The organism is Stenotrophomonas sp. 57 (genome assembly GCF_030291075.1).
Classification (GTDB): Bacteria; Pseudomonadota; Gammaproteobacteria; order Xanthomonadales; family Xanthomonadaceae; genus Stenotrophomonas.
The window spans coordinates 1282342-1340012 of record NZ_CP127407.1 but is presented as its reverse complement, the minus strand read 5'-3'; the positions used below and the strand labels follow the sequence as shown (position 1 = coordinate 1340012).

50 protein-coding genes and 1 pseudogene (1 of these 51 running past the window's edge) are annotated in these 57671 nt (G+C 59.5%); 26 read left to right on the top strand and 25 right to left on the bottom strand.

Annotation, left to right across the window (positions count from 1 at the left end):
* Positions 1–1931: the 5' portion of a methyl-accepting chemotaxis protein gene (locus tag QP512_RS06145; RefSeq protein ID WP_345783107.1), read on the bottom strand. The gene continues 292 nt to the left of window position 1, outside the view; the window shows 1931 of its 2223 coding nt (coding positions 1–1931); the start codon lies at positions 1929–1931; its stop codon lies off the left edge, out of view.
* A 182-nt stretch (positions 1932–2113) separates the two neighbouring features.
* Between QP512_RS06145 and QP512_RS06140 the strand changes: the two genes are divergently transcribed.
* From QP512_RS06140 to QP512_RS06125, 4 genes are all read left to right on the top strand, one after another.
* Positions 2114–2506 carry a barstar family protein gene (locus QP512_RS06140; RefSeq protein WP_286071354.1) on the top strand — a complete coding sequence of 131 codons (393 nt, stop codon included), beginning with the start codon at positions 2114–2116 and terminating at the stop codon, positions 2504–2506.
* A gap of 430 nt (positions 2507–2936) precedes the next feature.
* On the top strand, positions 2937–3236 hold the full coding sequence (locus QP512_RS06135) for a hypothetical protein (protein ID WP_080112495.1): 300 nt from the start codon (positions 2937–2939) through the stop codon (positions 3234–3236).
* 207 nt (positions 3237–3443) lie between these two features.
* A complete protein-coding gene (locus QP512_RS06130) occupies positions 3444–4067 on the top strand; it encodes a hypothetical protein (RefSeq protein ID WP_019659212.1) in 624 nt (207 codons plus the stop codon).
* On the top strand, positions 4067–5182 hold the full coding sequence (locus QP512_RS06125; RefSeq protein WP_286071353.1) for a hypothetical protein: 1116 nt from the start codon (positions 4067–4069) through the stop codon (positions 5180–5182). Before QP512_RS06130 ends, QP512_RS06125 begins: the two co-directional genes overlap by 1 nt.
* On the opposite strand, the pseudogene QP512_RS06120 reads toward QP512_RS06125, so the two are convergent.
* Positions 5166–5589, bottom strand: a pseudogene (locus QP512_RS06120) (transposase); the annotation flags it as partial. The gene QP512_RS06125 and the pseudogene QP512_RS06120 overlap by 17 nt on opposite strands.
* A gap of 250 nt (positions 5590–5839) precedes the next feature.
* Here QP512_RS06120 and QP512_RS06115 point away from each other — a divergent pair.
* The 3 genes from QP512_RS06115 to QP512_RS06105 all read left to right on the top strand — a co-directional run bounded on the left by QP512_RS06115 (position 5840) and on the right by QP512_RS06105 (position 9182).
* On the top strand, positions 5840–6637 hold the full coding sequence (locus QP512_RS06115; protein ID WP_286071352.1) for a hypothetical protein: 798 nt from the start codon (positions 5840–5842) through the stop codon (positions 6635–6637).
* Positions 6638–7290: 653 nt separating this feature from the next.
* On the top strand, positions 7291–7851 hold the full coding sequence (locus tag QP512_RS06110; RefSeq protein ID WP_286071351.1) for a DUF6036 family nucleotidyltransferase: 561 nt from the start codon (positions 7291–7293) through the stop codon (positions 7849–7851).
* Positions 7852–8858: 1007 nt separating this feature from the next.
* Entirely contained in the window at positions 8859–9182 is a 324-nt protein-coding gene (locus QP512_RS06105) for a hypothetical protein (protein ID WP_286071350.1), read from the top strand.
* Between the two features lie 41 nt (positions 9183–9223).
* Here the strand turns inward: QP512_RS06105 and mobQ are convergent, their stop codons facing one another.
* On the bottom strand, positions 9224–10747 hold the full coding sequence (gene mobQ, locus QP512_RS06100; RefSeq protein WP_088610901.1) for a MobQ family relaxase: 1524 nt from the start codon (positions 10745–10747) through the stop codon (positions 9224–9226).
* Positions 10748–11006: 259 nt separating this feature from the next.
* Here mobQ and QP512_RS06095 point away from each other — a divergent pair, with 259 nt between their 5' ends.
* Positions 11007–11273: a hypothetical protein gene (locus QP512_RS06095; protein ID WP_286071349.1), complete on the top strand. Its 267-nt coding sequence runs from the start codon at positions 11007–11009 to the stop codon at positions 11271–11273.
* A gap of 291 nt (positions 11274–11564) precedes the next feature.
* Here the strand turns inward: QP512_RS06095 and QP512_RS06090 are convergent, their stop codons facing one another.
* Entirely contained in the window at positions 11565–12896 is a 1332-nt protein-coding gene (locus QP512_RS06090; RefSeq protein WP_100434289.1) for a hypothetical protein, read from the bottom strand.
* A gap of 940 nt (positions 12897–13836) precedes the next feature.
* Between QP512_RS06090 and QP512_RS06085 the strand changes: the two genes are divergently transcribed.
* Complete coding sequence (locus tag QP512_RS06085; RefSeq protein ID WP_286071348.1) at positions 13837–15234, top strand: site-specific integrase; 1398 nt, start codon at positions 13837–13839, stop codon at positions 15232–15234.
* 1010 nt (positions 15235–16244) lie between these two features.
* On the opposite strand, the gene QP512_RS06080 is transcribed toward QP512_RS06085, so the two are convergent.
* The gene (locus QP512_RS06080) at positions 16245–16721 is read right to left on the bottom strand and encodes a hypothetical protein (protein WP_286071347.1); all 477 of its coding nucleotides are present in this window, start codon (positions 16719–16721) and stop codon (positions 16245–16247) included.
* A gap of 327 nt (positions 16722–17048) precedes the next feature.
* Between QP512_RS06080 and QP512_RS06075 the strand changes: the two genes are divergently transcribed.
* The 4 genes from QP512_RS06075 to QP512_RS06060 all read left to right on the top strand — a co-directional run bounded on the left by QP512_RS06075 (position 17049) and on the right by QP512_RS06060 (position 21362).
* Complete coding sequence (locus tag QP512_RS06075) at positions 17049–17720, top strand: hypothetical protein (protein WP_286071346.1); 672 nt, start codon at positions 17049–17051, stop codon at positions 17718–17720.
* A gap of 187 nt (positions 17721–17907) precedes the next feature.
* A complete protein-coding gene (locus QP512_RS06070; protein WP_080393013.1) occupies positions 17908–18276 on the top strand; it encodes an H-NS histone family protein in 369 nt (122 codons plus the stop codon).
* A 1739-nt stretch (positions 18277–20015) separates the two neighbouring features.
* On the top strand, positions 20016–20420 hold the full coding sequence (locus QP512_RS06065) for a hypothetical protein (RefSeq protein ID WP_286071345.1): 405 nt from the start codon (positions 20016–20018) through the stop codon (positions 20418–20420).
* Between the two features lie 57 nt (positions 20421–20477).
* Positions 20478–21362, top strand: coding sequence for a hypothetical protein (locus tag QP512_RS06060; RefSeq protein WP_286071344.1), 885 nt, complete (start codon positions 20478–20480; stop codon positions 21360–21362).
* A 213-nt stretch (positions 21363–21575) separates the two neighbouring features.
* On the opposite strand, the gene QP512_RS06055 is transcribed toward QP512_RS06060, so the two are convergent.
* The 3 genes from QP512_RS06055 to QP512_RS06045 all read right to left on the bottom strand — a co-directional run bounded on the left by QP512_RS06055 (position 21576) and on the right by QP512_RS06045 (position 23820).
* Positions 21576–22604 (bottom strand): hypothetical protein, encoded by a 1029-nt coding sequence (locus QP512_RS06055; RefSeq protein WP_286071343.1) that lies wholly within the window; start codon positions 22602–22604, stop codon positions 21576–21578.
* A gap of 383 nt (positions 22605–22987) precedes the next feature.
* Positions 22988–23254, bottom strand: a complete 267-nt coding sequence (locus QP512_RS06050) for a hypothetical protein (RefSeq protein ID WP_286071342.1) — start codon at positions 23252–23254, stop codon at positions 22988–22990.
* Positions 23239–23820, bottom strand: coding sequence for a TlpA disulfide reductase family protein (locus QP512_RS06045; protein WP_286071341.1), 582 nt, complete (start codon positions 23818–23820; stop codon positions 23239–23241). Before QP512_RS06045 ends, QP512_RS06050 begins: the two co-directional genes overlap by 16 nt.
* A gap of 221 nt (positions 23821–24041) precedes the next feature.
* Here QP512_RS06045 and QP512_RS06040 point away from each other — a divergent pair, with 221 nt between their 5' ends.
* Positions 24042–25388, top strand: coding sequence for a hypothetical protein (locus tag QP512_RS06040; protein WP_286071340.1), 1347 nt, complete (start codon positions 24042–24044; stop codon positions 25386–25388).
* 42 nt (positions 25389–25430) lie between these two features.
* On the opposite strand, the gene QP512_RS06035 is transcribed toward QP512_RS06040, so the two are convergent.
* The 6 genes from QP512_RS06035 to QP512_RS06010 all read right to left on the bottom strand — a co-directional run bounded on the left by QP512_RS06035 (position 25431) and on the right by QP512_RS06010 (position 31159).
* Positions 25431–26219, bottom strand: coding sequence for a hypothetical protein (locus tag QP512_RS06035; RefSeq protein WP_286071339.1), 789 nt, complete (start codon positions 26217–26219; stop codon positions 25431–25433).
* Positions 26220–26226: 7 nt separating this feature from the next.
* Positions 26227–27303, bottom strand: coding sequence for an MBL fold metallo-hydrolase (locus tag QP512_RS06030; RefSeq protein WP_286071338.1), 1077 nt, complete (start codon positions 27301–27303; stop codon positions 26227–26229).
* A 273-nt stretch (positions 27304–27576) separates the two neighbouring features.
* Positions 27577–27828, bottom strand: a complete 252-nt coding sequence (locus QP512_RS06025) for a hypothetical protein (RefSeq protein WP_286071337.1) — start codon at positions 27826–27828, stop codon at positions 27577–27579.
* Between the two features lie 483 nt (positions 27829–28311).
* Positions 28312–28623, bottom strand: a complete 312-nt coding sequence (locus QP512_RS06020; protein ID WP_286071336.1) for a DUF3892 domain-containing protein — start codon at positions 28621–28623, stop codon at positions 28312–28314.
* A gap of 617 nt (positions 28624–29240) precedes the next feature.
* Positions 29241–30431 carry an ATP-binding protein gene (locus tag QP512_RS06015; RefSeq protein WP_286071335.1) on the bottom strand — a complete coding sequence of 397 codons (1191 nt, stop codon included), beginning with the start codon at positions 30429–30431 and terminating at the stop codon, positions 29241–29243.
* Positions 30428–31159: a response regulator transcription factor gene (locus QP512_RS06010; RefSeq protein ID WP_286071997.1), complete on the bottom strand. Its 732-nt coding sequence runs from the start codon at positions 31157–31159 to the stop codon at positions 30428–30430. Before QP512_RS06010 ends, QP512_RS06015 begins: the two co-directional genes overlap by 4 nt.
* Before the next feature lie 317 nt (positions 31160–31476).
* Here QP512_RS06010 and QP512_RS06005 point away from each other — a divergent pair, with 317 nt between their 5' ends.
* From QP512_RS06005 to QP512_RS05985, 5 genes are all read left to right on the top strand, one after another.
* Positions 31477–32880: an efflux transporter outer membrane subunit gene (locus QP512_RS06005; RefSeq protein WP_286071334.1), complete on the top strand. Its 1404-nt coding sequence runs from the start codon at positions 31477–31479 to the stop codon at positions 32878–32880.
* A 10-nt stretch (positions 32881–32890) separates the two neighbouring features.
* Complete coding sequence (locus QP512_RS06000) at positions 32891–33682, top strand: MipA/OmpV family protein (protein WP_286071333.1); 792 nt, start codon at positions 32891–32893, stop codon at positions 33680–33682.
* A 119-nt stretch (positions 33683–33801) separates the two neighbouring features.
* Positions 33802–34797, top strand: a complete 996-nt coding sequence (locus tag QP512_RS05995; protein WP_286071332.1) for an efflux RND transporter periplasmic adaptor subunit — start codon at positions 33802–33804, stop codon at positions 34795–34797.
* Entirely contained in the window at positions 34794–37856 is a 3063-nt protein-coding gene (locus QP512_RS05990; RefSeq protein ID WP_286071331.1) for an efflux RND transporter permease subunit, read from the top strand. Before QP512_RS05995 ends, QP512_RS05990 begins: the two co-directional genes overlap by 4 nt.
* The gene (locus tag QP512_RS05985; RefSeq protein WP_286071330.1) at positions 37856–39772 is read left to right on the top strand and encodes an alpha/beta fold hydrolase; all 1917 of its coding nucleotides are present in this window, start codon (positions 37856–37858) and stop codon (positions 39770–39772) included. The genes QP512_RS05990 and QP512_RS05985 overlap by 1 nt, the downstream gene beginning before the upstream one ends.
* 397 nt (positions 39773–40169) lie before the next feature.
* Here the strand turns inward: QP512_RS05985 and QP512_RS05980 are convergent, their stop codons facing one another.
* From QP512_RS05980 to QP512_RS05960, 5 genes are all read right to left on the bottom strand, one after another.
* The gene (locus QP512_RS05980; RefSeq protein WP_286071329.1) at positions 40170–40865 is read right to left on the bottom strand and encodes a DUF4145 domain-containing protein; all 696 of its coding nucleotides are present in this window, start codon (positions 40863–40865) and stop codon (positions 40170–40172) included.
* 35 nt (positions 40866–40900) lie between these two features.
* On the bottom strand, positions 40901–41755 hold the full coding sequence (locus QP512_RS05975) for a hypothetical protein (protein WP_286071328.1): 855 nt from the start codon (positions 41753–41755) through the stop codon (positions 40901–40903).
* 791 nt (positions 41756–42546) lie between these two features.
* Positions 42547–43311, bottom strand: a complete 765-nt coding sequence (locus QP512_RS05970) for a GntR family transcriptional regulator (protein WP_286071327.1) — start codon at positions 43309–43311, stop codon at positions 42547–42549.
* A gap of 61 nt (positions 43312–43372) precedes the next feature.
* On the bottom strand, positions 43373–44899 hold the full coding sequence (locus tag QP512_RS05965; RefSeq protein ID WP_286071326.1) for an EAL domain-containing protein: 1527 nt from the start codon (positions 44897–44899) through the stop codon (positions 43373–43375).
* 119 nt (positions 44900–45018) lie between these two features.
* A complete protein-coding gene (locus tag QP512_RS05960) occupies positions 45019–47148 on the bottom strand; it encodes a methyl-accepting chemotaxis protein (protein ID WP_286071325.1) in 2130 nt (709 codons plus the stop codon).
* Between the two features lie 579 nt (positions 47149–47727).
* On the opposite strand from QP512_RS05960, the gene QP512_RS05955 reads away from it, so the two are divergent.
* From QP512_RS05955 to QP512_RS05945, 3 genes are read left to right on the top strand one after another with little or no spacing between them, the layout of a single operon-like run.
* The gene (locus tag QP512_RS05955; protein ID WP_286071324.1) at positions 47728–48096 is read left to right on the top strand and encodes a hypothetical protein; all 369 of its coding nucleotides are present in this window, start codon (positions 47728–47730) and stop codon (positions 48094–48096) included.
* Positions 48093–49082 carry a caspase family protein gene (locus tag QP512_RS05950; protein ID WP_286071323.1) on the top strand — a complete coding sequence of 330 codons (990 nt, stop codon included), beginning with the start codon at positions 48093–48095 and terminating at the stop codon, positions 49080–49082. Before QP512_RS05955 ends, QP512_RS05950 begins: the two co-directional genes overlap by 4 nt.
* A complete protein-coding gene (locus QP512_RS05945; RefSeq protein WP_286071322.1) occupies positions 49079–49366 on the top strand; it encodes a hypothetical protein in 288 nt (95 codons plus the stop codon). The genes QP512_RS05950 and QP512_RS05945 overlap by 4 nt, the downstream gene beginning before the upstream one ends.
* A 97-nt stretch (positions 49367–49463) precedes the next feature.
* On the opposite strand, the gene QP512_RS05940 is transcribed toward QP512_RS05945, so the two are convergent.
* Together QP512_RS05940 and QP512_RS05935 are read right to left on the bottom strand one after the other, a co-directional pair.
* Entirely contained in the window at positions 49464–49733 is a 270-nt protein-coding gene (locus QP512_RS05940) for a hypothetical protein (protein ID WP_286071321.1), read from the bottom strand.
* 62 nt (positions 49734–49795) lie between these two features.
* Positions 49796–50707, bottom strand: a complete 912-nt coding sequence (locus QP512_RS05935; protein WP_286071320.1) for a type II CAAX endopeptidase family protein — start codon at positions 50705–50707, stop codon at positions 49796–49798.
* Between the two features lie 351 nt (positions 50708–51058).
* On the opposite strand from QP512_RS05935, the gene QP512_RS05930 reads away from it, so the two are divergent.
* Both QP512_RS05930 and QP512_RS05925 read left to right on the top strand, forming a co-directional pair.
* Positions 51059–52429, top strand: a complete 1371-nt coding sequence (locus tag QP512_RS05930; RefSeq protein WP_286071319.1) for an alpha/beta fold hydrolase — start codon at positions 51059–51061, stop codon at positions 52427–52429.
* Positions 52430–52693: 264 nt separating this feature from the next.
* A complete protein-coding gene (locus tag QP512_RS05925; protein WP_286071318.1) occupies positions 52694–52975 on the top strand; it encodes a hypothetical protein in 282 nt (93 codons plus the stop codon).
* Positions 52976–53286: 311 nt separating this feature from the next.
* Here the strand turns inward: QP512_RS05925 and QP512_RS05920 are convergent, their stop codons facing one another.
* Positions 53287–54213 carry a type II toxin-antitoxin system PemK/MazF family toxin gene (locus QP512_RS05920; protein WP_286071317.1) on the bottom strand — a complete coding sequence of 309 codons (927 nt, stop codon included), beginning with the start codon at positions 54211–54213 and terminating at the stop codon, positions 53287–53289.
* Positions 54214–55227: 1014 nt separating this feature from the next.
* Between QP512_RS05920 and QP512_RS05915 the strand changes: the two genes are divergently transcribed.
* The gene (locus QP512_RS05915) at positions 55228–55446 is read left to right on the top strand and encodes a hypothetical protein (RefSeq protein ID WP_286071316.1); all 219 of its coding nucleotides are present in this window, start codon (positions 55228–55230) and stop codon (positions 55444–55446) included.
* 125 nt (positions 55447–55571) lie between these two features.
* Entirely contained in the window at positions 55572–55715 is a 144-nt protein-coding gene (locus tag QP512_RS05910) for a hypothetical protein (RefSeq protein ID WP_286071315.1), read from the top strand.
* An 84-nt stretch (positions 55716–55799) separates the two neighbouring features.
* Here the strand turns inward: QP512_RS05910 and QP512_RS05905 are convergent, their stop codons facing one another.
* The 3 genes from QP512_RS05905 to QP512_RS05895 are packed head-to-tail and all read right to left on the bottom strand — an operon-like array spanning position 55800 to position 57562.
* Complete coding sequence (locus tag QP512_RS05905; protein WP_286071314.1) at positions 55800–56294, bottom strand: ABC transporter permease; 495 nt, start codon at positions 56292–56294, stop codon at positions 55800–55802.
* 45 nt (positions 56295–56339) lie between these two features.
* Complete coding sequence (locus tag QP512_RS05900) at positions 56340–56702, bottom strand: hypothetical protein (protein WP_286071313.1); 363 nt, start codon at positions 56700–56702, stop codon at positions 56340–56342.
* Positions 56699–57562 (bottom strand): hypothetical protein, encoded by an 864-nt coding sequence (locus tag QP512_RS05895; protein WP_286071312.1) that lies wholly within the window; start codon positions 57560–57562, stop codon positions 56699–56701. The genes QP512_RS05900 and QP512_RS05895 overlap by 4 nt, the downstream gene beginning before the upstream one ends.
* Positions 57563–57671: the final 109 nt, after the last annotated feature.

The window sequence follows — 57671 nt, the reverse complement described above, 5'->3', positions numbered from 1 at the left end:
GAACTCTGTTCCTGCGAGGCTGCGGAGATGTCGGCCATGATGTCGGTCACGCGCTGCACCGAGGCGACGATCTCGCCCATGGTCGTGCCTGCCTGGCGGACCAGCGCCGAGCCATCGGCCACCTTGCCGACCGAATCCTCGATCAGGCCCTTGATCTCCTTGGCCGCGCCTGCCGAACGCTGCGCCAGCGTGCGCACTTCGCTGGCCACCACCGCAAAGCCCCTGCCCTGCTCGCCGGCACGCGCGGCTTCCACTGCGGCATTCAACGCCAGGATGTTGGTCTGGAAGGCGATACCGTCGATGACCGAGATGATCTCGGCAATCTTCCTCGACGACGCTTCGATCGCCGACATGGTGATCACCACCTGCCCGACCACCTCACCGCCCTGCGATGCAACGCCATGCGCGCCGATGGCGAGCTGGTTGGCCTGCCGGGCGTGCTCCGCGTTCTGCTTCACCGTGGACGTCAGCTCCTCCATCGATGCGGCCGTTTCTTCAAGGTTGGCCGCCTGCTGCTCGGTGCGCCGCGACAGATCAGTGTTGCCCGACGCGATCTCGCCTGCCGCCAGAGTGATGCTGGAGGCACTGGCCTGGATACGACCCACGATCTGCTTGAGTTGATCGACCGTGGCGTTGCAGTCATCGCGCATGCGGGCGAAGACCCCGTGGAAGTCACCCTGCATGCGTACGGTCAGGTCACCGCGCGAGATCGCCTGCAACAGGGTCGATACCTGTACCAGATTCTCGTCGGTGGTCTGCATCAACCGGTTGAGCCCGGCCACCATGTCGCGGAAATCGTAGGCGAAGCGATCTTCGTCACCGCGCAGGCTGAAGTCCCCTGCGGCGGCCGCGGTCGCCAGCCGGCGGATCTCGCTGTTGATCGCCGCCAGGCTGGCCTTGGTCTCGTCCATCGCCTGGGTGATCGCCGCCTTCTCACCCGGCAGCCGGTCCATGTCCACCGACAGGTCGCCGCGCGCATAGTGCTTCATCACCTCGATCAGGCGATTCTGCACCTGCACATGCGAGCCAACCAGCGCATTGGTGTCATGCACCATGCGGCCGTAGTCCCCCGGGAAGGCGCTCTCGTCCATGCGGTAGCTGAGGCTGCCGGCATCGTGCTGGCGGGCCAGTTCGCCCTGTGCCGCCATCACCGACTGCAACTGTGCCTGCATGCGCTGCATCGATCGGAGCAACTGGGTGACCTCATCGTTGCCCGACGCGTCGATGCTGCTGTCCAGGCGCCCACCGGCAATACCATCGGCCAGCTTCACCGCCCCTGCCAGCGGACGAGTCAGGCTGCGGGTGATCGCCCATGCCGCCAGCGAGCCGAGCAGAAGACTCATCACACCGAACACGATCGACAACGTGCCGGTCCACGATTCGGTCGAGCGGTATTCCTCGCGGCTGCGCGCTGTCAGTGCCTCCTGATGCCGCAGCAGGGTCGAGATTGCCTCGTTCCAGGCCGTCGCCAGACCATGTTCGGCCAGCAGTTCCTTGGCCGCGCCGTCGAAATCGCCGGCCTTCATGCGCTCATGCAGGTGCTCGGTGGAAGCGTCGGTGGCTTTGCGCGCCGCCTCGATCTTCGCCACCAGGGTATCGCCGGTGGCATCACGTGGAATCTTGATGTACTTGGCCCAGATACGATCGTAGGTCTGGGACAGCTCCTGCGCCTTCTGATAATCCTTGTCGAAATCCTCGCCGCGCTTGATCACCATCAGCCGGCGATGCATCAGCACCGCGTTGTTGGTATCCACCATGTCGTTCAACAGCCGCATCTTCACCATGTTGACGTCCACCACTTTCTCGAACTGGGCGGACTTCAGGTGGTTTCCATACAGCACGAGGCCAACGATGGCCACGATGAACAGCAGCAGCAGACCGAACCCGGCACCCAGCCGGGATCCCACTCGGAGGTTGCGTAAGGCGAGCATCTCAATTCCCTTGATCGTGGCCGTACGATCGGTGGCGGCTCGACCGGGAGAATCTTTAAGAGCTTTTCCGCATATACCTTCGTGAATATCTTCAACTGTGCGGGAAAGCGTGAAAAATACCCCTCAACCCGAATTCATGTTCAATATTATTATCTTTCACTCCGCACGCCAGGAATTCTTTCATGCCCCTTACCCTGCAGATTGAAGGCGGCGCGATCCAGGACATCGACAGCCTCTATGCCGAACTCAACCGCGTGTTCATGGCCGGCGAGGACTGGCAGCTCGGGCCGAGCCTGGATGCCCTGGACGATCTGTTGCATGGCGGTTATGGCGCGTTGGCTGGCCACGATCAGGCCACCCTCGTCTGGCGCGACATCGCAAACAGCCGCGCGGCCTTGGGCGTGGATGCCACCCGCCGCTGGCTGCAGGCAAAACTCGACGGGCCGGGTCACTTCAATGCGCAGGCCATCAGCCACCAGCTGGAGGCCCTGCAACGGGGCGATGGCCAGACCTACTTCGAGATCGTCATGGAGATATTCGCCAGCCATCGGCAGATCACGCTCATCCCGGCCTGATTGCGTGCCCCGCACGTACCTGGCTCATCATCGGCAGCGGCGTCCCCCAGCCCCAGCAGTTACCATGGACGGCCCTGTACCTGCTCCGCCGTCGCCGCCTTCCGGCGCGACCGGATGCCCTGATCCACGAGTCCCATGTCCAAAGACAAGTCCGCCGAACACACCCCGCTGATGAAGCAGAACGGGCGCAGCGAGATGTTATGGGAAAATCCCTTTGTGCAGCAACGGAATCGAATGTTGTTGAGTTGCAGGAAGGGCTGTCGCAACAATTCCGCAACAGGTAGATGAATCCACGCCAGGCTCCCTCTCCACTGGTGGCGTGGACGGCTTGCCGTCCAGGACAACACCATCAGACGCATCCCCTTGATTGCCGCTGCAGGCGGCCTCAAGTCCCCCCTGATCCAAACCGGATCTTTAGGAGCTCGATGCTATGCCTGCAATCAAGCGTTCCGAACTTCGTTATGAATACAGCTGGAGAGTCTCTGAGGGCGACAATCCTAAGCTGATAGCGGACGACGCCCATCACCTCAGCCGCAATGAGGGCTATGAGATGCTGCTCTATCTCAACAGCCTGACCGGCAAAGATGGCGTCGACCTCCCTGTCAAGACCCGTCTCATTGTTGAGTGGATGCTGAAAGAGCACTTCAAGTCCACTGCACCCGGACGCCAAACCGTTACGACATGGGTGGTGGACAACTGGAATCGGTTGTCGCCGCATTACCCTGGATGAGGCGATCCCAGGCGGGGAGCTTCGCCCTCCGCCTACTACTGCAGAGGAAAGCGGCTAAGGTGCAGTGGCAGCTGGAAGGAAGTGACCTCCGCTCATTCGCAGGTCACGCCCTCACCCCTCTTATCGGCCTCAATTAAAACGCACCCAGTCGCGCCTTTTGCGACGATTTCCCGATATCGTGCGCATATGGAACACAGGGGACTCAAAATGGATCACGAGTATGTGGTGCTTGGCGGTGTCAATCGGGCGCAGATCGGAAAATATCTCGCCAGGACCGCGTCAGTGGTTTCAGGGATCTTGGTCTGGGCGCTCCTCGAAGCCGTAGACCTCGCAAAGGGGCTTGGGCTTGGCGCAAACCTGCCGCCCGTTATCCTCTCTCTAGCTGGTGCGGGCACGGTTTATACCGTTCTATACCTGATCTTCCGCCGCTGGATGTGGCGTGTGCCGCTCGTCGCAGGGTGGCTGAAGGTTGCGGATCTCTCGGGAACTTGGATCTGTGAGGGCCATCCATTTCCACGTCCTGACTCACTGGCCGTTGATTGGCAGGGAACCATGACGATCACCCAAGATTGGGACAAGGTGCGCATCCACCTCGACGCTGGGTTGTCCAAGTCCAACAGCGACGTTGCCGGACTCGTTTCCGACCCCATCGAAGGATTTGTTCTGCTTTACAGCTATCGCAACGACCCCAAGCCCGGCCGAACAGAGCTCAATGCGCATCGGGGGTTTGCAAAACTGGTCTTTGCTAAAGATCTTAAAACTGGCAAGGGCGACTATTTCAACGGTGACGGCCGCCACTCGTCGGGCACCCTCAAACTTCGGAGGCAGTAATGGCAAGAACCGTTGATCAGCGTATTGCCGCACTGAAAGCGCGACGCAGTGGCGAAGATCGAGTTAACCTCATGGCGCAGGATAGCGCTGCGCTGGCCAAGTACATAGAGAAGATTTGGAAGCAGGAGGCCTGGGAGACAAAAGCAACCAGCAAGCCCAACACTCGCTATGTTTTGGGTGCGATGCAGGAAGTCGACGCAGACTACACGCGCATCAGCATAGAGACCGCCCTGCGTGTAGCGAAGCAGCTAGGAAACCGCATCGAACGGTTCACGCTTGAGTTTCACCTACAAGGCTCCGTACCACTCAATGTGCACATTCGTGGCGTCAGCGATGTAGATCTTCTTACTCTTATCTCATCGCAATTTTTGAGCTACGACCCCAGCGGTCCGCGAGGAACATCAGGCGCCTACTACCCCACAACCCTAACTTCATTGCAGCAACTTAAAGACCTGCGCGCACAAGAAGAATCCGAGCTCGAAAGCGCCTTTCCAGCCGCGACAGTAGATAAGCGCGGGAGCAAAGCGATCAAGATCTCAGGCGGCTCTCTTCCCCGCTCAATTGATGTTGTGCCTTCCCATTGGTATGACTCTGCCGATTACCAACGTAGTGGAGCATTCCATGATCGGGGGGTCATCATCTTGGACAAGAAGAACAATGCCACGATGACTAACTACCCATTTAAGCACATCAAGGAAGTTTCAGATCGAGACCTTGTTGCCATGGGTTCTTTGAAGAAAGCCATTCGACTCATCAAGAATATCAAGGCAGACGCGGATCAGGACATCATGCTCACGAGCTTCGACCTTGCTGCCATCATGTTCCACGCCGACATGGCAGCTCTGCGGACCGGACATTCGTATGAGCTCGCCGTCTTAGCGGAGACTCAGCGCCATCTTGACGACCTGTATCATCGTCCCGATTACGCAAAGCTTTTACTCGTACCGGATGGGACGCGATTCATCTTTGACAGTCCAGCCAAGTGGAGCTCCTTGTTGACCCTTTCTTGTGAAGTAGACAGGCTACTTGAAGCCGTCGCAAACGAGAACAGCATCGGACTTCCTGCGAACAACCACAGCGAGCGGCGCCAACTCATTAGATCCGTTCACTTATGACCTTCCGGGCACTCGAGGTACGCATACTCCACTCGTAGTAGCCGCTGGTCGTTACCTTAAGGCAGCGGCCCATCAGTCAGACTGGGAACTCGTTGAGGCAACGTTCGATCACCTGATACCTCAGGATGATCCCTTTGCAAAGAACGCCGCCGCTTCTCGCAAAAGACCCCGTTCCTGCTTTACCCACGCCAACTCGCGCTTGATTCGAGTCAACTCTTCGTCACGTGGCGTTCCGCTGCCATCGAAGGCGGCCGATTCCGAGTTCTACGCCTCGCGCTTCCAGCGGGTCAGCAGACTGTCGCGGGTTCCAACTCCCGGGCCACCTAGGCGTAGCTGATGCCCGGTTGGCTCATCTCCTCCACCGCACCGCGCTTGAGCTCGGCACTGAACTTCCTACGTATTGACATGAACACTCCTCATGGCCGGAGTCGGCCTTCTTTTAACTGTCCATGAGAACGGGCGGAACCCCCAGCGGCGGGGCAAGGCGAACCCTACATTGGTGGCTCGCGGGGCTGCTGGACTACCTGTTCATCCCTCCCGCGCGGGCAGCAGTCAGAGTCAGGATCCCAAAGCCAGATCGGAAATCGCGTTTCAGATGTCGACGGGTTTCGACATGCCCCCTATCGTTGGAGCCACTTGAAGCCAGGAAGCACCGCAGTGTCTTTGAACAACGCCCAACTCAAATGTGAAGATTTTCTACAGGAGCAGATCCGCCGAAACGAGGCCGAAGACATCGTTCCTTCGGAAAGTGAGGTGGCTCGGAATATGCTCAGCCGAGGACTGGAACTTCGCTCGGTCTACCAGGAACTTGAGCGGTCCCTGGGTTTTGACGGCATTGAGTGGAAGGTATTTCTTGAGTTCTGCGTGCTCGCCACTGGAGCGCATTGGACGCCCGAGAAGAACATCGCCGATCGTTCAGCCCGCAAGCGCTTGGACAAAGTCAATGAGGCCATTGCTGGCCTGGCGGATCACATGGCGGAACTACTGGAAGAAAGGGAACAGATAAACAACCGCGGACCGTTCAGCAGTGACACCTTGTATCACCCTGTCGAAGTCATCGACCGGGCCAGCGAATGTAATGGGCATTACAAGTCTTTCCTGAAGGAAAGGCTGGAAAACCTCTGTCAGTTCGACCTGAAGTATTGGCCAAGCCTCTCGGAAATGATTCGGGCCATTGGGACTGACGCAGAGAATGCCAATGTGCACTCCCATGACCCCCGCTCGGCGGCCATGTCCCAGACCTCACGCCCGTCCGTGGCTGACTTTGTTCGAGCCATTGAAGAAGGGATCGCGGAGAATCAACACGCAGGCTTGAGTGGGCTTCCTGCGTCGTTCCGCTTGTCCGATGAATCGATCGCAACCTTGGCGAACGTGCTGTTGAACCTTCCCGCGGAGTCCGCCAAGGATGCCAAGTATGTGAAGAATATCCGAGAGCGAGATCGTCGACGGACCTAAGATGCGTTTCTATCGCAGCCTTCACAGCTGACAAGCACTGTCCGGCTTCGCGTCTGCTCAACCGACTTAGTCGCCCATCCAGCGTCACTGAGAGGGACATCCACGTCTCGTCCTCAAACACAGTGTGGGCGCGCCTTCGAAGCAGGACCTACAGACCGTTGTGTTCCTGATACCTCTTGGCTGCAACGTTTTAGGGCCTTCAGTCTCAGCACTAAATGAGACACCCTCCGACCTAGCTTGACCTCCAAGGCAGTTGGCTTATCGTATGAATATGCGCCCCCTACTGACCCCTGCCGATTGTTCCACGGGCACCTGGCTCCCGCCAGTGTCTTGGTACCAATCTCGCGTGCTTTGGCGCGAGGTGGGCCGCCGCTTGCCTCACCACCCGGAAGTTTTGGCCACGGCCAGGACGTTTTTGGAGATTGCTCTTGAAACAGGCGAACATGCCTGCTCGCCCCAATACCTGCATCGCTGGCGAGAACTCATTGAGCAAGGTATAGCAGCAGTCGTGGAGGTGCTCACCTCTGTAGACGACAATGAGGGCCAGGTGTTGCGCTCGTGCTCCCCTGCCCCCTTCCTGTCCTTGATTTCCGAGCAAGAGCGGAATCGATTGTTTGACTTGGTCAAGTGGGAAGTTCGAGCGCTGAGGCACAATGAAGCCAGAGCAGCTTGACCACGTCCTGCGCGCAGTCGATGAGGCAACCGGGCATGAGCACCGATTCCTACTGATCGGCAGCCAAGCCATTTTGGCTCATCTCGATCCTAGATATTTTTCGTCCGATGTTTTGTTCTTCTCCAGGGAAATCGACATCGCCCTGTTGGATGAACCGCAACGAGAGTCAGAAGCCGTTACGGACATCATCGACAAGAACTTCGGCGATGCCTCAATTTTTGACCGGACTTATGGCTACCATGCAGATGGCGTGGAAGTCGCCACAGCGATCCTAGCTCCTGGTTGGCGCGATAGGCTCATCCCATACCAATCAGGCGATGTCGCACGGGATACCTTTATGGCGCTTTCGTATGAGGACCTGCTGATCTCCAAGCTCTGTGCTGGCCGCGACAAGGACATCGATTTTGTCAAAGGCATGGCTGCCATTGGGCATCCCAGACTGTCGGAGGTCGAAAGGCTCCTAGAGACCCTTCCAGACTCCGCTAATAAGCACCGTGCGATGGCTTGGTGGAGTGCGTTTTCCGCCGTAAACGATCGCTAGAAGCCCCCTTAGAAGAGATCGTTGACTCAGTGGCAGGGTCAGCCGACTGCTTAGCCGCTCAGCGTTTCCTCGTAAACCGGATAGTCGGTGTCGCCCTTGATGCCGATCACCCCGTAGGACGCGCTGCGATCAGGTTCCGACAACGGCCATACACGCTCGTTAGCTGCTGGGGGTTGCCGTGCGATTCCCACAGTCAAAGCTGGGCCCAGTCGACGCCGCATAGGCCAGCGGCTCGTCCGAGTTGGACTGTTGGTAATCGTCCACCTTCGTCGAGATCGCTGAATCATAAGCAGGATCAACGTCCATTGCCTGTGACTCTTCGACTGGAGCCGCAGCTGCGGGAGCCATGGCTTGTGTTCGGGTCCGAACATTGGAGCTGATTGCCGCTCCAATGCCGATGAGATCTCCAGGAAGTACCTGGACCTCGACCAAGTGCTGTCCATTGACTGCCTGGGAGGTGTATTCAAGCCGCAGCTTGTAGACGTCCTGTCTGGGATTGTTAAAGGGGACGGTCAGATCGGCTTCGCAACTGTAGCGGCTGATCTTGCCGTCAAAGCTCGTCGGATGCGGAGTTCTTTAGCGAGCTATGCTGGGCCTATGGTCACCAAGCACCGGCCGAGTCAGCCCGTGTTGAGGGACCGGCTGCGCGACGGCGGACGGGTTTTCAAGGGGCGGTCCCGAACCAGCAAATTCTTTTCGACTAAGTAGCAATTGTGTGCGCAATTCCCTGCTGAGTGCCCTTGCTAATTTTCACTTAACTGGTTGGCTACGAGCACACACCAACCGAGACGCACATTGCTAGATCCACGAACCCAAATCACCGCGCTACTTCTGAGCGGCAGCTTCAATCCCACCGTCCATCGCACTCGCGAAGACCGCTTGAGAGACATTCAAGCCGCTCTAAAGCTCGCGGAGCGCGTCTTGGGCAGGTCTTCAGGAAAAAGCCCGATCCAACCCATCGATGCTCAGTTAACCGACGACGGGCACGCACCAACGACGGAGGAACCATGACTGATCCACAAACCCGAATCGCCGCGCTGGTTTTAAGCGGCACCATCGAACGAGCGGCTCAGCGCACTCAGAAAGAGCGCTCAGATGATGTACGAGTGGCCTTGGAGATCGCCGCCGAGGTTTTACGCCAAAGAGCAGGTGGAAACCCAGTCGATCTCATTCACGACGGACCGCGCGTCCAGCCACGGTCCGCCCCCACAACTAAGGAACGCGTGGAGGTCAAAGAGGATCTGGCTCCCTTGGACCAACTGCTCGCCGATCGGCGGGGAATCAGCCCGCCGGCCAAGCCGCCAACGACCAAGCGGCCAACGCTTCATTGAACATCCAAAGCCCCCGCCACAGCGGGGGCTTTTCATTCCTATCAGTGAAGCTTAGGCCGAGGCCTGGCTTGCTGCGTGGATGCAGTCAGCTCTGCGGAGACTCCCGTTTCATCGAGCAGAGCGTCTAACCCATCCAGGGCCACCTTGCTGCTGGCTTCCAACTCTGTCACGGCGGCCGACAGCTGATCCGCACAGGCCTCTTCCTGGCCGTCCTCAATCTTCGCACGGGCTTTCCTCAGGGCATCCAAGCGCTGCTCGACAGCTGCCAAACGACGTCCGCGACGCCGGACCCAGGCCACCAGTGCAGGGCCTGTCGGTCGGGGCTGTTGTTCGACAAAATCCTCCAAGGACCGCTCCGCGCGCGTCAAAAGCGATGCTGCCCGCCGTTCGGCCTCTACCCGTCGCAGCCACTCCGTCGCTCGTCGCCTCACGGCGGCCAAGCCTCGTAGCGCTCGCTGGATATCCTTGCGCACCCTTTTCCCCACGCCCCCATTGCGAACGGTCAAATCCAGGCGACGTAGAAGCAGGCGCGTGGACCGAAGCGCGTCCTCAAGCCCAGCCGCCACCAGGTCACGCCAAAGTCCATATGCGCTATCCATCAGGGATTGCAGCGATGGTTGGGGTGCATCGGGAAGAGTGCGAGTGGCCAGAATTCCTCGCCGACCGAATCCCTTTACGTCCTCGATGTAGCTTTGGCCCGATTTCGGCCCCAACTCGACACGGTTCGGCGGAATCGACGCATGTCCATGGGCATGGTCTGTGTCCGTCGCTGCTCTCTCAAACCGTATCGCTGTCTGATGCACAGCCCTCTGATTGTCCGCAACGATGCTGGCCAATGCGTTGCCAACCTCGGTCTCCACGCCTCGTCGCTCCAATGCTGAGACCTGCTGGCCCAGGTGGATCGTTGGGCGCCGTCCCAGAATTGCTGCCGCGACGATGTCTCCGCGCTCAAGGGCGTCCTCGGCTTGCGCTTCCAAACTTCGATGATCGACGGACACTGGGATCTCGGCAGCGGCCAGGTGCTGGTTTGTCAGCTGGGCCACCATCGCCCGGAGCCACTCCACTTCGCTGCGCCCCGAGGGTCCACCGTCGAGCTCGCGCGTTTTGTCGGCAAGCCCTTCGGCGTCCAAGCGGCGGGTGGTAGCGAGGATGTGCACATGCCAATTGAGTCCGTCGTTGCTGCCCGGCGAGTGGATGCTGGCTTGGACTGCAAAGCCGTAGCGATCAACCAATGCCCGGGCGATGTCCGCCGTCAGGGCAGAGCGCTGCGGCCCGTCGAGCTCGTGCGGCAGCGCGATCTCAAACTCGCGCGCTACGGTCGCGTCTTTTCGCTTCTCTGCCGCTTCGGCCGCTTGCCAGAGCTTGGCGGCGTCGAGAGACCAGTCGGGCGCTTTCAAGGGCACCACCCAGCGACTCTCGACCACGCCCCCTCTGCGGGAGTAGTCGTGCCGCGCTCCCGTGCGCTCGTCGACGAGCGAGAGTCCGGCCCGGTAGGCAGCAGCGGCAACGGCCGAATGGCCTTTGGCACGGGAGAAGGTTTTGACACGGGTGTGGTAGATCGCCATGCAGAGAGCTCCAATTCTTTGAGCTCTTTATGCCTTTGAATTTGCCGTTGGCAAGTCGCAAAGCGGCTTGGGGTTCAAGGGGCGAAGCCCTTTGCGCACGCATCACTTGTGATGCCTAAGTGCGCTTTTCGCTCTTTGCTTTTGCATCTTCCTTTTCTGATTTTCTGAATTGCTTCAAGTGCAAAAGCGGTGTCGCCATCAAAAGTTGACGGATGAGAAATCATTGCTTCACTGAGACAGACTTCACCAGGAGAAGATCATGTCATCCACCAATCACTACCGAGATCAGATCCAAAGGGCCACCTATCGGCTGGCCCAGCTTCAAGCCAAAGAGCTTCTGGCGCATCAGCGGCAGGATGCCAGGGAGAAGGCCATCAAGCGCCGCGACGACGCCAAGCGCAGGCGACAAGTGGCCGAACTCGTTTTCCTCGCCGGGGCCCAGAACCTGCCAGACAACGAGATCGTCGCAGCCCTGCAGCGGCACCTGCTTACGGTGAACGAAACACGCCTCTCACCGCCCCACTGATCATCCCAGCTCACTCGTACGGCCATCAACGTCAAGGCCTGGGGCATGCACTCCAGTGCCCTGAACGCCAATGCTGAATGGGCGAAACGCTGGCCATTCCAGTGCCTCGCCCAGTCCTCGCTATGCGCGTCTCAAGTGGGGTGGGCGAGCTACACTGCCCCAAAGGAAGCGCCAAAGGCAGGGGGCCACATGGCGAGAAGGAAGCAGACCGCAGGCGGCTGGATCGTCGCAATCCTGGTCGTCATAGCATCGGTGCCAAAGGAAGTCTGGATCGGATTGGGGATCGTCGCCTCATTGCTGATCATCGTCCGCCGTGCGAGGCCCGTGAGGCGGGTCCTTTGACCTAAACTTGTTAGGACTCTCAGTTCGCCTGACAGCCTTTAGCACTACGTCCTTAAGGTCTTCAGACAGGCTTGGAACCTTTTTCAGAGCTTCACGGAACATTGGCGACGCGAAAAACTCCGCATAAGGGCTTCCATGATCAGTCTCCGCCATGAAACGTAACGGCTCTTGGTCAAGGTGGCGGAGCGCCGACCCAAATAGGTCCTTTTCAAATTCCGGATCGATTCGTGAGGCTTCGCGACGGTAGCCCTCATAGGCCGTCGCAAGGGACGCTTTAAATGAGTAGTCTTCCGCTAGGCGAAAGCGCTGCGCTATTTGACGCGTCGCCAGCCAAGCCACCCACAGTGGCGCGGCAAGGGAAAGCGTCCCAAGGGCGACCTGAACCCAGATCAATGACATGAACTGCTGGCTTGTCGGGTCCTTTGTGAGTTCGGAGATTGCTTGGACTCTGAGGTAGCCAAGGTACGCGCCAGCGCCGAGTGCACCGATCAAAAGGCCGACCCACCACCTAACCGATACCCGAAGCGCGTTAGCCCTGCTATTGAAAGCCTCAGCGAGCGCATGACTGGTTGTGGCGCGATACACGGCCTCGATCCCGTCCAGTACCCTCTTGGCTTCAACCTCTAACGCCTCCATCCGGGTGAAAGACGACGCAGCACCATCTGCTGCAGCTTTCGACTTCGACGCTGCCTCAACTGCAGACTGATGTGCTGCTGCAACGTCCTTGCGTGCGTTAGCAATCATTTCAGCATCGACCGGAAGATCCCCGATCAGCTGAGCCCCCTGCCTGATCTCGTCCAACTGGTCTTGGAGAGCCTCTCGATCCACAACAATGGCATCCAATGCCTTCTTGGTCAGCTTCAGCTGACGCCGCAGCCGACCTGGCAGCGTCTCTGGATCGGGCTCGGCCCACACGCCAGTTGGAAAAAGAGTGCGCTCCCACTGATTGAACGTCTCAAAGAACGCCCAACCTGCCTGACCTATGTTACCGCCCGAAAGATTGCCCAGATTGCTAGTCAGTATGGTGAGCTGGGTGGGAAGGCTGGCGATCAAGTCCGCTTGATCTTGCTCGTCGGGGTCAGTCTCATCGAAAGCGAGATCCGCATCCCTGATACGCTGAGCCAACCGCGCCGGAACGGCGGCAATCTCCTGTGGCGTGAGTGCAGGCGCCATCCAACCGATCTGCTGCTGGAGCGGGTTGGTCACGCCATTAAACGTCCGCTCCACCGCAGAAGTAAATTCATCCAGAGCAGTGCACGCTGCTTCGACTTGCTGGTCCATGGATAGCCCCCCATCCGTATTCAGCGCATTGTAGACGCAGATTATGCTGCCTGCGCAAGGCTCGGCCTGCGATCCGCACCTTCAAGAGCTCATGCGGACCCGCAAATCTCGTTCGGTGGACGCGTCCGAAGCACTGGACCAAGGTAGCGACGTAGACCCACTCGAAAATGCCAGCAGCCTAGACCTCGATCGCAACGCAATCCGTTTCGATGCGGCCCCAAAGATAGGCGTGATTTCATGTTCTGACCTGCCCTCTGGCCACCAAGGGTTGCATGGCTTCCGCGACAGAGCGCTGGAAGGGCGAATTCTTGCCGGCATACTGGGCCGCCAGCCAGGCCGCGTCCGCCCCGTCCTGGCCCACTTGCGCCACGGTCGGCCAGCCACGGGCCGCAACAGTGGACTTCAGCCGAGGGGCGTGCACCGCATCGACGGCCCTGAGCACCCTCTCCTCGCCCTCGGCGGTCAGTGGGAGTTCCCGCACCGCCTGACCGGCATCCCTCATCCGAGGGAGCTCACCGCGCAGCTCGGGCTCAGTGGGCGTCCCACCGCTGGCTCCCAGCGGCACGAAGAGGATCGCAATCACTAACAATGGACAGAGTCGTCGCGCCACAGCTCCACTTCCAAGGTAATTTCTCAGCCATCAGTTGGCCGCACCGTTTAACAGCCGTACAGAACTAAACTAACCTCTCAGAGGGAGCTGTTAGCTTATAGAAATTAAACAGTACAGTAATGACTGCGATTCAACACTACTTATCTCCACGCAAACCATTGATTTTCAAGAACTGAAGCACGCAACTTCCTGCGTAATTTTCTTTTCCTGAAGAAGCAGTAATGGGCACTCACAATAGATGCCTACGGTCGGTACGCAGCCGACCCATTTCCATTGACGATTGCTGAGGCTGGTTTATCTGTACTTCCATCGAAACGATGGAAGCCCCCAATGCCGTTGACTCAGCCCCCGAGCCCCCTCCAATCCTACCTGGACGATCCCAACGGCTCGCTGGAGATGTTTGACATCCGCGTCGGCAGGTTTCGGATAGGAAAGCTGGTGGTCACCGGCCGAGAGGCCGCGATCCAGGCCCAGGAGATTCTCAACGCCGCCTATGAGCGCACCCGCCGCACACGCTCGACCAAGAATGGCACCCGGTATCCCGAACCGCTGCCCGTGGGCACACCTGGGCGAACACTCTCCGTAGAGATTGACGACTACATCCGCAATCGCGGCGACTACAGCTGCCTGGCCAGAGAGACAGTCGAAGCAACCTCTCGCACCCTTCGGCTGCTTCTAATGACGTGCGGGGACATCCCTGTCACCCGCATCGACCACGCTCACATCTACAAGTTGTGGGACCTCATTCGCTGGGCCCCAGACCGCCTGCTCTCCGATCCTGAGTACCGCAGGTTCACCTACGACCAAGCGGTCGCGCGCGGAAAGCAACTCAACGTGTCCCCACCAGCCCCGGCCACGCTTGAGAAGCACAGGCGCTTCCTGTCGACCTTCTTCAAGAAGCTTGAGAAATCGAAGGCCATCGGTGCCTCTCCGATGGTCGCCTTCGACGAGATCAAGAAAGACCTGGTCGTGGATCCGAATAGGCCCGAGCGTCTGTTTGACGATGCAGAGCTCAAGCGCATTTTCGACCCGCAGACCTATGTTCCATGGGCCTGTAAATACCCCCACCGCTGGTGGCTCCCCATCCTCGGGCTCTGCACGGGGGCGCGCATCAACGAGATCGCCCAGCTCAAACTGGCAGACGTGGTGCAAGAGGCCGGCGTCTGGTGCATCCGGATCCAGAAGACCGTCGATCCCGACCTGGCGCACAAGACCCGCAACCGAAGCCGTCAGCGCCTGAAAGGGAAGGCAGCCATTCGTACCCTTCCCGTCCCCACCCCAGTGCTCAATGCGGGCTTCCTCGATTTCGTGGCCGATATCCGGGCATGCGGTCATCCCCGGTTGTTCCCCCACCTGACCGCCGGCGTGAACCGCAAGACAGGCGAATCCAACCAGCGCTACAGCCAAGCGGCGCTCAACCAGTTCAGCACCTACCTGAAGGGCCTAGGCTTCGGAAAGGGAATCGGGCTGCACGCGTTCCGGCACACCATCGCTACAGAGCTTCACCACAAGGGCGTGCCCGACGAAGACATTGCTTTGCTTACCGGCCACAGCATCAGTAAGAAGGTCCCGGTGCTGCATGAGGCTTACTTCCACAAGAAGCCCGAGCTCGCGCGAAGGAAACAGATCGACCTTTTGGCCCGCTACGCACCACCGGTGGAGCTGCCGATCTACAAGAGGGGGCAATTTGCAAAGCAGCTGAGCGACCCTGAGAAGTTCTATCCCTGAGTCGAGAGATTGTCATGAAAGCCAAAGCGGCCGGATTCCCACCAGCCGGAGCTAGACTCCCATGCTCCTTCGGTTTGATGCCCGTGCAGACGCTAACGCGGTTTTGGATTGCTGCGAACGGAGCTCTGCCGCAAGCGAAGGCAGTTCGATCATGTCGTGCCCAGGGGGCCCAACCCACAGTTGAATCAGACAGGGCAGCCCGGACAGCGCACCCAGCACCCAGGGGGTCCATGCATTCCAAATTGTGAGCTGGCTGAGGGTCGAAGTGGGCAAGTACCCGTCGGCGATCACCAGTACGACCCCGACCCACCCTGCCTGGACAACAGACTGCCAGCGCTTGAGAGCTCTCCGCCGCTCAGCGATTTGGCGCTCCACCGGCTCCCGACGGGCTGCGTCGGGCTCCTGAGCCAGCCAGCGTTCTGCGTCGACGCGGGTCACATGGCGCTGTCGGCTGGGTTGGCGCGGCCTGGGAGACACGTGCAGCCAAGACTGTATGAGACCTGTGATCCAATTCAGCAGCTCCATCGCGACGATCCAAGTGCCAGGACCAAGGACCTGCACCACTGCACCGTAGACGAGGATCACCGCCAAGTACACGAACGGTTGATCGCCCGAGGCTGACCTCCCCTCCCAAACGCCACTGCCCAGCAATAGCGTGAAGATCACATCCGCTACCAGGACAAGTCCAAACAAGCGGAGCAGCCAACCGCCATTGTGCGCCTTGTCCGTGAGATCCCATGCAACCTTGTTCACGTCCAAATTCACTCTCCCTGCGGGACGCTAGATGATCGATGACACCGGTCAAGCGCTCACCGGTCAATCATGACCTCAGTTTCCATCAACGCCCATGACGACGACAAGTCCCGTCACTGCTTTTTCCCTTTGTAGATACCAACAGGGCATTTGCAACCAGGCCGCCATCACTGGAAGTGCAGCGAGGCGAAGCCAATCGCCCCCTGCGACCCTGCCAAACAACTAAAGGCATCGGACTTGATTACGGGCAAACAACGTCAAGCCAAGACTTGGGATGTACCGTCGCTGTAGATCATATTCGAGGCGACGAATTTGATCTGCATGTCATGAAGATCGGTGGTCAGCATCCACTGGTGCTCGGGCATGAACTGATTGAAGGTGAATCCAATGCCAGGGTTGGCAAGAGGCCGCCCCGGATTCATGGGAGAGTTCACGGTCACATTCAGCCGGAACTTCACTTCACCGAACAAGTCCATGAACTCAATGGCTCCCTTGACTGCACGGGTGGGCTTGGATTCTTCGGAAAGCGTGTAAACGCAATCAAACCAGATGTGGTCCTCGTAGTCACCGTGGTCGTATCGCTTGTTCGAGACCGCAATCGACACCACGGACTCTTCTGCCTGACGCATTCCGGAGGAATTATCAGTGGCCCCAGCTGCTGGCACGGCATGTCTTGCCTCGAGCAAGGCCAAACGCCGTTCAATCTCTGCAAATCGCTCTTCCATGTCGCTCATGCATCCCCCTGTTGTCATCCAGATATGAGCCGAGCCCAGTCCGGCCCCTGCATTTGCGAAGGCCACGTACCACCGACCATCGCGCCATCATATTAGGCACGCGGCGTTTCGGCAGCAAGACTGCAAAGTCCCAATGTGCCCCTTTGCCTACTACGTTAGGCTACGCATTGGAAATCCGTCAAAAATCCCCTATTCGCTTAAGGTCCCACAGTGAGAAAGAAGCGGCGCCAAGTTGCAGAAGGCAACCTCCGGCAACAAGGTCAGGCCTACACTGCGGCCAGGACGAACGAAACAGGGACAGATAGCAAGCCACGCACCGGTTCGGGGGTGGGCAGCGCTATTGCGGCTACAGCCGGCAGCCTGCTCGCGATCGCCACAATTCTTGGATTTCTCCTCCATTTTGCGGGGGATGTATCCCAGACCACCTACCTGACCCAGCTTGGGCTTGAGCCAACCTCCTTCCCTCAGCCAGTCGATGCCAAGGTCATACATGGGGTCTACGTCGTGGCCTCGGAAGGCTCCGAGCTTTTCAAGGATGTGCCTTGGCCAAAGGTTGTCACCCTTCTCCTCCTCGCCACTGGCTTCTTTGTCATCACCTGGGCGCCAGCAAAGCCTGATACAAGGCTGAGGGATTGGCTGATGCGACGATCCTATTGGGTGCGACAGCCCATCGTTGTGCTTTCTACGCTCATCGGAGTGGCGGTCACGGGCGTCTGCGCAGCTGCTCTCCTTTCCATTGCCTCCACCATTCCTGGCATCGCTGGCGAGCGATTTGGCTCAGCGAAAGCGGCAAGGGTTTCTGACCAGCTCAGGACAGGCAGCCCCTCCAAGCTGACCGAGATCTGGAGAGGGGAGCACTTGCTTGGGAGGGGGGAGATCATCATCACCAGCAGCGAGGTAGTCGCTTGGTATGACAGCGATCAAAAGGCACTGCGGACCATCAAGACTGAAGGGATCGAGCTACGGGCACCACTTGGACCGCCCAACGCTGTCCACTGACGCCCTGTCGCTCCTGTGGCAGATCCGGCGCTAGGGCGCGATTGGATATCCGGACCCCTCCCTGCGCCCAATCTCACAGCCCCCGACTCCACGACCCAGTTGGATTCTGCGACGGGCACCATGCCCAACAATTCGCTTCCATCCGCCTTTACAACTACGCTAGGCCAGTCTAATCAAGGATCGCCCCGTGGTCATAAACGTCAACGGCCTCTCGGCCAAAGAACTCAAATCACTGATTGCCCAAGCGGAAAAGCAGCAGGCCAAAGTAATGACACGCCCCAAGGCTGCGGCCATGCGGGCAAAGATCAACAAGTACGTCAAAGACCACGGTTACACGATTGAGGAGCTCTACGGAGATCTTTCAAGTCCAGCTTCAGGAAGGACCAAGAAGCCATCAGGCCGGAAGCCGGCGAGGTCGGGCGGCAGCAAAGTAGCGCCCAAGTACCGAAACCCGGCCAACCCAAATGAGACTTGGTCGGGGCGAGGCCGGCAACCGAGATGGCTGGCGGCGTTGGTTGAAAAGGGCAAGTCAGCGAGCGATTTTCTGATCAAATGAGTGCCAAGTCGGTGGCCTGACTCAACGCGGTTTCCGCATACCGCTGGAACCGCGGCTTCCCAGCACGCTCGCTTGACTCATGGCACGACGGGACCTTCAGAGGGCTGGCGTTGCAGCCACGCCCTCTCAGGATCGGTAGCCCTCGGCTGGCTGCGCCAAGGGCTGGCGGAAAGCACCGCTTCGAGCTGCGCAACGTGGCTGCCTTTGCCAATCGGCTGATCCGCCTGGGCCCTCGTATTGGAGTCATTGGATGAACGTTGCGTGGGCGGCTGCTCGACGAACGGCCGAACCTTCGCTCGAACCACCAAGTCCATCAGCACCAGCGCAGCGCACATTCGGCATTTGCCCGAGCCACGCTGGTCCGGCCGGTGGAACCCTTCCTAGCGGCCGTCGATCAACTGATCCAAGCCGGCCATCGGCCACCCGCCACCGCCGGAGCAGCAAAGTGACGGAAGCAGCGACTCCCCCCCTCGATCGCTTCCAAGAGTTCCTCCAAGTACCCGCCTGCAAGCAAGGTGCTAAAGGAATGTCCAGATGAGCCAGACAAGAGAACCGCTCACCAGCTTTTGATATCCGGAATGATTGCGACCGCACCGCCCCGAACCTCTCGCGCCTTGGTGGGTTTCGGCCGTGATACCGAGGAGCGGCCTTATCCATGAACTCAGCACAAGTGTGAGCAGCGGCATTCCCAGCACAGACAATTGACAAAACCTGCGCTCCAGCTAAATAGGCCAGACACCCCACAAGGAGTCAGGCAATGAGGTACAAAGAAGCAAATGCCCACCTGGGCCGGTATGGAATACGTCTGATTCGATGCAATGAAAGAAAGAGAGAGCGCTGGGAAACCGGACCTACCAACGAGACCTGCCCAAGAAAGTACTTTTCTTCGATTGACGCAGCCGTACAGTACTGGGATAGGAAGGCCCGTGGCTTGGCATTTGATGCAGTATTAGCAAGAGCCATCGTAGAGCGGGCTTTAACGTTGGGCGCAACCGACCTCTCAGCCTTCAATGCCTGGATCGACGGAAGAAGAAAGACATTGCCTGGCGTAATGTTTCGACAAACGGGCTCTCTTTGCTTCCCCCAGAACTGGAAAGAAGAGGCCATAGCATGGGCCGCCAGGGAGGGGTCCATCGCAGGATTTGAAATTCGTCACGCACTGAAGCATGCTCGCTTGCAGCACCCGACTCTTCTGCCAAAGCGAAAAAGGAATGCAAAGCGTGACCGAGGACTGTCCAGATGACAGCACTAGCGCCAGAGTTGAGCACCTTATTTCAGCGGTTAGCGGACCAGTCCACCAACTTCTTCGACCGACACCGCTTGCCGCAGCATTACAGATAGCGGCTTTCCGCATCCTCCAAGCGCATGCACAACAGCCTCAGCAGGAAGAAGAGATCACATCAATGCTTCTGGGGGCTTTCATCAACTCCATCGACTGGGTAGCGCATTGCCTTGGGTCGGCGCGTGCGCCGAACCGGTGAGCACACCAACGCCTGCACATATCCACCATGTGCCGTGTCAAATAGCAGTGCCACCGACGCGACCGTTAGCGAACTGAGGTAAATCAGAAGGAGCGGGACGGTTTGAACCAAGACCGGCCGCACAGAAACTCACGAATCCAGCATCATTGATGCAATTTCCGGAGAGCGAAGGAAACCAACCGCAGGCATCAAACGCAAGACGCCATCCATTGACAAGCCTCTAGTTTGCAATAGATTGCGCGCTCAAAGGAACCTCCAATGAACCTAAAAAAGGCAAAATCCTATCTGCGCGCCTGCGGATTCAAATTGGAACGTACAGGGTCTCAGTATCTACTTAGCATGCTCCCCGATCGGGAGTCGACAGCAATCGGTGTTTCTCTATCGCGAGAATACCAAACCTTTGAGGAACTCTCGAATGCGTTGAGCATCGCGGCTATGCGCGCATCACAGTACGAGGCATGCGAGCAGTGGGTTCAAAGTCTGATCGAAGAAGATCGGAGCGATGATCACGCGAACGTGGTAGAGGCACTAGATGCAGGAAGACGCCTGCCTAAAGCTCTACAAGATGAGCTGGACGCAAAGCTGATCGGCCTCTCCCCTTTCCCCTTGGCCTGGACCCCACGCGCAAAACCATTGCTGCTTCAGAAAATAAGATCCCAATAGAGTTGCGCAGAGGGGGCCGACAAGAGATCATCCTTCCACCACACCCAGGACGGAAAGATGATTGTCACCGGGAGCAACCAAAAGAGGTATACAGAGGACGATATCCGGGATGCTTTGTCGCTTGCCGAAATGCGCTCAACTGTCCTTTTCAATAACGAATCGCAGATCGTCGTCCCAGTCAACCATCCAACACGAAAGCATTTCAGGGCATTGGGACAACCGTCGAAAGCAAAACTGAAAGGCGATCCGCACGACACGAACCATGATCGCTGCATCGCGTATTTGGAGAACTTCCTTAAGAACGCAGGCGATTCTTTTGAGATCGTGACCTTTGTTCCCCGGTTCAGCGCCTACATTCACAAGGAAACCGGGCGTCCAGCTGCAAGTAAAGGCGAATCGAAAACGTACGAGCTACAACCAGTATTCAACGCCATCGCCGGCAGCGACTACAGATGGTTCACAGGACCCAGTGCAAGAGTAATTTACCCAGATGGCAGTTACATTGAGTCAGATCTTTGCGGAAGAGCTACCGCCACGTTCTACCCCACCAGGTTAAAGCCAAATATTGTGATCGAGGTGATCCGCTCACACCCACCTGACTTCGACACATTCGAAAGACTTGTCGAACTGTCCAAGAACAATACATTCGTATTGTTCTTCCTCATACCCGAGAACGATGACAACTCCGTTGAATCCCAGTTCAATCGTGCTTGGCGGAAACATCGACTCCAACTGCGCGTATCCTTCTACCTGATGGATGGCATGTTCTACGAGGCTGCTGTGCATATCCCAGACTCTGGAATCAACAGACGCGCAGTGTACGAGCAGCTTGTTTCTGGCGTTCTGAATACGGTCAGGAGAGAGGCTCTTAGTCCCGATGAGTATAAAGCGACGCGCAGCTCATTCCGCACCATCACCACCGAAAAAGCATCCAAACCATAAGGCCACACGGGCCGATAAATGCGTCAGACATGACCACGAGCAAACTACGTGAAGCCAAGGCCTATGATGTACTGCCGGTGCAGATCAATTTAGCCGCAACGAATTCCAGTCGCCGTCGCCTGACTGATCCAAGCCCCGGACACCGGCCGCCGCCGAGGCAGCAGCACAGCGGAGACCGGGGCCTATTACAGCTCCTTGGGGCGCAAAGCATCACTACGACTGCTCATATTGAAGCTCTCCAAACAGGCTGATCATGAGATCGCCCTTGAGTTCTTCAAAGGGAATCTCCACCACGTCATCGGGATGCCTGGGCTTGGCCTTGCCGTCATGCGCTGAATTCTTCGTGTGACCGTTGACGTTCTCCCCATTGTCCTTCGTGTAAGGAAGAACCACGATCCGACCGTGGTTCTTTGAGACGATCTTCCCCTCCCTCCAAACAGCGTCGGTATCGCCTCCAGTGCCGTCCGCCGCACGCTCCTTCACCAGCCATCCAACGTTGTTGAAGCTCTCATACCAGAAAACAAACGAGCCCATGACCACAGCCCGCTGCCCCCTCGCAAGCGCATCGGCCAAGAGTCGTTTGACACCTTCCAACTGGAGGAGCTGAGCCGCTCTGGGCAACAAGATCTGGCGAATCTTGGCCTTGGTCTTTCCCCAGTGACTCAAGGAACTGAGATCAAACCCATTGGCGATTCTCGCGCGGTAGCATGCAACTAGGAGCTTACGATTGGCCCACATTGGATCGGACCAACTCCCGTCCTCTAGCCTTACAAAGATCAGATGACGGCTGTCTCTCCGCACGGAGATGATTTTCACGTAAGCGTGCTCACGCAACTTCTCTACGATCAGATCGCGATACTCCTCCGCCTTGGCGGATAGAACCAAATCAGCCTCATTGAAAACGGTTCTCGCTTTGCGCGCTTGTGCCTGAGCAAGCATCAAGCCCTCTTCTTCAGCCAGACGTCTGGCGGCCTGTAGCGCCTTCTCGGCCTTCAGTCGGAGTGACACCCGCTGCTCATCGGACGCCAGGGCGTCGATCTGAAGCGCGGCCTGTTCGTTCATCAGGCGACACGTGTCCTCAAGCTCTTCGCGGTCGCGCGAGGCAATCGCAAAGAAAGCGCCATCCCTCGCAACGGGTGGAGCCTTTCTCCAATTGACGGACTTCCCATCGCTGCAGGCCAAGACGTACACACGCCAGCATTCAAGCCAAGGATCAAAGACCGTCCGTGCTGCGATGATCATCCTATCGTCCCCCTACCGATGCGCCACACAGTGAACCACCCAAAGCACGCAGGTCGTTCCACTTCCGAATTGCTTCCACCACGTGGTGCTGTTCAACCCCATTGAGCCCATGTAAAGCGTGCCACGCCACAACCATTGCTTCCGTGGACCCGAGCAGCGTGGCGGGTGTTACTCGCAGCGCATGCGACAGTTCTGTAAGGCTATCACTGCCTGGCCGGCCCACGCAGGGGTTGGCCCCTTCCCCCAAATGATTCCCCATCATCCTTTCGCCCCTGTTGGTGATACCGAACATCTGCTCTTCCAGCCGATCCCCGCCGCAGCTGTGCGATCTCCGCATTCCGAGCGGGCCGCCGATCTTGCATTCTGGCTCAGTGAGCCCTTACCTACTCTAGCGGCCCTTTGCTGGGCTCGGAACCAAAGAGCTGGCGCACCTTTGCCTTCAGCCCGGCAAGGGTCATTTCCCCCACATGCATATCCACCATCCTGCCCTGACTGTCAAAGAAGAGGGTCGTCGGCATCACCCGCGCGCCGAAGCGGAGCATGGTCTCGGACGACGGGTCGGTATACGTGTGGTCAAACACGAGCTGGTTGTCCTGGACGAACGCCAGTGCGGTCGCGGGTTCGTCCCCCTGGTTCACCATGGCAAACACGACCCGGGCAGCTGCGCTTCGGCTTCTGCAAAGGCGGGCATCTCGCGGCGACAGGGCGGGCACCACGCGGCCCACAGGTTAACCACCACTGGACGCCCGACCGCGGCCGACAGGGTCGGCACTGCCGGTCCCGAAGGATTCCCATGAACAGCCTCTAGCCCCGGCGCAGCGCGGCTCATCCAATCCAACGAGAAGCTCATGGCCAACCAAGCCGCGCTGCCGAAGGCGAGGCCGACGAGCGCTCCTTTCCTGACCCCGGCCTTGCCCCGCGCCAACCAAGCGGCCACGAACGCCCCCGCCAGTAATCCCCAGGCCCAAGAATATCCGCCGTCACCCAATGTCACGATCGACCAAGGATGGGGCGCGTAGTCCTGCCAGTTCTGCACCACGAATCCGAGGCGAGCAGCCAGAAGTCCTGCCCCGATCGCATCCACCACGATCCCTGCCGCCCGTTTGGCCTCCTCGGGGTTTTGGCGCCTGCGCCACTTGCGCGCCACCCACCAAGCGGCCGTGGCTGAGAGCATCAAGGTCAACACGTCGATGGAGAAGGGGCCGAGGCTGTTCAACGATCAACTCCTTGCGGGGTGGTAAGCAGAGCTTGCCGAAGGTGACTCCACTGCCGTGGCTCAAGCCCCCTGGGGATCCGGTCGATAACGTTCCCGTGGCACACTCGCGGTGCATAGCTTGACTGCCGCTCATTAAGTGAGCATCGCAGCCAGATCCCCGCAGCATCCCAACCGCGGGCGTGCGTCGTCCTTCAATGCAATTGGCTTACATGGAGTTTCCATTGAACCCGCACTTCTCTGTCCACGCACCGGAGCACCGCCGCCCGAAAGGCCTTTACGCGCAAGTGGATTTCATCGAACCCCTGGGCGAAGGGCTGACCTTGGTTGGCTTGGATGGGGTGGATGCGGAGTGGTTCGCCGAATTCAGCGAGGACCACGGGCTAAGCAAGAAAGCCGCGAGCGTCGGCGATTGCAAAGCATTCGCTCAGGGTGCACCGCTGTTCCACCTGCAGCTGACCATGTTCTCCGATGAGGCGAATCGCTGGTTTAGCCCAAAGACCAGGCGCTGGCTGCTTCTCGAGCTTTCCGACGAGGGACAACTGCTCGGCCAACTGTATCCAACCCTCTTTTCCCCGCCTCAGAACGTGGCGTTTGACGCTGTGCGACTTCCACCGATGCACCGCAGGAGTCAGCAACTGAACCGTTTGATGCTTGTGCCAAGCAAAGCTTGGATGCCCCGCTCCAGGCCCAAACCGGCGGCCCTGGACATTGAGGAACTAGCGGTGCTCGACGTGGGCCAGGGATCGGCCAATGCATTGCTGTGCCGCGAAGGCGTTGCACGCATCTACTTTGACGTGGGCTGCGGCGTGTACCGCAATGCTCCCACAAAGCCAACGAACATCGGCTTCTGCCAATGCGGGGACCCTGTTGTCGTTCTTTCCCATTGGGATGCTGACCACTGGGCCGGAGCTGCCATTGATACAGGCCTTCTGACTCGCACCTGGATTGCCCCCATCCCAGAAACGATCAAACACATTGTGTTCCTGATGAACATTTGGTCTGCTGGAGGAAAAACAATTTTGCTCAACACTCCGGCCGCCGTTGGCCTGAGTCCTGGAATCAAGCTCGTTCGTTGCAAAGGACCTGTAAGTGACCGCAATGAGTCAGGCTTGGCCCTGATCGCCGAGCGCGAAGGCAGGCGCTGGCTGTTGCCGGGTGATGCCAGTTACCACAACGTCCCAGGGGCCCTAAAACACCCCGTCACGGGACTGGTGGCCACGCACCACGGGGCCCGCGTCCATGGCACCGGCGCTCCGGTGCCCCCGCCGGCGCCCGACTACGCCCGGTTGGCCTACTCCTTTGGCCCTGGTAATGCGCACGGAAAGTACGGGGTCTCCCATCCTCGCCCCGCGGGAGTGCACGCGTATGACGCCGTCGGCTGGATTCACAGCGGCTGGGGTGTTCTCCCGCCTGGCAGCGCTGTCGCCGTTGCTCCGGGTCACGCCCGAGCAACGGCACACCATCCCACCACCCATTTGAATGGCATCCGCATCGGCTGGACCGTGCCAGTCGGCGTGCTCCCGCACTTGGCCGCCTGCCCAAAGGCAATGCCCCTTACGCAGACGTAAGGGGCACCCGGATCCATCAAGGGGGGGCCGGACCGGCTCCCGTCAAGGTGACGAGCTGCTAGGGATACGGTCAAGCGCGGTCAGAAGCCGCTCAGCGTAGGCATAAGCCGCGGTCTCGACGCGACCGTGGGTGAAGTTGGTCACCCACAAGTAGAGCAGAAAGCTCGACACTAGAAGCGTTGCCCCACCCTCAAAACCAGGGTGAAGCAGCGTGGCCCAGTTGAAAGCCAGCGGGTTGAGGGTCAACGCTCCGGTCAGGAGCAAACCCACCGCCACACCGGCCGCAGACGTAACCACGCCAAACGGGCGAAGCGCAGACATGTTCCGGAAGAACCCGTAGGAGATGTTCTCCTTAAGCACCAACGATTCAGTGCCCCGCGTCCTCTCCCTCAGCTTTGCAACCGCATCCTCGTAAGCATGGTCGGCCCTGCTTGGATTGCCCCTTTCTTTAGCAGCAGAGGGGACTTCTGCTTTTAGCTTCTCGTTGATCGCGTTGTGATACCGGGCCTTCGTAACGGGGTTCAGGCGCTCGTCTCGATGGCGAAGGAGAATCGTAGAGGGCATACCTCCCCATTTCTTAACCAACTTGTTTTCGAGCTTCTTGCCTTGGAAGCGCACCACACTGGAGAGAAGGAAAGGCGCGCAGAAGGTCACAACGACGGCGGCCACCACCTGCATTGCGTCAAGCTCATCGCGAAACGCTGCAATGAAGGACACCGTCAGCGGCATCAATACGATGAGACCGGGCGCCAACCGAGCGTTGCGATCATAGGGATCCGACACTTGGGCAAGCAACTGACCTAGAGCAATGGGATTGGACATCTCAGTCATTGCTCCCTCAGTCCTTCTCATAGTCAGGCGGATATGGCGTCTGCTCTGTGCTTGTCCAATTGGCCCGCGAGATGCCCGTGGAAAGCAACAGATTGCGCCCTTCCGTGGCGGAGAAATGCGCACCCCGGTGAATCATTGCCCGCACCACGACCTTCCTGGGGTGTGCCGTGTCAGCTTTGGCAGAACTGCACACGGCACTGAACTTATAGCCGTCTTCCGGCGTCTTGAGCGGTTCGCCCAGCCAGCGGTTGAGGACCTCGGTGTTGACGTTTCGACGCCCCCCGTGGTGCGGGACTTGGAAGGCCCAGACGCCAGGCAGCGTCCCACCCATCGCTTCCAAGTAGTCGGCCGCTTCAGCGAGGCCGTCTCGCCCGGTGTCGCCGGTCAGCAGCGCGCGCTTGCCATTGATGACGATGGTCTGGACCACGCTCATCTCGTTCTCTTCACTGGTCCCACCCGCCGGGAAGAATTCCTGACCCCACAAACCCTGCACGAAATTCTTGGCAGCCTTGACCAACGCGGCCAAGCCCTCGAGAGACGCCTCAATCAGCGTGCTGTCCTTCGCAGCCTCAGGGGTGCGCTGGGACGCGACCACGAGGTCAAGGTAACGGGCACGCGTGGGGGCTAGCACCAGAAAATCACCGATGTAGGCACCTTGGAACGGGTCACGGATAGGGATGCCCTTCTCAAGCGCGAGCTCTTCCAGCGCCGCCGGTCCCGGATACAGCTTGCGCAGGCGACTACGCAGAGCGTCTGCGGAATTGTAGGTCTCGAACCGGGGAAGCAACTCTTCGGCGTAAAGCCAGGGGCGATGCATCCAAAGCTCCCCCACTTCGCAACGCTCAAGGACCTTACGAAGGCCGTTGGCGTGATCGCTGTCCGGATGGGTCAGCACCACCGAATCAACCTTGCCGGTACCGTAGTGCTTGGCGATGTGTTCGACCAGGCGATCACCGGTCTCCAGGTAGCCACCATCCACCACATGGATCCGGGTCTGCCCATTCAACTCGTAGCGCACACCAATGGCGTCACCGCTCTTGGAAGTTTCGACGGCCAAAAAATCCAATTCAATACTATCTGCCACGTTCAGCCCCCTGTTGGCTAAGTATGCTCACTTGAGCAAGTTTGAGACGAAATTTCCCTCCCGTTGGCGGAGGCCGCCATCAGAGGAGATTGCCTTATCAAGACGTCCTGGATACAGACAGGCCATGCACCATGAAGCCGGCAGTGGAAAGCGCCGGCCTTGGCCCTTCCATGCATGCAGGCCAATGCCAGCCGCGCTCCCTACATGCGAATTAGAGCCAGCTTCCGATAAGCCAGCTCGGTCGTCTTGCAATCATTGACAGGCATGTGCGGGTCAATAGACCGACTTCCCAATGGCTACCAAGGCTGCACGCAGCCCATCGGACCCGATCTTCGCCAGCAGCGCGTTGGCCGTGTTTGGGTCCAGAGGAAAGTAGGACATGTATCCCTTGCCGTTGAGGTAGAGCGCATAGAACCCGCTGAGTTTGGGCTGTCCGAGCACCTCATAGACGCCCTCTTCCAAGATTGGAATGTGGAGATGCTTTGGCGTGCCATCCGTGTGCCTGGACTGCACCTTCTCACTCATCCACTGCCGTCTACCATCCGGAAAATACCTACGAACCACCGACTTTTTCTCCGACTTGTTGCACTGGAGAAAGATGCCTCGCTGTCCCCCAACCGTGCCCAACGTCAGCTTATCCCTGTACGACACCCTTGACGCCTCCAACTTCTCTGTTAGAAATCCACCAATCCACCGAACGGGCGCAGCAACCGATGTACTGGCTTGAAATTTATTCACCGCACGCTGGCACAGCCCGCGTGGAAGGCCTTAGTTGGGCTCAACTCGACGCCATCGCTCCCTTCCTTGGTGGAGCTGGCCTCGCCAGCTCCTTCGGCATTTACCACCCCGATGGAAGTACGGAACTTCTGGGAGGTTGCTTGGCAGCGTCGCTGGAGGAAGACGGCGTGCACTACCTGCACATTGAGACTCCGGATATCACCCATTAAGCACCCGGCCAACATCGCGTTCATACGCATCTTGACCTGAGCCTCGGGTCGCAAGACCCGCTCAGAAAGTGGGCAACTTCTCCAAGTTGTCGCGCGTCGATTCATCCCGCACGGTCTTGAGGTAATCGGTCTTGACCGAAATAATCTCCAGCGCCGCACCGAGCCGCCACCCACCGTCCGCCTTCCGGACGATGGTAGTGAAAGTCACATTCTTTTCGACCGACTCGATGACCTGAGGACGCGTCACGTCGCTGTAGCTACCTTCCTTGAAGGTGCCATTGGTCTTATCAACCCTATGCACACGCAGCTTTGCAATGTGCGAGCCATCGCTGTTGTATTGCACGGCGGAAACATAGAAATCAGGATGCGCCATTTAGACATTTCCTTAACAAAAGGCTGGAGCGCATTAGACGACTCCCATTGGGTTTTTACAATAGGGAATTCCCTACCCCCGACTAAAGGCGAAAGGAGTCAAAATAATGACGCTCGACGGCACAGAAGCCCGTACCCGGCGGCGTCACTACAAATGAACTAAGAATCCGAGCAACTTAATTCGGATACTCAAGCCCGCTCACCACCTTAACTACACACCCAGAAGGAGAGCGTGGTAGCCGCCAGAATTCTGACTCACCAGTTTCTTTATCAAGCGCACTGAACAGGCCTCGAGCTGCGCCCTGCGCCTGTGGGACATAGAAGTCCTAACAGCCTAATCGCACCTACTAGCGTCTTGCACTCTTACAGCTCTAGCCTGACCGCGCCCCTTTGCAGCCGGTGCCCCACGGCAGTATCTGGCGAATGTCCATACACAATCAGCTCAATCGATATAGATATTGCTTCCACCGACTACAAGCGTCTCCAATCTCGACCTCCGTCCTCCCACCGGCCCGATCTACCCAAGCCGACTCTATGCGCTTCTGCGACCGCCTAGATGGTCACGCTGAAGCTGCGAGATGGGTTGAACCTTCGCACCGCCCTCTGGCACTGCCCCGCTCAGTGGGCCCGGTCTCGGTTGATCGAGACCACCACCTCCAAGCCTCCCCCCATGCGATTCCGGACTGTCAGCACGCCACCGTGAGCAGCGCATATGGCGCCCGCAATGGAGAGGCCAAGCCCGGAGCCACCTGAGTGCCGGGCCCTGGACCGATCCGCCCTCCAAAAGCGGTCCTGGACACGCGGGAGGTCGGCCTCGTCGACCCCTGGGCCACGGTCGCCAACAATGAGCGTCACCCGCGTCCCCTCCTGCCTGAGCGATACGTCCATGACGCCGCCGCTGGATGCATACCGCAGCAGGTTGTCCACCACGATGGTCATTACTTGGCCCATCCGCAGCCGGTCGGCCTGGACCTCGATGCCGGAGTCCAGATCCAACTGGCATGCAACCCCAGCAGCTTGGAGCTCCAGTTCCACCCACTGAATGCGCTCGAGCACCAGATCTGCGAGCACAAACCGCTCTTCTTCCAAGCTCAGGGCCCCAGCCCGCGCCATCGACAGCAGATGGAGGTCGCCAACGATGCGATTGATCTGCTCCAGCTGCCGGTGAACCAGCAAGAGTTGATCATTGGAGTGCGGAAAAACATCGTCCACCATCCCTTGAATGCGCCCCATCGCAGCGTTCAACGGAGTCCTGAGCTCGTGGGCCAGCATCGCACTGGAGTCCCTGATCTCCCGCTCATACTGCTCCAGGCGAGATGACATCTCGTTGAAATCGTCGGCCAGGCCGGCCAGCTCCTGGGGGGCATGCGGACTCACAGCTGCCCGCGCCGAGAAGTCCCCCTCGGCCACCTGCCTCGCCGCTTTTGCCACCGAACTGAACTGCCGCGATAGCGGGCGAGACATCATGAAGCCAAAGACGAAGATGAAAGGAACGGATGTCACCAGCAACGCGAGAAGGGTGAACCAATCGGGATTTCGCAGGCCCGGCAAGAAGTTCTCGATGGCGTAATGGGCTTGAAACAGCGCCCATAGCCGCGCTTCGTCCAAATGCGGATCTGCCACAAGCCGCCGCACCTCTTGCTGTACCTGGGGCGGTAGCGTGCTGAGGATGCGCTCATCCTTCAGCTGGAAATGCAGCCACATCCCAAGCGCCACGCAGCTCACTGCCCCCACGGCCAGCCCGCTCATTCGAAGGCCGACCCAAGTCCATAAGGAGCTAGGCGCTCGTGGATGGCTATCAGGCTTCATTGGAACCGGTATCCCACGCCGCGTACCGTCACCAGTACACCGGTAATCCCATGGAGCTCAAGCTTCTTGCGAATGTTGTGAACATGCGTGTCGACCACGCGATTCAGCGAATCGCTGGTGGCGGCAACCCCTTCCAGCAGCTCCGCGCGCGTGAAGGCCTTGAAGGGGGTGCGCAGGAGTGCATAAAGGATATTGAACTCGGTGGGCGTCAGATCGACGACGGACGGCGACCCCAAGGCCTCCGCTTCAACCAGCACCCTTACGGCCTCACCGTCTACGGTGAGCCGCCCATGCTGGAGGACCTTTTCCTTTCCTCGACCAGGCACCACCCGACGCAGCACGGCATGAACCCGAGCCACCACCTCGCGGGGGCTGTAGGGCTTGACCACGTAGTCGTCTGCTCCATACCGCAGGGCTCCCAGCTTGTCCGGCTCGTCCCCGACGGCGGTCACCATGATCACGGGCGTGTCGCCCGCTTTGCGAATCGCCGACAGGACATCGATACCACTCATCTTCGGCAGCATGATATCCAGAAGGACCAAGTGGGGACGCCACTTCGCAAAGAGCTCTAGGGCCTGCAGGCCATCGTTGGCCACCGCCACAAAAAAGCCCTCCTTGCGAAGGTAGGCCTCCAGGATACTGGCGCCGTCCGCGTCGTCCTCGACGACCAAGACGCGCTTGTCGTTCGAAGGGATGGGAGCCGAATTCATAGAATCCGAAAAAGTCATTGATGAAATCTTGATATTTGGGCGGAAACCGTCGAAACGGCGCGCCATTCTTACCACTACATCGCCGCCTCTGCCACAAAGAGGTTGCAGATCGTCCGGATCTTCAGCATGTCGGTTCAGAAACAGCGCTCGCAGCTGAGGAAGCTACGCTTTTCTTTTGAGGCTTGATCGAATCTCAACAAAGAGCACAAAGAACCTTGAGAAGAGGCCTTCAAGCTTCGCGCACTTCTCTGGCGATCGTGGGTTAATCCGTGAATACTTGCTCGGCCGTCCGCTGGCTCGGACCAGCTCTGGTTAGTTCGGCAGCTGTCTTAGGAATGGCTGCGTTGGCAGGGTGTTCTTTGTCCCCCCAATACGTCCGTCCCGCCGCGGTCGTTCCCCAGCAACTCGGCTCCACGAGTAGTTCACCGACGAACGGACAGCTTTGCTCGGAGCAATTGCGCGAGCAAGACGTTGATTTTGTCCGGGCGGCGGTCAAGGGTGACCAGTTGGATGCCATGATCAAAGCGGCGCTGTGTCGCAGCCCCGACTACCGGCTTGCCGAGCTCAACGTGCGCCTCGCGCGAGCGCAGGCCGGTCAGAGCAACAGTGCACGACTGCCACGGCTGGATGGGCAAATCGTCAAAAGCAAACAGCGATTCGGCGATCCAGCGTTGGACGAGCGCTACCAGCAGGATCTGTCCATGGCGACCGTCGGACTGTCAGAGTTCGATCCCGACTTCTTCGGGCGCCTCAGGTCGCTTGCCGCTGCCGAGGGGCTCCGGTGGGAAGCTTCTCAGCACGGCCGCGACGCGGCCCGGGGAGCGCTCATTGGCGAAACGCTCCGCGCCTACGTCCTCTACTCTGCGGCCAAAGAAGCGGAAGCCCAGGCCGGGGTAGTGGCCAGCAGCGCCCAGGAACAGCTTCACCTTGCTCAGCGCCGGCAATCGCTTGGAATGATCGCCTCCGACGATCTTCGCGTCGCGGAGAGCTTGGCTGCACAAGCGGATGCAAACGCGGCCAAAACTGCCGAGGCATCAAAAGCCCAAGAGCGGGCTCTGCGGTTTCTGGTTGGGTTTGACTCAGTGCTGCCAAGCCCAAATCTTTCGCTTTTCGTGGACGGCTCTGGTGACGCGGTCAGATACGGTGATTTGGATTCTTCCGTGCTCTACCAGCGGCCCGAGGTGCTTGAGGCAGAAGCCAGGCTACAAGCAGCTTACGCTGACATCGGCGCCGCCCGTGCGGCCTTTTTCCCGTCCATCCAACTCACCACCTCCCTGGGCTCGGCCAGCGAGAGTTTGGGCGGTCTCTTCTCTGCCTCAAAAGCTTGGACCTTCTCCCCGAGCCTGCGGCTTCCCATCTTCGACTTCGGTCGGAACAAGCGAGCGTTGGATCTCGCATGGATCCGTCAACAGCAAGGGGTGGTGCAGTACGAGAGGGCCATTCAGCGCGCGTTTGTCGATGTCGCCGATGCCCTTGGCAGCCGAAGCCAGACGGAGCAGGCCTACACCGCTGCTCGGAGTAAGGAGCTCGCTACTGTCGGAAAGACTGGCCGACTGATCCAACGAATTGATGCAGGGCTGCAAGACGCCTTGGACCGACCGCAGGCCCAGATCGACGCGGCCAATGCCACCGCCGACCGCGTCGCTGCTCAGCAGGATTTTGCGCTTTCCCGGATCGCTCTGTCGCACGCGTTCTATGCGACTGCCCCTGCTCGGCTCCCGCACTCCAGCTCCCATTGAGCTTTCCAACATGATCACCAAGACCAAATCAACCGTCCTACTCGGACTGGCCGTGCTTCTGGCGGCACAGGGCGCTCATGCCGACGGCCTGTGGGGCGACAAGCTGGAGGCCACGCTTGGGACCGGCGTGCTCTACGGCCCGCTCTACGCGGGCTCGGATGAGAGCCAAGCGATCCTTGTCCCCGTGTTGTCCGTTCAGCGGGGCATCCTCTTCGTTGACTCCACCCGTGGGGCAGGCCTGCAGTATCAGCTTGGCAGTGGCCTCTACCTCTCCCAGTCGATCTATTACGACTTGGGCCGCTTGGAAAAGGACAGCTCTTGGCGCCCTGGCTCAGATTCCTTGAAGGGCATGGGCCGCGTTCCAGGCTCGTTCACCACGAAGACCATGCTGGTTCAGCCCTTGGGCAATCGCTTCAATGTCTCCGCAGAAGCGGAATACGCTCTGCGATCTTCGGGGCACCGCCTTCGCTACCGAGTGGGGGCAGAAGCAAAGCTCTTCAACGGCAATGCCAACGACGTGTTTCTCACTGCAGATGTGCACGGTGGCGATCGCGATTTCAACCAAGCCTACTACGGGGTTGGTGTCGCTCAGGCGAACGTTACAGGACGACGGGCGTTCTCTTCCGCCTCGGGCATCAATGCCTACGCCGCCGGCGTTCGTTGGGAGCACAAGTTTGGCGCGCGCTGGATGGGCATCGCGCAGATCAATGCGATGCGCTACGCGCGTGACGTGAGCGGCAGCTCTGTCATCGAGCGGCGCAACAGCGGCTTCGGGAACGTGGCCCTCACCTACACCTACTGAGAAAAAATATGGCCTTCCTACCCCCGCCAGCTATGCGCGCTCTTCTTGTCCTCTCCCTCGTTGGGCTGTCCGCCTGCAGCAAAGAACCAATGCCGCCCACGCCGGTCCGGAGTGTCAAGGTGGAAACCGCAGAGCGCGGATCCCGCACCTCGGCTGAATTCGTCGGCACCGTCCGCCGATCTTCCAGAGCACAGCTCAGTTTTGAGCAGGCCGGACGGATCAAGGCAATCCACGTCGATATCGGGGACGCGATTCGCAAAGGCCAAGTCCTCGCAGTCTTGGATGCCCTGCCCGCCCAGCAACAGTTCGCCCGGGCAAGCGCTCAATTGAGTGCTGCCCGTGCAGCGCTTGCAGAGCGCCAGCTTCAGTTCAATCAACAAGAGGCAATGTTCAAGGACGGTGCAGTGGCGCAGGTTACCCTGACCCAGGCCCGCGCTGCCTTGGAGGCATCCAAGGCGGAACTCAATAGTGCCCAGGCCGACGTGGCCCTTGCTCAGCGCGCGGTAGATTACAGCGTCATCCGAGCGCCGTTTGACGGCCAAGTCATCGCTCGCCACAGCGAACCGTCGGTTGACGTCACGGCAGGTCAAGCGATTCTGAACGTGCAGGGCAACGGCCAGACGGAAGTTGCAGCCGACGTGCCGGCCCACCTCGCGAGTGCCCTCCAAGCAGGGGCCGCAGCGTCTGCGCGACAGGACGGCACCGTGCTGGTCCCGCTGAAACTGCGATCGGTTGCACAGCACGAATCGACCGCAGGAACTGTGACGGTTCTCTTCGAAGCTGCTGACGGTGGCGCTCCCCTGCGTCCCGGCTCACTGATTCACGTGTTGGTCCAAGTCGACAACGCGAGCAACACCTTGACCGTGCCGCTCTCAAGCCTCGTCCCCAGCAGCACCGCTGGCGCGGCGGATGTCTTTGTTTTCTCTGCGGCTCATCAGACCGTGAAGAAAGTTCGCGTTCGCGTCGGCAGCTACCAGGGGAGCCAAGTTGAAATCCTCGGAGGGTTGACCGAAGACGCTGTGATCGTCACGGCGGGTGCCAGCTATCTCACGGACGGTCAGAAAGTTCGGCCCTACAAGAGTCAGTCCCAGCTTGGACAAGGGGAAATCCGATGAACCTTACCCAGTCGGCGATCAAATCCAGCCGCCTGACGGTGTTCGCCTGCCTGCTGCTTCTGTTCGGCGGCATCTTCACCTTCTTTGGTTTTCCCTCTCAAGAAGAGCCTTCCGTCACCATCCGTGAAGCACTCGTGTCCGCTGCACTTCCCGGCTTGCCCAGCGAGGAAGTAGAGGAGCGCATCGCCAAGCCCTTGGAGGAGCGACTGCGTGAGGTGGCCGGCATCAAGCGAGTTGTGTCGACCATTCGCCCTGGCAGTGTCCTGATCCAGCTGACGGCGCAGGACAGCGTCCGTGATTTACCCACCCTCTGGCAGCGTGTGCGCGCCAAAGCGGCTGAAGCCAGCGCAGAACTGCCGCCGGGAACCCAAGGACCGCTGGTAGACGACGACTTCGGACGCGTCGCCGTGGCCTCCGTTGCAGTCACCGCGCCCGGATTCAGCACCAGCGAAATGATGGGCCCGCTGCGCGCAATGCGGGAGGAACTCTACCGTCTGCCGGGCGTCGAGCGGGTGGCCATGTATGGACTGCAGGAAGACCGGGTCTACGTTGACTTTGACAAGTCCAAGCTGGCCTCGACCGGGGCTACCCCCAACGCAATCATCGACCAACTCAGGGACAAGAATGTTCTTGCGCCGGGCGGTGAAGCCATCGCCGCCGGTCTATCTCTGACGCTCTCTGCCGACAGCCAGGTCCGCAGCGCTCACGATTTGGCCGACGTGTTGGTCAGCGTGCCCAATGCCAAGGAGAGTCAAGTCATCCGTCTGGGGGATCTGGCAGACATTCGCATTCTGCCGCCGGATCCGCCGGAGGGAGGCGCGCTCTACAAAGGGAAGCCTGCCGTCGTCGTGGCCATCTCCATGGCTAAGGGCTACAGCATCGAGACCTTTGGCAAGGACTTGCGTGCAGCGCTGGAGCACACGCAGTCGGGCCTTCCGGTCGGTTTCGAGCAGCACGTTGTGACGTTCCAGCCAGACGTGGTGGAACGGGAGATGAGCAAGATGCACCACGTCATGGGCGAGACCGTGGTCATTGTCATGGCGGTAGTCATGCTCTTCCTTGGTTGGAGGACCGGGCTCATCGTTGGGGCCATCGTTCCGCTAACCATCCTCGGCTCGTTGGTCGTAATGCGCGCCCTTGGCGTGGAACTCCAAACGGTGTCGATCGCCGCAATCATCCTTGCCTTGGGACTTCTGGTCGACAACGGCATCGTCATTGCTGAGGACATTGAGCGCCGCCTTGCACATGGGCAGGAGCGGATAAGCGCCAGTGTGGACGCTGGAAGGACTCTGGCCATTCCCCTTCTCACCTCCTCGCTGGTGATCATCCTGGCGTTCTCGCCATTCTTCTTTGGTCAAACCTCCACGAACGAATACCTGCGATCCTTGGCGATCGTCTTGGCCGTCACGTTGCTGGGCTCCTGGATCTTGAGCATCACCGTGACGCCCTTGCTATGCATCCGATTCGCCAAGGTCCACGTCCATGCCAAGGAAGACGGTCAGTATCAGAGCCGACTTTACAAAGGCTACAGTCGAATCATCGCCAAGGTGCTGGACCACAAAGTGGTCTTCATTGGTACGATGGTAGCGCTGCTGACCGGCGCGCTGGTCATCCTGACGTCGCTGCCCTACGACTTCCTGCCCAAGTCGGATCGCCTGCAGTTCCAGATGCCAGTCACGCTGGAGCCAGGCGCGGCATCGACCGAAACCAGAAAAGTGGTTACAGAACTCAGCGCTTGGTTTGCTGACCCAAAGCAGAACCCCGAAGTCACCGAGAGCATCGGCTATGTCGCCGATGGCGGACCGCGGATCGTGCTGGGTCTGACACCGCCGCTTCCTGCGTCCAACGTGGGTTACTTCACTGTGAGCGTGGCGCCGGGCACGGATATCGATGCCGTGATCCGCCGTGCCCGCCAGCACGTATTGACGACCTATCCGACGGTGCGAGCCGAGCCCAAGCGGTTTTCGCTCGGCACGACGGAAGCCGGCGTGGCCGTATACCGGATCTACGGACCAGGCGAGGACGAACTGCGCCGCATCGGTGAGGAGGTGAGCGCCAAGCTTGCAGCGCTCGGGGGCACCCAGGATGTCTACAACGATTGGGGAGTGCGCACCCCTCGCTACGCCATCAACGTGGACGTGGCCAACGCGAAAGTGGCGGGCATAAGTAACAACGATATCTCCGAGTCGCTGCGCTATCGCTATAGCGGCGCCGAGGCCACCCGCCTACACAGCGATGGCACTGCAACGCCCGTCATTCTGCGCTCCATCGCCAGCGAGCGAGAAGAGACGGCTCGACCCGAGGACACGTTGGTCTTTTCCAGCACGACCGGCAAGGCAGTGCCTTTGGGCGCTATCGCCACGGTCGAAGCATCCAGCGAACCGTCGACGATCGTGCGTCGCAACTTGATGCGTTCGCTCACGGTCACCGGCAAGAACCCGGGAATGACGACCAGCGAAATCGTCGCTGCGCTCAAACCTGAGATCGCGGACATCAAGCTTCCGCCCGGCTACCGCATAGAGCTGGGAGGAGAGATGGAGGACGCAGCTGAAGCCAACGACGCCTTACTCGGCTTCATGCCTCACGCGCTGGGCGCCATCCTTCTGCTATTCGTCTGGCAGTTCAACTCATTCCGAAAGACCTTCATCATCATCGCCAGCATCCCGTTTGTCCTCATCGGTGCCTCACTGGCACTGTTGGCCACCGGATACCCGTTCGGCTTCATGGCCACGTTTGGGTTGCTTGCGTTGGCCGGAATCATCGTCAACAACGCAGTTCTGCTGCTAGAGCGTATTGAAGCTGAGCTTGAAGAGGGGCTTCCGCGGCGCGAGGCGGTCGTGTCGGCGGCGGTAAAGCGGCTTCGTCCGATCCTCATGACAAAGCTCACCTGCATCGTAGGCCTGGTGCCATTGATGTTGTTTGCCGGTCCGCTGTGGACTGGCATGGCCATCACGATGATCGGTGGCTTGGCAGTGGGAACCCTGGTGACATTGGGCCTCATTCCGGCTCTGTACGACTGGTTGTTTGATGTTCGTACCCGAACGGAGGACACCCACTGATGGCGCTGAAGACCATTCGGGTCGCCGCTGTCGTGTGCGCGGCGTTGTTGAGCGGGTGCGCCATGGTCAAACTTAAGAGCGTGTCGCCGGAGCACTACTTTGAGCAACGTAGAGGAGACATCCTGAGTACCGGAGAACTCAGCCCCGCCACGCAGCAGGAAATGGGCCTGCTGTCCTTGGACACCAAGGCCTGCCTGTTGGCGCCCGAGCCTTGCTCGGGCACCCTCATCGGATCAGTAGAAATGAAGTCCGCAGACTCATTGGCAGCCGCGGCGGAGCTGTGGGTCGCCCACGCCGCAGAGCTGTCTCGAACGTCGCCCGACAGTGATCGGACTATGGACGCTTGGCTGAAGGCCGCCCGCTACTCCTACGCCTACTTCTTAGTCTTGCACCAGGAAGTTTCCCGCTTGGCGCCCCGCGACCGCGATACTCAGATCCGGGACTACTACAACTACGCCGTGGAGAACGTCACCGCAAGCCTGTTCCGCCGCTACCGGCAGGGAAAACACTCCAACTTGACGAGTGAGAGCCTCCCCGCGCCGGCAGGATGGAGCCTGAAGCTCGACATGTCGGGCCTGCGCGAGATTGGAGACGTCCCCAGCCCCAAAGAGCTTCTGTCCGCGTCCAGCATCGGATTTGGCGGGATCCGAAATGCCTATCGTCGCGATGGGTTTGGGGCAGAAATGGTGGCCACTCTTCCTCCGGGGACATACAGCAGCCAAACGTCACCCGCGCCGGGCTTTCCGTTGGCCGGGGGCTATAGCGCAATGCCAACCCCCAACGTCACGTGCTTGTTGGACTTCCATGGCGATGACGTACAGGAAGTACTTGCTTCACGTTCGGCCACCCTTCGGGCGTTCGATCCACTGCTGGAGAGCGCGGCCGCCATCAAGGGGGAGAGCGTGCCTCTAGCTGCCAACTTCACCGCCGGCTACGGTGTGTGGTTGGCGCGCTCAAACTTCGCCACCGAGGCCATCCGCACGCTACTCGACATGGACAAGAGCCTGGACAAGCCACACCTCTACATGCTGCAGCCGTTCGACCCAAACCGGCGAGTGGTTCTGATGCTGCATGGCTTGGCCAGCAGCCCTGAGGCCTGGGTCAACACCGCAAACGATGTGCTTGGGGACGATGAACTCAGGGCACGTTACCAAGTCTGGTTGATGTATTACCCCACCAACCTGCCGCTTCCTTACAACCATCAAGCCATCCGGCAGACAGTCCTGCAGACGCTCAGAAGCATGGATCCATCTGGTGCCGCAAAGGCGTCTCATGGAATGGTCGTGGTTGGGCACAGCATGGGCGGCCTGTTGACCCGACTCATGGTCTCTTCGAGCAATGGCAGTAAATTGCTTGAGCAGACCCTTAAGGAGCTTAAGGGCAAGGGTGACCAGGTCAATGCCGTGCGCGAGGAGCTGGCGCCACTTCTGGAATTCGATCCCATGCCCGAAGTGCGACGGACCGTCTTCATCGCTACCCCTCATTTGGGGACGCCATCTGCGGAAGGCGTGCTTGCCGCGATCGTCTCCCGGCTGTCCTCGATCCCGCAAGGGCTATCCACGCGTTACAGTGCTAGCGCGGCGGTCATGGCGGCCGTGTCGGGCCGCCTCCCACTTAGCATCGACAACCTCAAGGAAAGCGACCCCTTTGTAAAGGACATCGCCGAGCTTCCGATCTCCCCGGATGTGGTCTACCACTCCATCGTTGCCGTAAAGAACCCGACAAACTTGACATCTGCAACGGATGGCTTCGTTCCCTACCGGAGCGCACACCTCGCCGGCGCTGTTTCGGAAAAAGTCATCGTGAGTGGTCACAGCGTGCAGCAGACGCCAGAGGCCGTTCTGGAACTGCGGCGTATCCTGCGCATGGATTCTGGGCTGGAAGCACCACAATCCGAATCAGCGCACTTGGAGTGAGAGGGCTGTCACTGTTGGCAAAGTGGCCCCCCTATGGGGGCCACTTGCCTCAGTTCGTTCTGGATAACGCCGCTCTGCTGACGATCTGGCGTACGCCGCATGCCGAGCACTTCAGTTCCAGCGCTCCACAGATGCCGAACGTTGCACTCTTGGTGGCATCCAGGAACGTGAAACATTTCAAGCACTGCATCTTCTCCGCTTGGACGGGAGGAGTTGCCGCATCCGGATGGTCACAGATGGCCAAGTTCTGAACTTTGAATACACCGAACTGCTGCACCACTACCTCGCACAAAGGCTCAAGACGGGGAACAGCAGCAGAGGACGCCAAAGCGCCCGCCTCGCGCGGCTCCTCGCCAAAACCAGGGGACCGGCACCTCGGCCAGCCCAACAGATGCCGCTACACAGGCTCTTGTGGCGGGGGTTCGGACTCGTCCTCTCCGCTGCAGTAGGTCCGCTTGGCCAGTTTGGGAAGGACATAGACGCCAAGCAGCAAGTGATCGATGACCTCAATGGCCAATGTCAACTCTTCAACACTGTGCGGTGCTACTTCATGTGCAGCATTGTTGCCCAGGACGCGCAGGTTGTGGAGGATGGTGGCGCCGGCATCGGTCAATCCTCGGCGATCCTTAAGATCGTTGATCTTCTGATAGAGGTCTTTGCCAACCGCGCCTTGATCTTTGCAGACGGTCTCAACGATTGCACGGATGCCAATGCCGCTGAGCACCGCGTTGGACGCATTGAGACAGGCCAGAGTCTCCGAGTAGATGCGCTCGACCTTGGTTGGCAACAGATAGGAGGATTCGAGCGCTGCCCTGCCCAAGTTGGGAGTGGGGAAGATCTCAACGTCTGGCACGTATTCCCACTCGCCTTGGCGCACCTCCTCCACGTTTTCATTCGTGCCAGTGGCCATGCGGAAGGCAACAGTACCGCACCCCATGCAGCGAACGGTCTGGAACTCGTGCGTCCAGTTCAGTGCGACATCATCGGGGACTTCGCCCTGCTCCGTGTGCTCATGGATCACCTCATGGTTGGTGATATGCCTGCAACGTCGACAGGGGCAGCTTTCCAGCTTGATGGGTTCTTTTGAGGTCATGTTGAGAAATTGATTGTGCTAAGCGAAGCGCTGCTTTACTCGGTCTCGAGCAATGGCTGCATCTGCTCGCGCCAAAACTGGGAGTCGGCGACCAAGCACCGCGCATGGGTTGCGTAGGCGTGGTCGAGGGTTTGATTGAACCGGTTCCACCACCCCGCAGTGTAAGAACTCCACATAGAAAGTCGTTCAACCGCCTGGTCGACTTCGTCGGCGCTGATCGCGTCCAGTTCCCCGAGAGCTTCCACGTATGCCCCCGTTTTCCCCTCGACAATCTGATAGTTGTTCAGCTGCCTATCAACGACCACATCGTTCCGGAACCGGCGCTGCACCATCGAGTGCGCTCGACCTCTTCCCTCGGCGAGGTTCTCTCGAAGAATCCTCGCGATTGCTTCGCAGCGTTTTGATCGGACGTCGTATGCCTCGCGATCCTGGCGAGCGTCGCTCAGCCTCTGGAGCTCGGACAGCCATGGGAAGGCCAGTAGGAACTTGAACCGCTGAATGCCCGTCTGATTAGGAATCGGGCCCGGGTCATACTCGCAGCAGCTCTCCAACGTCGAGACGGCGGAAAGGACGATGGTCGCCCAGCGATCAACGCGATCACACAAGGGCATGCCCTCGGCTGCCTTGTCATCAAAATCCCGCCTAAGCGCGTCAAGCTTCTTGTCGAGCTCGACGTAATCAATCGAGGACAACCCATAACCGAGCATGGCGGCCAGATCCTGCGCCCTGCGTGCCTCGTCGGACTCGGGCATCTCCTTCAGCTCCCGCTCGACCGCCCAAGCCGCCGACAGCACGCGGTCAATGGTTCCCCCGTCGGCCAAGAAGTCACGCAAAAGGAGGTAGTCGTCGTGCGCGGTCTGAGTTTTGAGCGGATTGGAGTCTTTGAGCATAAGCGACCTGCCTTGGCGGAGACGTGTCGCGGTGGGCTGGGCGAGGCCAAGCGCGACACGCTACCGGGCCACTCCACAGCCTGGCTAGCCAGGCTGAGCACTTGTGTTTGGCACCGGCGCTCAGAAGCGACGCGATGGCCGGAGGCTACCCAAGACGGGCATCCTCGTGAATTGGCGCGGAGGGAAGGAATCTAACCTTCCAGCCTCCCCTTGGATACGACATCACAGTGAAGCGCATTCGTCCTTCAACTTGGGTTGCAGCTCTTCCCCAACTGGGCTCCGCGAGAGGCACGCCAACAACCAACCAGACCACAGGATACTTCTGAACCACCCGCGGACGGACAAACCGAAGCGCCATCCGTGCGCCTCGCTCGCTTCCTCGGCTTGCTGACCGTCGAACACTGCATGCGGACCCGTACAAGCATCCGTGCGCCCTTCGTCTTCTGCGTGTGGAACAACGTAATCAATGTGTGTGTTTGAAGTCATATTCAGCTCCTTAGTGATGACATACGCATCGACCACCAGGGAAGCCTGCAACCCAAAACAGGACTCGAACTGCGCCTCCCTGTGCGCCGATGTTTGCACCAAGAAGGGGGGATCAGTGATCCCACGGACCTAGTATAGATCCCCGGGCACGAACTTCATTGCTGCAGGCTGGAGATTCAGATCAGATCTGCGAGGTTGCCCGGACATGTATGGCCACTGTTCGTAGCACCGAATAGGACAGGCACTGCGCTTACATCAAGGTGACCTTAAGAGCTGCGACTGTGGACCCACGGGTTCGGTGATGATTACTCCGTCGGTGGGAGTGCATAGCGCACGCTTTGGCGATAGCGAGAACTGGGGTAATGACCGACGGTGACCTCCACCGGCTGGCCCGTAGCCGAGTAGTAGAAGCGGACCACTTGGAGCGCCGGATCGCCAGGCGCTGCCTGTAGCAGCCGCGCGGTGTCCTGATCGAGGACCGTCGCCGTCACATCCTGGCGGACCTCTGCCACAGCAATGCCGAACATGCGCTCCAGGTTCTGATAGATCGGCCCACGAGCGACGTCAGGCGTGATCTGCGCTGCCGCATACTGGGGCGGCAGATAGATCCGCAAGACGCTCATGGGCAAAGGGGCTTGAGAGCGCCGCCGCAAGAAGCACGCCTCCGAGAGCTGGATGCCCCTTCGGCATTCCAGCACCTCTGAAAGCCGCTCGTTGACGGTGATAGGACCCAAGGAGATTTGGTGAAGCTCGGTTTTCCCAAGAAAGTCGCGAAGGTCGCCAGCGGACGTGATCGGCGCGAAAGCTTCCGCTCCCTGTGGTGCAGGCAGCACCATGGACCCGACGCCAGGCCTGGACGCGATCAGCCCCTGCGATCTCAGCAATGCAAGAGCCTGGCGGACGGTTTGGCGACTCACTCCATGTACAAAGGTGAGGCTCTTTTCCGACGGCAACGTGCTGCCGACGGCCAACGCTCCACTTTCAATATCGCTGGCGAGCGACTGTGCAAGCACGTAGTAGAGCGGCTTGGAATGGCTGTTGGAGTTCAGTGGTTTATCAGGGATGGACACTTCGTATCTCTTTCCGTTTCTTTGCGCGCTAGTCTTAGAGGCCAGCCCGCCTCTGATCTCATCAGACGGGCGCTGGATCGCCACTGTTGTTGAGCTCAAGGATGTCTTCAGGTAGCGAGTCGGCCTTGCACGGCTTTCCTAGCAACCAGCCCTGCCCGACCGCTTGGGGAACGAGCCGGTGTATGGCCAACGCCTGCAGCTCTGTCTCCACTCCTTCGGCGACAAGAGGGAGTCTGAGCGCCTTGGCCAGCGCGCAAATGGCTTCGACTGCGTTGCTGGCCGGCGATAGCGTGCCCATAGCCAGGGTAAACCGACGATCCATCTTCAGTCCTGCCAAGGGCAAGTCTGCCAAGTAAGCAAAGTTGGAATAACCCGTCCCAAAATCATCCAGATACACACGAAAGCCGGCCTGCTCCAGTCTTCCTAACGCATCGGCAAGCTCCTGATGTGATGCGGTTGAGCGCTCCGTAAGCTCCAACACTACGGAGTTTGGCGAAACACCGAAAGCTTGGGTTTGCTCCATCAGGAAATGTCTCAAACCACTGTCCAGAATGTCCTGGGCGGACAAGTTGATGCTCGTGTAGAAGCCATCCCCCCTACGTAGACGTGGCCCCATCTCTTCCAAGCTCTTGACTATCACCAACTTCGCGAGCGCCGTTCCGAGCCCCTGTTGCTCCGCCATAGGTACGAAGGTGTCTGGTGGCACGTCAACGCCGGACAAGGTCCGCCACCGTGCCAGGGCCTCCACGCCTACTATTCGGCGGTCTGACAAGCGACGCAGTGGCTGGTACACCAGATCGATATCGCCTTGCCGGATTGCCCGCGCAAGCATGCGATTAAGCGCTACTCCTCGTCCCTGAGAAGCTTTCGCCAACGCACCCAGCCCCCCTCCCCCAACCAAAGCGAGGGCGAATATGGCAGCGACGGTCCACAAAGGCTGATCCCAAAGGCTTCCAGCCTGTGCTTGAGACACAACGCAAATGTCGAACTCGTTGCTGCAGGCGCGAGTTGATATGTGACCGGCCGAGGGCGCGGCCGAACCGCCATCGCCCAACTTCAGGTCAGTCGCATCTCCGAAGCTTTGGAAGCGGTGCTTCCCGTCACGGGTGATCACCAGCGCGCCAATGCTGCCAAGCGGCATGGATACGCGATCAAACGCAGTGGGCGCCGTCGTGACGATGGCATTCCCGTAAGACGCAAGGTCCACCTTTATACGGTCGTCTCCGGCAGCGGGTACGTTCCGCCAAAGTGAATAGCCCCGCACCATGCGGTGAGGCAGAGCGAGCTCAACAGGCGTCTGCAGGCGGCCCCACATTGCGGTACAAAGCAGCCGGCCATTGACAACCCGCCCGACGTCTTTGATGTAGCGGGAGTAAAAGGCGATGAGCCGCAACTCGGCCAGATCTTTTTGGCTACAGGGCTCTGCGCTGATCCGCAGCACCTTGTTGAGACCATCGACGCTTGCACGTGCCACATCCTCTGCATGCACCAGCAGCCCGGCAGTGTAGTTCGCCAGGTCGACTTTGGCCCGCTCGGTCACTGCCAGCTGGGCTGCTCCAAGAGTAAGCAGGACGACCGCAGTGCCCATAAGGTATGGCGCTGATAGGTGCAGAGCTCGACGTGACGATCGCCACCTGGCGGAAGGCTTGCGCATTTATTCCTCATGGATAGGGCCTACCGGTCGCCCGGCGTCCAGCGGGGATGGATTCAGCTGGCGTGAACCAACCGGGGGCGGAACTCTGCGTTGACCTTGAAGAATGCAACCGCTTGGGCCAGCCCAACGGCCTGTTCTTCTACCGCTCCAGCCGCAGCCGAGGCCTCTTCCACCAGAGCGGCGTTTTGCTGGGTCACCTCATCCATTTGCATCACAGCCTGATTGACCTGCTCGATGCCTGCGGTTTGCTCTTGAGAGGCCGCCGATATCTCCTTGATCACGTCGCGGACACGCTGGACGCTCCCCACCACCTGGTGGATCGTCGCCCCCGTCTCACGCACTTCTCTAGAGCTGTCCACCACGTCCTGTACCGAACGTTCAATCAACTGCTTTATTTCCTTGGCTGCCTCTGCGCTGCGTTGTGCCAGCGTTCTCACTTCGCTCGCGACCACTGCAAAGCCTCGACCTTGGTCGCCGGCCCTAGCCGCCTCAACTGCGGCATTGAGTGCCAAAATGTTTGTCTGGAAAGCGATGCCATCGATGACGGTGGTGATATCGGCGATGCGCTGGGACGAAGCCTCCACCTTCACCATCTTCTCCATCACGCGATCAACCGCACGCCCGCCTTGCATGGCCAAGTCGCCAGCGTCAGACGCTAGCTTCGAGGCTTGAATGGCGTGATCTGCATTCTGGCGCACCGTGGACGTCAGCTCTTCCATCGATGCGGCTGTCTCTTCCAGGTTGGCCGCCTGCTGCTCGGTGCGACGGGACAGGTCGGAACTGCCCTTGCTTACTTCCGAAGCGGACACGCGGATTACGCCGGCACCGTCTTGGATGCCGCGAACGATCTGGCCCAACTGCTCTGACGAGGAGTTCGCTGCATCGCGCATCGTGGCGAACACGCCGCCAAACTCACCCGAAACGCGGTAAGTCAAATCGCCCTGAGCGACAGCCTCCAACAGCCGTGCGATGTCCGACAGGCTCTTATCGCTTACATCGAACATTTGGTTGAGGTTGTCGATCATCTCGCGGAAGCTGTGGCTGAAGCCATCGCCGGCGCCGCGCTGAGAGAAGTCTCCCGCTGCAGCCGCCTGGACCAGTCGGCGAATCTCCTCATTGATCGCCAGCATGTTTTTGCGTGTGGTTTCCATGGCCTCAGTAATGGCGGCCTGATCCCCTGGAAGTTCCGGCATACGAGCGCCCATGTCCCCGACGGCATAGTGCTGGGCGATGCTCACGATCTGCGACGTTACTGCGTTGGAGCGTTCAACCATGCCGTTCGTATCGCCGACCAGTTCACCAAACGCGCCGGGATGGCGGGACTCATCGATGCGGTACGACGTCCGGCCCTCGGCCTGAGCGGATGCCATTGCCCTTTGGTCCGCAATCAGACCCTTGATGCGCTCTTGCATCAACCTCATGCTTCCGAGCAATGCAGAAGTCTCGTCACGGCCCTCCGCTTTGATAGCGTTTTCAACGTTGCCCGACGCGATGGCGGTTGCGGTTTTGGTTGCCTCGCGCAGTGGAATGGTCAGGCTCCTCGTGATGGCGATTGCCAGTGCGATGCTGAGCAGGACCGCCAAGATCGCAGCGGCGACCAACATCTTGCGGCCGCTTGAAGCAACGGCTTGAGCGTCACGGTAGCTTGCGTCAGCTAACCGCTCCTGAAGCTCTGCGTTGGTGAAGATGGCCGCCTGCCACTCGTCGAGCAGCGCATCTCCTTCATTCAGCAGCTTCGTTGCCGTCGCCACGTCGCCGCGCGTTGCTGCGTTGACAATTGCCTCGTTCACTTGGCGCGAGGCAAGCATCTTCTCTGTAATCACACCACGAATCTTTCTGCCTTCTTCATCGGCAGGCGTCGCATACAGAGCGTCCCGAGCCGTATCGTAAATAGCTCTCTGCTCCGCGATTCCCTCCACTAGGGACTCTTGTACTTTCTTGTCCTGCATCATGATCAGATCTCGCAATGAAATGCTGATCTGCATGTTGGCACTGGCCATCACCTTGGAGAGCCGGATGCGCTCCATGCTCACTTTGACAATGGAGTCCATGCCGGTTTCGGCGCGAGACAGCGCCCAAAGGCCAGACGCCATGATCGACATCGCAACCGCGATCAACACCACGAAGGCCGCACCCAATCGGGTGCCGACCCTGTACCGCATCAAGAAATTCTTCACATTCATACCTCTCATGGGGGAGGAGCAAGCTCCTGGCCGACAGCGTCGGCGAGCGAGTGATCGGCCCCACGCAGAACAACCTTAATGCGCCCCATTTATGCGGCCAATTCGCAGAAATGGGCTCACTTAGCAGGCAAATGTCCGCTTTTGACCACAAATAGCGCCATTTCAGACAACAGACCTCCACCTAGGAGACAGGATTTGTCGCCCGATAGCGACCAACTATCGAAATTTGAAGGGACATGTATCTTTCGTTTATCCACGGTAGGTTGAGGCGACACGGGATTGGCTTGGAACATGCACCGTCAAGCTAGCGGAGGTTTTGCTTCGCGCGTCCCTGCGTGAATCGGGCAAAGCTAAGATCGGGACAAGCACTGCGGTCACGGTCTCTCGCCGCTGCCTTTTACCTTTCCCTACCCCAGTCAAGAGTTGTCGGGCAGTGCCGGCCTCAACGCGGATGCCAACAAACTTCCCTAGTAGATAGCTTGGTGCGCCGCACCATGATCATGTAGCCGACCCGTGGTATGAATGCCCATGTGATGTGCGTCACAAATCTTAGACCTATCTCGATCAGGATGAATCGTCATGGCCAAAAAGGTTGTTTTTGTCGCTTTCGCAATCGAAGACGTTGCAATTCGAGACATGCTCAAAGGACAGTCGCTCAACACAAAGACGCCCTTTGAATACGTCGACATGTCAGTTAAAGATGCCTACGACGAAGAGTGGAAAAAGAAGGTCCGCACTCGAATTCTTCGTTCAGATGGCGTCTTGGCGATCGTGTCGGCGAACTCGCTGACCTCTAGCGGACAGAAGTGGGAAATTACCTGCGCTAAGGCGGAAGGCGTGCCGCTAAAAGGGATCTGGGGTTACAAGGACGATAGGACCGCGCTTGCCGGCGTCAGCACCATGACCTGGACCTGGGCAAACCTCGAAGACTGGATCGACACGCTGTGACGCGGAGAGCCTTGGTGGTGGGCGTGGACTTTTACGCTCACGTCTCTGACCTTCATGGATGCGTCAATGACTCATTTGCGGTCAAGGCGATGCTAGATCGGCATGCTGACGGGTCACCCAACTTTGGCGTCCGGCATCTAACGGCGACTGGGCCTGGCGACTCAGTGACCCGGGAGGAACTGCGCTCTGCGATTGAAGAGCTGTTTGCTGGGGAGGGGGAAGTTGCGTTGCTGTATTTTGCAGGCCACGGACACATCGAAGAAACCGGCGGCTACCTGTGCTCGTCGGAGATCCATACCGGACACGATGGCCTGCCGCTTTCAGAAATCATGACGATGGCCAACCGGTCCAAAATGGCCAACCGTGTCATCATCTTGGACAGCTGCCATAGTGGGGTCGCAGGCGGGGCAGCATTGAATCAGCGCGTCGCGGAAATCAGCGATGGCGTCACGATCCTGACTGCTTCTACGGCTGAGCAATACGCCACAGAAGAAGACGGCGCTGGCGTCTTCACTTCCCTCCTTGTTGATGCGCTGGGAGGAGCGGCTTCCAACCTAGTTGGTGACGTGACGCCAGGCGGCGTCTATGCCCACGTGGATCAATCGTTGGGACCTTGGGCACAGCGCCCTGTTTTTAAAACAAATGTAAAGACCTTTGTGTCTCTGCGCAAAGTCCAGCCGCCCCTTGCACTTTCCGACCTACGGAGAATCTCGGAACTGTTCCCTAGCAAGGGGGCCACCTTCCAACTGGACCCTTCCTTCGAGCCTGAGCGTTCCGCCGACTGGGAAAGGGATCCCAACGGCATCCCCCCTCCTGACCCAGAGAACGCCGCCATTTTCTCAGTCTTACAGAAATACAACAGAGTCGGTCTGCTGGTGCCGGAAGGAGCGCCGCACATGTGGCACGCCGCGATGGAATCGAAGTCAGTCCGACTAACCGCTCTGGGAGAACACTATAGGGCACTGGCGACAAGAGGTCGGATATGAATAACGTAGCCGACCAAAATCTTGACCGCGCCATGGAAGATCTGGTGGAGCGGCTTGCTTCCATTGAACACGAGAGGTGGGCCCATTGGCAGGCTTACTTACATAAGCAGGGCCAGCGCCGGGACGATGGCAGCATCGTTCTGCCTGCCGAGCTCGTGTTGAGATGGGAACGCCAAATTGCGACCCCATACGCAGAGCTCACTCCCGATGAGCAGAGCTCTGACCGCGAGCAAGTCATGAAGTACTTGCCACTGATAAGGGAGGCTCTTCACTTAAGCAAGTAGGGAAGAGCACATTGCTGCGACGCTAACGCCCCTGCGCGGGCATCGGTCGCGTTGCCATGCTAAGCGGCCCAAGATCTTTGATCACAGACGGCGCTTGCTAGTACGCAGCAAGCTGACCGTACGCTTCACCGCAGCAAGGCAATGCACGCGAGCGCGCCATTACCTGCAGCGCCAGGAAGAAGGTTCCCAGCGATACCAGCGCTGTGCTGCGCAGGTGACGTCCCACCAGCTTACCTGCCACGCCAATACCCTCCGGTGCGGCCGCCCCGAAGACCAGCAGCACGTCCACCCGGTCCGCCAGCCCGGCATTGCATGCAAATGACGCCACGTAGGTGGACAGAATGTTATGCGCCAGCATCCACATCATCACCGTGGCCAACACATGGCGCACGCCGGGGTGCGCAGCACCTCGCGGCCCCGGCAATGGCGTTACCTGCTGGTCGGCGAGAAGCCCTGAGCTCCGCGCGTCTTTCGCCACTGGATCCACGCGATCGCGGCTACGAAGAATACGCTGCACAGGTAACTACCTTCCGGCCCTTGCGCGCCACCAGTGAGCGCGTCGGCGCCTTGCGGGCGCAGCGCCACCAGCAGCGCTGGCAAGTGCGCGTTCATGCCGGTGACGGGCAGTTCGAATCCGGTCGCGAGTACCCAGTTCCACCCCGTGTGCCACCCCATCACGCCCCAGATACTGCCGGTCCGCAGCGCCCACGCGCAGGCAAACAGCGAGAACAGGAACGTGTTGAGCGTGACCAGGGGCGGCTGGTGCGGACTAAAATGCAGGAAGCAGAAAACGAACGACACGAGAAGCACTGCCGCCGCGACATTCGTCTTGCGCGCCATCACCGACAGCATCCAGCCGCGGAAGATGATTTCCTCCACGCTCGCTTGGAAAATGAAACTCAGCAGCAGCAAACCGATGTGCAGCAAACTCTCGGGCGACCGCAAGGCTTGACCCAAGCCCGCCGCCTGCATGCCGCCTGTTATCCAAATAGCGACCACGACCAGCGCGATCGTGCCGCATCCAACGGCCAGTCCGCGGAGGAAGGTTATCAGCGGCGTCGGACCAGTCAGCCCGATACTCGCCAGCGAGCGCCCTTCCACGAAGCGTACCCAGGCGAGCACGGCTACCAGCGTCGGCGCGAAGCCGATCCACAGCAGCGCATAGAGACCAGCGAGGCCGATCGGATCGCCGTGTGGAGTCGACCAATGCTGCGACTGCATCCACCCGTCAAGCGCAAGCACTGGTACCGCGTTAAAAAAGACCATCAGGATCGGAGCCAGCCAGGCCCAAGGCAACCAGCCGCGAGCCGGATCGGGCGAGTACAGGGAAACGGGGGTCATGGGGGGCTCCAGGTAGAGGTGATCGCTGCTGCACGTTGCCATTCGCGCTGGGGCGTGGCAATCCGTTTGCGACCAAGCCACAGAAGCCAGCGATGAATTACCGGGATGGCCGACGAAATGGGGCCGAGTCGTCGCCCGTGGCGTCGGATTTGGGTGTCGGTGTCATATGTTTAACGAAGTTGAAACCGCCGGCGGGCACCGACATTACAAGCGATCGGCGCCTCCTTCCTTCCCGAACGTCCGCTTTCGGCCAGAAGCAGGCAGCCACAGTAGCGTCGGGTGACTTTCGGCATTCGCCCCAGCTCCCGTCCAGCCCCAAAGTAGGCGCTTATTCAAGCCAAAGGATGGCCGATGGGCCGTAGTGCGCTGTGGGCGGTGTTGCTTCTGTTCTTACCAGCAATTGCTTGCGCATCTGCAACCAAGACGCGTGCCTGCGAGGACGGCGCGTCACCCATCCTGCGCGGATCACACTGCGCCACGGTGGACGTTCCACTTCGCCATGCCGATCCATCAGGCGAGCAGATTGCGCTGTTTCTGCGCCGCATACCGGCCAGCGCGGAGGCGCCCAAGCGAGGCGAGGTCTGGCTGCTCTCTGGCGGCCCGGGCGAGTCAGGCGCCTCCCTCTATCCTCTGATCGCGACCTACCAGCGTGCGTTCCCCGGGTTTGATCTTGTGATTCCCGACCACCGCGGCACGGGTCGGTCTTCGCGAATCTGCCCCGTCCAGGAAGCACCTGAAAGCCCAGAAGGCACAGGGTTGGCAGGTGCCGAATGGGGCCCTTGCATCGGCAGCATGTACGCCAACCTGCAGCGCACGTCGGCCTTTTCCATTACCGAGGCTGCGCATGACATTGGCATTCTGATGTCACAGGCACATCGCAGCGGGCAGGTGTTGCTGTATGGCGTTTCCTACGGTACCCAGCTGGCATTGCGTTCGCTCCAAGTCAATGAGCTTCATCTGGATGGGCTCATCCTCGACGGGCTGGTGCCGCCCGAATCCACTGAGACGTGGGATCTCAGTCGGCGCACAGCCCTTGTCGATCAGGTCGGGCGGCAGAGCATGGATGCACCAGGCCTCCAGCAGTATCGGACGTTGCTGGCGGCGAAGGATGGCGCTTGGCAGAACGACGTGCCGGGCGGCGACCTGCGCCGGTTCTTCGCAGCGCTGCTGAGCTTCCCTACGCTGCGCGATCGGATGCCGAAGATTGTGCAAGACCTTTCCGAAGGCGATACCCGCACGCTGGCCGCCACGGTGAGGGACTGGAATGCCGCGCTGGCGCAGCTGGGACAGGGAGGAAACAACCAACCGGCCCTGCCGCTGGTGATGCTCATCGCCGCCTCGGAGAACAATGCACGCCCTGAGCTCAGCCTAGAGACCGTGAACGAAGAGGCCAAAGATGCGCTGTTCGTCAGCCCCATTCCCGGCCTGCTCGTCAGTGGCAGTGTCCCGCGTTACCCGCGTGATGCCTGGTTCGGAAAGACGCCGGACACCCTGCCACGGACACTGATCCTGCAGGGAACGCTGGATCCGAACACCGCCTACGCCGGTGCCCAGGAACACGCTGCGTTGCTCCGCAGGTCGGGGCCTGTGACGTTCCACACGGTGGACCGGGGCGCACATCTGCTGGCGCTGGTCGCGCCACGCTGCTTCGTTGCTGCCGTGGGCAGTTTCATCAATGGCGAAGTGGTGAGCGAGCGCTGCGCAGAACCCGCGCCAAGGTAAGAGCACTCATCCCGGCGTGGGTCGGCTCTGATCTGAACGCGCTTATTCTGCGCTCGCGTGCTTAGCAAGGCGGACGGGCACGCTACAATGGACGAGCCGGCTTCGCATCTCAAAGAGCACGAGTGATGCCAAATGAACGGGGCGCCCATAGCCAAATCGGGCGGTATCTGAGAGAAACGCCAGCAACGCTGCTCGGAGGACTGGGCTATGCTCTAGCTTATAGCCAAGCACCATGCTTCTGGCTACAGACCGAGGAGTTAATACATGGCCTTTTATGAAGAATTTTCCGAAATAAGCAGCGATGCGCAGCTGAAGCAGTTTTTGAACCTTTACGGGTTTCACGAGGTGATCGCTGACAAACGGTGGAACTTAGGCCAGTATGAGCTTGCTCACGACGGCACAACTTACGGCGTGGGTTATCGGTGGTATGACCCCTCTCAGGCATTTTCAATCCAGAGGGATATCCATAAGGCCGAACTCTGGACGATTGATTCCGCTGGGAATCAAATAACCAGAGGAAGCATCTCTTTCCCCGAGGGCTACTAAGACCAGAGCCGACATGGGAAGGAATACCAGCAGGGATTCTGCTGTCTACCTGCGAGCCATCCGCCTCCACGGTGGCATCCAAGCATCAATGGAGTTGCGTGGCGTCCAAACCGCACGACCGCTCAATTACCATCCACCAGCCAATGTCATTAGACATCGAACGCCATTGGGACAAAAAAAAGGCCGCCTGAAGGCGACCTTTTTCTTTTTTGTTTCACTTCGCAGTGGGCGATTTAACGCCGTCGTGAAGGCCGTCACTGCACCGTGTCCTTCACCAAGTGAAGGAACTATAGCAATCCAAGAATGCCCTGTCAAACATTCAAGGAAGCCGCCTGTTCAGCATTCAGTTTTCGAAGCTCTTCAACCTCTTCATCCAGTGAGAGGTTGACGGCGCTCTCCCACCCTCGGGCAACCTCAAGGACCAACTGAAGCTGCTGCTCCAGCAATGCAATTTTACTCTCCAACTTCTTTTCCCGCTTCACTTCACCCTTGTTTGGCTTTTCTGGCCTCATGCCGACCGAGTGAGACACGCCCAGCATGATTTCCCGACGCTCGGCGGATGAGACGCGTGCGGGGTAGCTATGGTCGCGAGATTGCCCCCTCGGCCCGGCATGGTTGGGCGGCAACACACGGGCGAAAGCCACACTTGTGACCATCCCACAAAGGGCCCAACTGTTCAGCCCGCTATTGGCATAGAACGGCAAGCTGGCCAAGGTCTCCGGACTGATGCGGACCCGGGTTGGGTCAGAAGCTGCTCCCTGTTTGGATGTTACCGGAGCCACCTGGAGCGTCCCGTTGCCCACACTCAACACCACAGCCAAACGCCGTTTATGCATTTCTCCCTTCAGATGCATGTCATAAAAGGACGTATTGTTGGCCAAGGAGCCGTCGGATCCTACAACCTGCGGGATATGCCCATATTCAACTTCGACAAGCTTTCCTGGGTGCATCAAGGTAGCGAGCTTCACACCTCCCTTCGAGGTTGTCTCAGCCAAATTCTTAACCGATGCGTTATGCCGCTGAAGAACAACCTTTACAAGTGCAGGTGACGTGGCCGCGTGCGAGTCAACCGACATGACTTGCCAGCGCGTAGCGGCGTGACCTGTAAATGACTTGCAGCAGATCGTCACCTTCCCATTGAGCCGAGGAACTGCCACTCCATGGATATCGGCATGCTCTTCCCGCCCCAAAAGATGTCCGGTCGCCTCATCCACGTATTCCACGACAATAGTTGTCACGCTGCAACTCCCCCGCCCAGTCCTGGGCCTTCACTTCACTGTTCAAGCCCGCTACGGGCATCCTCCGACGATTTTACCGCAGGAGTCTCAAGCCCGCACAACCTAGACTATGGTCGTCGATGCATCCACCGGAAGTATGCGCAGAAAAGGCATCCACATGAACGAGTAATATCTTGGCATCATTGGGCCTAACCAGCACCCTCAGGAACAAATACGAACACTAAAACGAACAGCATCAACAATGATTTATTGTTGTTTGATAATCAAGGCAGGCAAGTCGAAACTTATTGTTAACTGGTTTAATGCAAACAGCACGCAATGGATGGTAACGATGAGAGTGGCGGCGCGGCGTTTCGGGTCGCTATTAGGCGGCGACCTGCCGGCGGTCCGGAATACTGCATCGTTTCCCTGACCCGGAGTTGCACCAGCTGTTCACGGTGGGTGTGCAGGACAGGGGATGGGATCGTCCAATCAGGCTTGGCATCCCCAAATGCCTCAGCGGAGAGTGGTCAGCACTATTTGGCCACGCCGTGGTTGGCGCGATCCTCCGTCCGCTCCAAGCTCTCGCCCGACCGACGTCTCATTTCTAGTAGGAGTCGCAGTGGCTTCCGCTGACAGCGGCTCCCGATGCCCGTACTCGTCTGGGAAGGGGCGCGACACCACCATCACAGCGTCTCGCGCATGAGACGGCGACCGATCTTGGCCGTCCCTCAAAACCCTTGGCATTATCCGCGTGACCGCTCGCGTTCCGCACTCTACCGTAAGCCAGCGAGCCGAACGCGCCCTGGACGGCTTGAACTTCTTCTTGGTCGATGTCCACGGCGGCCCAGGGCACTACTTGGCCATCTTTCTGCTCTCGGTACACCACTGGCGGCCGGCCAGCATCGGCGTGGTCATGACCGTTGCTGCCATCGTCGGGTTTCCTACGCGTCGGCGTGGTTGCTGGGCGTACAGCTACTCAATGGAATTGGCGCTGGGATTTTCGGTGCGCTCGTCCCCACCATGGTGGGTCACTTGAGCGAGGTCACCGGGCGTTTCAATGTCACGCTGGGCGCGGTCTCCATTGTCTTTGGTGTGGCGGACGCGCTCAGCCCCGCCTTGGCGGGCTTCATCGTGCAGCACGCCGGCCATGACGCCGCCGTCCTGACCCTGGCGACCATCGCCACGGCGGCAGTACTCTTGGCCTGGCGAGTTCCGGGAATACGCGACGTCCCTGCAGTCGTACGCGCCTGAAGCCCTGGGCGGCACTGCCCCCCCCCCCCAGGGCACTACCGGCTAAGAGCTCCCCGGGCGAGACGATGGACCACAATTGCAACAACAAGCACCACAGAGGCTCGGAGCAAGACTAGAAACAGGCAATGGACGCACTTCCGATCTTGATCATCGAGCGGAACGAAGCTTCCGTCATGAGCACCTATGCGTTGATCGCGGCGGCCCAATCGGGCTTGAGGGACGCCTGCGAGAACTACCGGACGGCGCTGATGGAGCGTCGAGAGACGTAGGTGGCCATAGTCGCGGCATCTTTCGCGAACCGCCGAAAGGGGGCATTTGTCCCCTTGACGGTTCTCAGAAGCTCCCGGCCGGCCCTACAGACTGGTGGCGCGCCACACGCGCCCGATCAACCCGCCCACCAGTGGCGCAATCGGAAAGACGGTGTAGAGGGCGGCCAACGCCAGCGGCGGGACAGACACGAAGAAGTTGCGTTCCGACTCGATCAGGCCAGGGTAGAAGATCCCCACGCCGATGCTTCCGATCTGGGCGGCTACCACGACCAGCGTGCCCATCAGTGCCCCCTTCCAGAAGCCCCCGCGCCTCGATTCCAAGAAGGGATTGACCGCCCTGGCTGCCCGAACGCGCGCCGCCCGCCAGTTCAGCACGTAGAGCAGCAGGAGGAGCGCCAGCACGCCAACGCCAGCCGAGAACGCCGCCACAGCCTGCCAGGCAAGCCCCAGCTCTTCAGAAATTTCTGCACCGCCTGCGAAGGCGAGCAGGCCAGCACCGCCCAGGAGGACCGTTGCGGGTGCGAGCAGGCCCCACTGCATATGGGATGCGGTCGAGTGAGAGCGGACATGGGCATTCATGGAACCTCCAAATGAGCGAAAACGAGGTTGGGTTGCAAGGATTGATCAGGGCTTCTTCTGTGCGTCGATGAGCACCCACTGCCCTGCCCGCTTTTCAAACACCAGGTCTGCCCGGGCAGGCACAGGTGCAGGAGCCTCCTTCAGTTGGCGCCCACCTTGGAAACCGATCACATCCAGGGTGCCGCCCGTGACGCACGTCGTTCGTTCGGGCCCGCTCGGATTGCAGTCGGCGTTCAAATCCCCCCAGCCACGCACTTCCACGCGCTGCCCCAGTTCGGCCACCAGGTTCGCGTTCAAATACTGCTCGTAACCCTTCGCCACCTGCTCCATCGACGGTCCCTGGTCCGCCTTGCTGCATGCGGCCAAGACGACAACGGCTACCGCAGCGGCCACCATTCCACGCTTCATGCACCTTCTCCTTGGTTCTTAGTGACGTCCACTTCGATCGTTTCGTTCCGATAGCCCAAGCTCACCTTCTCAACGGTCACGTCCATCCTGGGTTCCGTGCCGTCGATCCAAACCCGGTTGACCGAGAAGACCACGCGGTCGTCGTGGAACGAGCGCCCTTGCCGCGCGAGGTTGGCCGCTTCAGCGGGATCCATCCGGATCAGCAACCGGTAGCGCCCCGCGTTCGGTGGGCTGGACACGCCCGTCGGCGTCTTGCGGATCCAAGGGACGAAGTTCTTTCCCGTGACACTCAAGCCAGCGAGCGAGATTTGCGGCATGGGCACGAACACTTCCATGACGCCCCTATCCGGGTTGTAGCTGACCCCGCCCAGCGCTTTGAAGTTCGGGCGAACGGCATACCGCCGAATCCCTTTGAACCGCTCCAGCCGTGCGTCGAAAGCACGCCCGAAGCGCTGCTCGATCACCGCCGCTGACGGCTCCGCCTCTTTGCTGCCCGTCGTCCTCTTTGCGGCCACCCACGCCTGCCGCAAGCACCACTGCCGTTTGTCAGGCCTCAACTGATAGGTGGAATGGGCCATCGCCAGCAGGCCCATGTCGCACATGTCGATCCCTTGCGCGCCGGTGGAGGACAGCCCTTCGCGAAGGTGCTGAGCACCCTCAAGGGTGTCCTCGTCCAGGTCCCAGTACATCCCGGCAGGTTCGGCGTACAGGGGGTGGGACACCTTGGCCTGCGAGCCGGACTTCCCAGAAAGGGCCCCACCGATCTGCCGAAGCAGGCCCGATGCGGTCGTGGATTGGGCGCTGGCGCCCGCCGATACGGCAAGCGCGAGCGCGCCAGCCAGAACTGCCCCGTTCTTCATACAGCCCCTCGTTCCTTTGGATGGACTTGCCACGGACTTACGTGGTACGTAGAGTCTACCCGTGACGTAGGGCTTGGGTCATCATCGGTGCATGCCTGCACTGCATCCG

Coding starts and splice junctions, on each gene's coding strand:
- QP512_RS06140 (WP_286071354.1), top strand. CDS start 2,114: ATGCCCCTTACCCTGCAGATTGAAGGCGGCGCGATCCAGGACATCGAC.
- QP512_RS06135 (WP_080112495.1), top strand. CDS start 2,937: ATGCCTGCAATCAAGCGTTCCGAACTTCGTTATGAATACAGCTGGAGA.
- QP512_RS06130 (WP_019659212.1), top strand. CDS start 3,444: ATGGATCACGAGTATGTGGTGCTTGGCGGTGTCAATCGGGCGCAGATC.
- QP512_RS06125 (WP_286071353.1), top strand. CDS start 4,067: ATGGCAAGAACCGTTGATCAGCGTATTGCCGCACTGAAAGCGCGACGC.
- QP512_RS06110 (WP_286071351.1), top strand. CDS start 7,291: ATGAAGCCAGAGCAGCTTGACCACGTCCTGCGCGCAGTCGATGAGGCA.
- QP512_RS06105 (WP_286071350.1), top strand. CDS start 8,859: ATGACTGATCCACAAACCCGAATCGCCGCGCTGGTTTTAAGCGGCACC.
- mobQ (WP_088610901.1), bottom strand. CDS start 10,747: ATGGCGATCTACCACACCCGTGTCAAAACCTTCTCCCGTGCCAAAGGC.
- QP512_RS06095 (WP_286071349.1), top strand. CDS start 11,007: ATGTCATCCACCAATCACTACCGAGATCAGATCCAAAGGGCCACCTAT.
- QP512_RS06090 (WP_100434289.1), bottom strand. CDS start 12,896: ATGGACCAGCAAGTCGAAGCAGCGTGCACTGCTCTGGATGAATTTACT.
- QP512_RS06085 (WP_286071348.1), top strand. CDS start 13,837: ATGCCGTTGACTCAGCCCCCGAGCCCCCTCCAATCCTACCTGGACGAT.
- QP512_RS06080 (WP_286071347.1), bottom strand. CDS start 16,721: ATGAGCGACATGGAAGAGCGATTTGCAGAGATTGAACGGCGTTTGGCC.
- QP512_RS06065 (WP_286071345.1), top strand. CDS start 20,016: ATGAACCTAAAAAAGGCAAAATCCTATCTGCGCGCCTGCGGATTCAAA.
- QP512_RS06060 (WP_286071344.1), top strand. CDS start 20,478: ATGATTGTCACCGGGAGCAACCAAAAGAGGTATACAGAGGACGATATC.
- QP512_RS06055 (WP_286071343.1), bottom strand. CDS start 22,604: ATGATCATCGCAGCACGGACGGTCTTTGATCCTTGGCTTGAATGCTGG.
- QP512_RS06035 (WP_286071339.1), bottom strand. CDS start 26,219: ATGACTGAGATGTCCAATCCCATTGCTCTAGGTCAGTTGCTTGCCCAA.
- QP512_RS06025 (WP_286071337.1), bottom strand. CDS start 27,828: ATGAGTGAGAAGGTGCAGTCCAGGCACACGGATGGCACGCCAAAGCAT.
- QP512_RS06020 (WP_286071336.1), bottom strand. CDS start 28,623: ATGGCGCATCCTGATTTCTATGTTTCCGCCGTGCAATACAACAGCGAT.
- QP512_RS06015 (WP_286071335.1), bottom strand. CDS start 30,431: ATGAAGCCTGATAGCCATCCACGAGCGCCTAGCTCCTTATGGACTTGG.
- QP512_RS06010 (WP_286071997.1), bottom strand. CDS start 31,159: ATGACTTTTTCGGATTCTATGAATTCGGCTCCCATCCCTTCGAACGAC.
- QP512_RS06005 (WP_286071334.1), top strand. CDS start 31,477: ATGGCTGCGTTGGCAGGGTGTTCTTTGTCCCCCCAATACGTCCGTCCC.
- QP512_RS06000 (WP_286071333.1), top strand. CDS start 32,891: ATGATCACCAAGACCAAATCAACCGTCCTACTCGGACTGGCCGTGCTT.
- QP512_RS05990 (WP_286071331.1), top strand. CDS start 34,794: ATGAACCTTACCCAGTCGGCGATCAAATCCAGCCGCCTGACGGTGTTC.
- QP512_RS05985 (WP_286071330.1), top strand. CDS start 37,856: ATGGCGCTGAAGACCATTCGGGTCGCCGCTGTCGTGTGCGCGGCGTTG.
- QP512_RS05980 (WP_286071329.1), bottom strand. CDS start 40,865: ATGACCTCAAAAGAACCCATCAAGCTGGAAAGCTGCCCCTGTCGACGT.
- QP512_RS05975 (WP_286071328.1), bottom strand. CDS start 41,755: ATGCTCAAAGACTCCAATCCGCTCAAAACTCAGACCGCGCACGACGAC.
- QP512_RS05965 (WP_286071326.1), bottom strand. CDS start 44,899: ATGGGCACTGCGGTCGTCCTGCTTACTCTTGGAGCAGCCCAGCTGGCA.
- QP512_RS05960 (WP_286071325.1), bottom strand. CDS start 47,148: ATGAATGTGAAGAATTTCTTGATGCGGTACAGGGTCGGCACCCGATTG.
- QP512_RS05955 (WP_286071324.1), top strand. CDS start 47,728: ATGGCCAAAAAGGTTGTTTTTGTCGCTTTCGCAATCGAAGACGTTGCA.
- QP512_RS05945 (WP_286071322.1), top strand. CDS start 49,079: ATGAATAACGTAGCCGACCAAAATCTTGACCGCGCCATGGAAGATCTG.
- QP512_RS05940 (WP_286071321.1), bottom strand. CDS start 49,733: ATGATGTGGATGCTGGCGCATAACATTCTGTCCACCTACGTGGCGTCA.
- QP512_RS05935 (WP_286071320.1), bottom strand. CDS start 50,707: ATGACCCCCGTTTCCCTGTACTCGCCCGATCCGGCTCGCGGCTGGTTG.
- QP512_RS05930 (WP_286071319.1), top strand. CDS start 51,059: ATGGGCCGTAGTGCGCTGTGGGCGGTGTTGCTTCTGTTCTTACCAGCA.
- QP512_RS05925 (WP_286071318.1), top strand. CDS start 52,694: ATGGCCTTTTATGAAGAATTTTCCGAAATAAGCAGCGATGCGCAGCTG.
- QP512_RS05910 (WP_286071315.1), top strand. CDS start 55,572: ATGGACGCACTTCCGATCTTGATCATCGAGCGGAACGAAGCTTCCGTC.
- QP512_RS05905 (WP_286071314.1), bottom strand. CDS start 56,294: ATGAATGCCCATGTCCGCTCTCACTCGACCGCATCCCATATGCAGTGG.
- QP512_RS05900 (WP_286071313.1), bottom strand. CDS start 56,702: ATGAAGCGTGGAATGGTGGCCGCTGCGGTAGCCGTTGTCGTCTTGGCC.
- QP512_RS05895 (WP_286071312.1), bottom strand. CDS start 57,562: ATGAAGAACGGGGCAGTTCTGGCTGGCGCGCTCGCGCTTGCCGTATCG.